The sequence below is a fragment of the Streptomyces sp. 796.1 genome, assembly GCF_047525675.1.
Classification (GTDB): Bacteria; Actinomycetota; Actinomycetes; order Streptomycetales; family Streptomycetaceae; genus Streptomyces.
In genome coordinates, this window is sequence record NZ_JBLIWA010000051.1 from 1 (window position 1) to 49,887 (window position 49,887).

General features: G+C 74.5%; 39 protein-coding genes and 1 pseudogene. 17 read left to right on the forward strand and 23 right to left on the reverse strand.

Annotated features, from left to right (window positions below):
- The 6 genes and pseudogenes from ACMA1D_RS28305 to ACMA1D_RS28330 all read left to right on the forward strand — a co-directional run.
- Positions 1–1,157, forward strand: a pseudogene (locus ACMA1D_RS28305) (hypothetical protein); the annotation flags it as partial.
- Entirely contained in the window at positions 1,154–2,500 is a 1,347-nt protein-coding gene (locus tag ACMA1D_RS28310) for a hypothetical protein (RefSeq protein ID WP_414726832.1), read from the forward strand. The pseudogene ACMA1D_RS28305 and the gene ACMA1D_RS28310, both read left to right, overlap by 4 nt.
- A gap of 1 nt (position 2,501) precedes the next feature.
- A complete protein-coding gene (locus ACMA1D_RS28315; RefSeq protein ID WP_414726833.1) occupies positions 2,502–4,385 on the forward strand; it encodes a hypothetical protein in 1,884 nt (627 codons plus the stop codon).
- Positions 4,379–5,770, forward strand: a complete 1,392-nt coding sequence (locus ACMA1D_RS28320; RefSeq protein WP_414726834.1) for a hypothetical protein — start codon at positions 4,379–4,381, stop codon at positions 5,768–5,770. Before ACMA1D_RS28315 ends, ACMA1D_RS28320 begins: the two co-directional genes overlap by 7 nt.
- 112 nt (positions 5,771–5,882) lie before the next feature.
- Positions 5,883–6,305, forward strand: a complete 423-nt coding sequence (locus ACMA1D_RS28325) for a cold-shock protein (protein WP_414726835.1) — start codon at positions 5,883–5,885, stop codon at positions 6,303–6,305.
- Between the two features lie 293 nt (positions 6,306–6,598).
- Entirely contained in the window at positions 6,599–7,072 is a 474-nt protein-coding gene (locus tag ACMA1D_RS28330; RefSeq protein WP_414726836.1) for an NUDIX hydrolase, read from the forward strand.
- A 78-nt stretch (positions 7,073–7,150) separates the two neighbouring features.
- Here ACMA1D_RS28330 and ACMA1D_RS28335 read toward each other — a convergent pair whose 3' ends face one another.
- From ACMA1D_RS28335 to ACMA1D_RS28370, 8 genes are all read right to left on the reverse strand, one after another.
- Positions 7,151–10,618 carry a type I polyketide synthase gene (locus tag ACMA1D_RS28335; RefSeq protein ID WP_414726837.1) on the reverse strand — a complete coding sequence of 1,156 codons (3,468 nt, stop codon included), beginning with the start codon at positions 10,616–10,618 and terminating at the stop codon, positions 7,151–7,153.
- A gap of 345 nt (positions 10,619–10,963) precedes the next feature.
- Positions 10,964–11,896, reverse strand: a complete 933-nt coding sequence (locus tag ACMA1D_RS28340; RefSeq protein ID WP_414726866.1) for a carbohydrate ABC transporter permease — start codon at positions 11,894–11,896, stop codon at positions 10,964–10,966.
- Positions 11,897–12,001: 105 nt separating this feature from the next.
- Positions 12,002–12,916 (reverse strand): carbohydrate ABC transporter permease, encoded by a 915-nt coding sequence (locus ACMA1D_RS28345; RefSeq protein ID WP_414726838.1) that lies wholly within the window; start codon positions 12,914–12,916, stop codon positions 12,002–12,004.
- 80 nt (positions 12,917–12,996) lie between these two features.
- Positions 12,997–14,430: an N-acetylglucosamine/diacetylchitobiose ABC transporter substrate-binding protein gene (gene ngcE / locus ACMA1D_RS28350; protein ID WP_414726839.1), complete on the reverse strand. Its 1,434-nt coding sequence runs from the start codon at positions 14,428–14,430 to the stop codon at positions 12,997–12,999.
- A gap of 307 nt (positions 14,431–14,737) precedes the next feature.
- Complete coding sequence (locus ACMA1D_RS28355; RefSeq protein WP_414726840.1) at positions 14,738–15,562, reverse strand: carbohydrate ABC transporter permease; 825 nt, start codon at positions 15,560–15,562, stop codon at positions 14,738–14,740.
- A complete protein-coding gene (locus tag ACMA1D_RS28360) occupies positions 15,559–16,452 on the reverse strand; it encodes a carbohydrate ABC transporter permease (protein ID WP_414726867.1) in 894 nt (297 codons plus the stop codon). The genes ACMA1D_RS28355 and ACMA1D_RS28360 overlap by 4 nt, the downstream gene beginning before the upstream one ends.
- A 173-nt stretch (positions 16,453–16,625) precedes the next feature.
- Complete coding sequence (locus tag ACMA1D_RS28365; RefSeq protein ID WP_414726868.1) at positions 16,626–18,068, reverse strand: extracellular solute-binding protein; 1,443 nt, start codon at positions 18,066–18,068, stop codon at positions 16,626–16,628.
- Positions 18,069–18,214: 146 nt separating this feature from the next.
- Positions 18,215–19,498 carry a carbohydrate kinase family protein gene (locus tag ACMA1D_RS28370; RefSeq protein WP_414726841.1) on the reverse strand — a complete coding sequence of 428 codons (1,284 nt, stop codon included), beginning with the start codon at positions 19,496–19,498 and terminating at the stop codon, positions 18,215–18,217.
- A 325-nt stretch (positions 19,499–19,823) separates the two neighbouring features.
- Between ACMA1D_RS28370 and ACMA1D_RS28375 the strand changes: the two genes are divergently transcribed.
- Together ACMA1D_RS28375 and ACMA1D_RS28380 are read left to right on the forward strand one after the other, a co-directional pair.
- Complete coding sequence (locus tag ACMA1D_RS28375; RefSeq protein WP_414726869.1) at positions 19,824–20,585, forward strand: DeoR/GlpR family DNA-binding transcription regulator; 762 nt, start codon at positions 19,824–19,826, stop codon at positions 20,583–20,585.
- Positions 20,582–21,907 carry a 6-phospho-beta-glucosidase gene (locus tag ACMA1D_RS28380; RefSeq protein WP_414726842.1) on the forward strand — a complete coding sequence of 442 codons (1,326 nt, stop codon included), beginning with the start codon at positions 20,582–20,584 and terminating at the stop codon, positions 21,905–21,907. Before ACMA1D_RS28375 ends, ACMA1D_RS28380 begins: the two co-directional genes overlap by 4 nt.
- A gap of 16 nt (positions 21,908–21,923) precedes the next feature.
- Here ACMA1D_RS28380 and ACMA1D_RS28385 read toward each other — a convergent pair whose 3' ends face one another.
- The 6 genes from ACMA1D_RS28385 to ACMA1D_RS28410 all read right to left on the reverse strand — a co-directional run bounded on the left by ACMA1D_RS28385 (position 21,924) and on the right by ACMA1D_RS28410 (position 28,687).
- Positions 21,924–22,628, reverse strand: a complete 705-nt coding sequence (locus tag ACMA1D_RS28385) for a histone deacetylase (protein ID WP_414726843.1) — start codon at positions 22,626–22,628, stop codon at positions 21,924–21,926.
- 13 nt (positions 22,629–22,641) lie between these two features.
- The gene (locus ACMA1D_RS28390) at positions 22,642–23,364 is read right to left on the reverse strand and encodes a 2OG-Fe(II) oxygenase (RefSeq protein ID WP_414726844.1); all 723 of its coding nucleotides are present in this window, start codon (positions 23,362–23,364) and stop codon (positions 22,642–22,644) included.
- 115 nt (positions 23,365–23,479) lie between these two features.
- A complete protein-coding gene (locus ACMA1D_RS28395; protein WP_414726845.1) occupies positions 23,480–25,102 on the reverse strand; it encodes a bifunctional transcriptional activator/DNA repair enzyme AdaA in 1,623 nt (540 codons plus the stop codon).
- Positions 25,103–25,300: 198 nt separating this feature from the next.
- Positions 25,301–26,230 (reverse strand): sugar phosphate isomerase/epimerase family protein, encoded by a 930-nt coding sequence (locus ACMA1D_RS28400; protein ID WP_414726846.1) that lies wholly within the window; start codon positions 26,228–26,230, stop codon positions 25,301–25,303.
- Positions 26,227–27,405: a DUF993 family protein gene (locus ACMA1D_RS28405; protein ID WP_414726847.1), complete on the reverse strand. Its 1,179-nt coding sequence runs from the start codon at positions 27,403–27,405 to the stop codon at positions 26,227–26,229. The genes ACMA1D_RS28400 and ACMA1D_RS28405 overlap by 4 nt, the downstream gene beginning before the upstream one ends.
- Before the next feature lie 97 nt (positions 27,406–27,502).
- Positions 27,503–28,687 (reverse strand): Gfo/Idh/MocA family protein, encoded by a 1,185-nt coding sequence (locus ACMA1D_RS28410; RefSeq protein WP_414726848.1) that lies wholly within the window; start codon positions 28,685–28,687, stop codon positions 27,503–27,505.
- A 588-nt stretch (positions 28,688–29,275) separates the two neighbouring features.
- On the opposite strand from ACMA1D_RS28410, the gene ACMA1D_RS28415 reads away from it, so the two are divergent.
- The 4 genes from ACMA1D_RS28415 (at position 29,276) to ACMA1D_RS28430 (ending at position 33,088) form a co-directional block, all read left to right on the forward strand.
- Entirely contained in the window at positions 29,276–30,202 is a 927-nt protein-coding gene (locus ACMA1D_RS28415; RefSeq protein WP_414726849.1) for a TetR family transcriptional regulator C-terminal domain-containing protein, read from the forward strand.
- A 410-nt stretch (positions 30,203–30,612) separates the two neighbouring features.
- A complete protein-coding gene (locus ACMA1D_RS28420) occupies positions 30,613–31,500 on the forward strand; it encodes a 3-keto-5-aminohexanoate cleavage protein (protein WP_414726850.1) in 888 nt (295 codons plus the stop codon).
- A 50-nt stretch (positions 31,501–31,550) separates the two neighbouring features.
- Positions 31,551–32,516, forward strand: a complete 966-nt coding sequence (locus tag ACMA1D_RS28425) for a 3-hydroxyacyl-CoA dehydrogenase NAD-binding domain-containing protein (protein ID WP_414726851.1) — start codon at positions 31,551–31,553, stop codon at positions 32,514–32,516.
- A complete protein-coding gene (locus ACMA1D_RS28430; protein WP_414726852.1) occupies positions 32,513–33,088 on the forward strand; it encodes a thioesterase family protein in 576 nt (191 codons plus the stop codon). Before ACMA1D_RS28425 ends, ACMA1D_RS28430 begins: the two co-directional genes overlap by 4 nt.
- A gap of 204 nt (positions 33,089–33,292) precedes the next feature.
- Here ACMA1D_RS28430 and ACMA1D_RS28435 read toward each other — a convergent pair whose 3' ends face one another.
- Positions 33,293–33,532, reverse strand: coding sequence for a DUF2277 domain-containing protein (locus ACMA1D_RS28435; protein ID WP_349992458.1), 240 nt, complete (start codon positions 33,530–33,532; stop codon positions 33,293–33,295).
- A 36-nt stretch (positions 33,533–33,568) separates the two neighbouring features.
- Positions 33,569–34,396, reverse strand: coding sequence for an alpha/beta fold hydrolase (locus ACMA1D_RS28440; protein ID WP_414726853.1), 828 nt, complete (start codon positions 34,394–34,396; stop codon positions 33,569–33,571).
- A gap of 1,001 nt (positions 34,397–35,397) precedes the next feature.
- Between ACMA1D_RS28440 and ACMA1D_RS28445 the strand changes: the two genes are divergently transcribed.
- Complete coding sequence (locus ACMA1D_RS28445; protein ID WP_414726854.1) at positions 35,398–36,036, forward strand: TetR/AcrR family transcriptional regulator; 639 nt, start codon at positions 35,398–35,400, stop codon at positions 36,034–36,036.
- A gap of 36 nt (positions 36,037–36,072) precedes the next feature.
- Here the strand turns inward: ACMA1D_RS28445 and ACMA1D_RS28450 are convergent, their stop codons facing one another.
- Positions 36,073–37,029 (reverse strand): NADP-dependent oxidoreductase, encoded by a 957-nt coding sequence (locus ACMA1D_RS28450; protein WP_414726855.1) that lies wholly within the window; start codon positions 37,027–37,029, stop codon positions 36,073–36,075.
- A 71-nt stretch (positions 37,030–37,100) separates the two neighbouring features.
- Here ACMA1D_RS28450 and ACMA1D_RS28455 point away from each other — a divergent pair, with 71 nt between their 5' ends.
- Positions 37,101–38,057 carry a GlxA family transcriptional regulator gene (locus tag ACMA1D_RS28455; RefSeq protein ID WP_414726856.1) on the forward strand — a complete coding sequence of 319 codons (957 nt, stop codon included), beginning with the start codon at positions 37,101–37,103 and terminating at the stop codon, positions 38,055–38,057.
- Between the two features lie 259 nt (positions 38,058–38,316).
- On the opposite strand, the gene ACMA1D_RS28460 is transcribed toward ACMA1D_RS28455, so the two are convergent.
- From ACMA1D_RS28460 to ACMA1D_RS28475, 4 genes are all read right to left on the reverse strand, one after another.
- Entirely contained in the window at positions 38,317–39,363 is a 1,047-nt protein-coding gene (locus ACMA1D_RS28460) for a lysophospholipid acyltransferase family protein (RefSeq protein WP_414726857.1), read from the reverse strand.
- 38 nt (positions 39,364–39,401) lie between these two features.
- Positions 39,402–40,160: a GNAT family N-acetyltransferase gene (locus tag ACMA1D_RS28465; RefSeq protein WP_414726858.1), complete on the reverse strand. Its 759-nt coding sequence runs from the start codon at positions 40,158–40,160 to the stop codon at positions 39,402–39,404.
- Positions 40,161–40,808: 648 nt separating this feature from the next.
- Positions 40,809–41,894 (reverse strand): SGNH/GDSL hydrolase family protein, encoded by a 1,086-nt coding sequence (locus ACMA1D_RS28470; RefSeq protein ID WP_414726859.1) that lies wholly within the window; start codon positions 41,892–41,894, stop codon positions 40,809–40,811.
- 834 nt (positions 41,895–42,728) lie between these two features.
- Positions 42,729–43,082 carry an ArsR/SmtB family transcription factor gene (locus ACMA1D_RS28475; RefSeq protein WP_414726860.1) on the reverse strand — a complete coding sequence of 118 codons (354 nt, stop codon included), beginning with the start codon at positions 43,080–43,082 and terminating at the stop codon, positions 42,729–42,731.
- A gap of 94 nt (positions 43,083–43,176) precedes the next feature.
- Here ACMA1D_RS28475 and ACMA1D_RS28480 point away from each other — a divergent pair, with 94 nt between their 5' ends.
- Entirely contained in the window at positions 43,177–45,687 is a 2,511-nt protein-coding gene (locus ACMA1D_RS28480; protein WP_414726861.1) for a heavy metal translocating P-type ATPase, read from the forward strand.
- A gap of 185 nt (positions 45,688–45,872) precedes the next feature.
- Here ACMA1D_RS28480 and snpA read toward each other — a convergent pair whose 3' ends face one another.
- Together snpA and ACMA1D_RS28490 are read right to left on the reverse strand one after the other, a co-directional pair.
- Entirely contained in the window at positions 45,873–46,550 is a 678-nt protein-coding gene (snpA, locus tag ACMA1D_RS28485; RefSeq protein ID WP_414726862.1) for a snapalysin, read from the reverse strand.
- A 261-nt stretch (positions 46,551–46,811) separates the two neighbouring features.
- Positions 46,812–48,188, reverse strand: coding sequence for an MFS transporter (locus ACMA1D_RS28490; RefSeq protein WP_414726863.1), 1,377 nt, complete (start codon positions 48,186–48,188; stop codon positions 46,812–46,814).
- Between ACMA1D_RS28490 and ACMA1D_RS28495 the strand changes: the two genes are divergently transcribed.
- Together ACMA1D_RS28495 and ACMA1D_RS28500 are read left to right on the forward strand one after the other, a co-directional pair.
- A complete protein-coding gene (locus ACMA1D_RS28495; protein ID WP_414726864.1) occupies positions 48,096–48,848 on the forward strand; it encodes an AraC family transcriptional regulator in 753 nt (250 codons plus the stop codon). The genes ACMA1D_RS28490 and ACMA1D_RS28495 overlap by 93 nt on opposite strands.
- 79 nt (positions 48,849–48,927) lie before the next feature.
- Positions 48,928–49,416 carry an RrF2 family transcriptional regulator gene (locus ACMA1D_RS28500; RefSeq protein ID WP_414726865.1) on the forward strand — a complete coding sequence of 163 codons (489 nt, stop codon included), beginning with the start codon at positions 48,928–48,930 and terminating at the stop codon, positions 49,414–49,416.
- Positions 49,417–49,887 lie beyond the last annotated feature (471 nt).

The following is a 49,887-nucleotide window of genomic DNA, read 5'->3' on the forward strand; positions in this document are numbered from 1 at the left end:
GCGCGGCCCCCGGCGGGCGCCCGCATCCGACGCCGCAGGCCCGGGCGGCGGCCGAAGCCTGGCAGCGGCTGCTGGCCGGGCACGCGGGCACGGCGGCCGGCCAGTGGCTGTGGACCGCCGCGCCCGATCCCGGCCCGGCACCAGCAACGACGTCCGATCCCGATCGGCTGCCGGCGACGCCCGGGCCGCGCCCTTCGCCGGCCGGGCCCGCCGCCCTGCGCGCCCCGCTCCCGCCGTACGCGCACGGCGCCGCCCGCCCGCTCGGGCTCACCTCGCATCCGCTGCCGGTCCGCCCCGAACTCGGGCCGGTCACCGCAGGGCCCCGGCCGCCCTTCGACCGGAGCGTGTACGAACGGGTGGCGACCACGCTGCGCACCACACCCGAACGGGCCGACCTGCCCCCGGTGCCCGAGCTGGTGGCCGACGAGATCACCCGCGGCTGTGCGCCGTGGGCGCTGCACGAGGAGTCGCTGCGGGTGGCCGCGACGGTCGGCGTGGAACTCGCTCTCGGCCTGCGCCCGCTGGGCGCCGGATGGGCGCCCGGGCCCACCGGTGGCGACGGCCACGACGCGGGTGACGACGGTGACGTGGATGGCACCGGTGACGCGCACGGCCCGGGCGCGTCGGCAGCGCGTGCGGTCGCCGCCGACGGCGAGGCGCACGGTTCGGCCCGGGGCGGCCGGTTCCCGGGCGGCACGCCGACCGCGGCCCACCGCGCGGTCAACGCCCGTTGGCAGCGCGAGGCGTACGTCCTGCGCACCCGCCGGCTGACCCTCACCCCCGGGCACCCCGGGCACCCTGAAAACGATGCCAACGCCGGCACCAACCCCTGCACCGGCACTCGCACCGCCCCCCACGCCCGCGCCGATGCCGGTGCCGATGCCGTGACGGCGGGGCCACTGGCCAAGGTCGCGGCCGAGTTGCACACGCCCTGGCGGGCGTACGTGCGGCGGCTGTGGGTGCGGCTGCACGGGCGGGACGTCCGCACCGCCCCACTCACCGTGCACGAGGTGTGGGACGTCCTGGACGGCGTGGCCCGCTCCGTCATGCTCGACCACCGGGCACAGGTCCGCCAGGCGCTGGCGCCGGCCACCGCGGGCTACGCCGCCGTGCCGGGCCCAGCCGCCGGCCTCGCCGACCTGGGGGCCAGCCGGTGAGCAGTGCCGTGCGGATCGAGCAGAGGGCCGATGGCCTGTGCGTCCTGACCCCGCTCCCCGGGCGCCCCGCCCGTACGCCCAGCGTGCTCGATCCCGAGCCCGGCGTTGACGTCGCTCTCCTTGAGGTCGCCGGCGGCCACCTCACCTGGAGCGTGCTGGACGCGCACCGGGAACCGGTCGCGGTGCTCGACGAGGCCGCCGCGGCGCAGGGCTGGGTGTGGGCGCTGTACGGGGAGCCGGCGGCGCTGGCGCTGGCCGCCGCGGCCAAGGCGGCGCCCGGGCCGCCGGTCGAAGTGCCCGTCCGCCCCGGGCTGCCCGAACTGGCCGCCGACGCCCGCAGTTGGGCGTACGCGCAGTGGGCGGCACGGTGGTGGCCGGCCTCCTCGCTGGACGCCGTACCGGCCCTCGACGCCCGGGCCCTCGCGGACGACCTGGAGCGGCTCGCGGTCCGCTGCGACCTGCTCGGCGCGCCGCGGGAGCCGTACCGGCCGACCGGGTACGGGCCGCCCGACCCCGGCGCGCTGGAGCCGGCGGCGTACTTGCTCGCCGACGTGCCGCCGTGGCCCGGAGCGCCGGAGCCGGAGCGCGGGGGTCCGGCGGCGGGCCGCGCGGCCCGGCTCGGCGACACGGTGGCGGGCGGCCGGTCGGACCGCACGGCGGGGGACGATCCCGCGCCCGGCGCCCCGACCGCATACGACCGCTATGCGCTGGCCGCCGGGGCCGTGGCGCCCGAGCCGGTGCCCGACGGGCTGCTCATCGCGCACGGCAGCGGCGGCACGGACTGGCGCCGCTACCCGCCGGGCCTGGTGGACGCCTCGGAGCGGGCCGTGTCCTGGCGGGCCGTCAGGACGGCGGGGCACACCGTCATCGCGGTCAGCGTGGCCGCGGCCCCGGAACGGCTTGCGCCGGACGCGCCGCGCGCCCTGCCGCCGCACCTGGTGCCCTGGGCGGAGATCGGCGGCCCGCCCGTCACCACGGCGCTCACACTGGCCGGCGACGCCTGGACGGGGCGGCTGACGGTGCCCGAGGGGCAACCGGTGTCCGCGCTGGCGGTCGGGGTGTACCTGCCCGGCTTCGACCCGGTACCGCCGCGCGCCGGCGCCGCCGCGGCGTCGGGCGGCACCACGGCGGCGGCTGACGCCGCGCAGGACCCGCGTCCGCCGGGCCACGACGGGGCGCCGGCCGCCCATCGGGTGGTGCGCGAGAAGATCAGGAGCCTGGTACGCGAGCGGCTGGCGCGGGCCGCGGCGGACGAGCCGGGCGGACTGGGCGACCCGGGCTCGCTGGGCGACTTGTTGGCGGCCGAACGCGCCGCAGCGGCGGAACAGGACGACGACTACTGACATGCCCGACCCCACGCCTCCGGCCCCGACGCCCGAACCCACCACGGAACCCGTCACCTCCGAACCCGCCACGCCCGGGCCGGCCCCGGAACCCGCTGCGGTCGCACCGGCAGCCGCCGAACCTGCCGCGGCCGACCCCGAGCCCGGATCTGGAGCCGGGGCCGGGGCCGACCCCGAGCCCGATCCGCTGGCCGGCGTCATGGCCCTGCTCGCGGACGGCGTGGCCGCGTACGGGCGCGGTGAACTGCCCGGCGCGCACGGCGCGTTCGACCAGGCGGTGCAGGCAACGACGCAGCTCACCGCGCAGCTCCACCACCTACGGGTGCAGGCGCTTGGCAACCGGGCCTCGGTGGCGAACGCGCTCGGCGACCACCGGGCTGCCATCGCCTCCCACCGCGCCGCGCTCGACGCATGCGATGCGCTCGACCTGCTGGCCGACGAACCGATCTGGACGCTGCGGGCCACCACCTTGATCAACCTGGCCAGCCCGTTGCAGGAGACCGGCGACCTCGATGCCGCGCAGGCGGCGTTGGAGCAGGCTCACGCGCTGCTCCTGGCCCCGGCCGCGGACGGCGCGGAGCCCCAGCCCAGGCCGGAGGGCACCAGCCTGCTGGCGCCGTGCCTCCAGGGGCTCACCTCGCTCGCCATCCACCGCCAACAGTGGGCCACCGCACACGCGTTGGCCCAGCGCACGCTGGCCGCGACCGCGCGGTACGCGCCCGGGTTGACCGCCCATCCCCTGGGCAACCTGGCGGTGACCAGCATGGAGAGTGGGCGCCAGGAACTGGCCGAGGACTACGGGCGGCAGGCGCTCGCCGCCTTCGAGGCCGCGGGCGATCCGGTGGGGGCCGCCGAGACGCGCCTCAACCTCGCCGGCGGGCATGTCCGGGCGCGCCGGCCCGACCGGGCCGAGCCGTTGCTCATCGAGAGCCAGCGGTTCTTCGTCCAGGCTGGCATGGTCGGCCGGCAGGCGACGGCACTGCGGCTGTTGGGCATGGTGGCGGCCCAGCGCGGCGACCGGGCACGCGCGCGCGAGCGGTACCGGGAGGCGCTGGCCCGCTTCGATGAGTGCGGATCGCCGGTGGCCGCCGCGCAACTGCGCCTCGAACTGGCCGTCGACGCCTACGCCTGCGGGAACTTCGCCGCCGGCGAGGCCGAACTTGAGCGCGCCACCGCGGTGTTCACCGCCCACCGGCTCGGCCTGCACCTGGCCCAACTCGACCTCACGCACGCCATGCTGCTGGAGAGCCGGCTGTCGGCCGAGCAGCCGCCCGATCCCGCGCTGCTGGCCCGTGCCGTGGCGCTGGCGGTGCCCGCGGCGCTGGCCTTGGACGCCGTCCGCACCACGCTCACCAGCGGCTACCAACGTGAGCGGTGGAGCCGGCGGATCGCGGCCCCGGCCCGTGCGGTGGCGTTTCGGCTGGCCACCCGGGCCGGTGACGCGGCGTTGGTGGCCGAGCTCGTCGAGACCTGCTGCGCGGGGCCGCCGCTCGATCCGGGCCTGCTGGCCGCCGCGTCCGTTGCAGCCGACGGGTCCACCGCGCTCGACTCCGGGGCGCCGGGCACCGCCCGGGGCGGGTCCGGCCCGGGCTTGGACGCGCCGGTCCTTGACGCCCTGGCCGGCGAGGAGGCGGCCGACCTCCTCGATGCGGTGGCGGCCGATGCGCAGCGGCGCGGCGCCGGTTCGGCGGGTCCGCCCGCCGCCGCGTTCCCGCTCGGTGCGGCGCTGGCCGACCTCGCCGCCGGCACCGGCATCCCGCTCGCCCCCGCGCCGCACCTGGCCCTGACCGAAGGTGGCGAGGTCGCCCTCGGCACCGCCATCGCCCGTGCCGAAGCCCGGTACGGGACACCGCTCCGCGACGGCCGGGTGATTCCGACATGGTGACCACGAACCGACCAGGCCCCGCCCCCACCCCGCAGCCGCGGGCGGGCGCGGCGGCACGGCCCACCGTGCTCGTACGGCTGGCGGACGCGGATGATGTGTACATCACCTGGCGGTGGACGCACGCGCTGGCCGCCCCAGGCGCGAGCCGGGTGCCGCGCGCGGAGGCCGAAGCGACACTGGCCGCCCTGGACGCGGCACTGCCCGGCACCGACCCGACCCGGCTCGGCCGTGCGCTGGGCGACGGTGCGCTGGTGCGGTACGCGAGCGAGAGCGCGCTGGCCGAACGGCTCGCCCGGACGTTCCTGCCGTACGGGCTGGCCCAGGAACTGCACGAGTGGTGGACGCGCGGCGTCCGCCCGCTGCTGCGCATCCAGCCGTCACCGCTGACCGCCCGGGTGCCGTGGGAGTTGCTGGCGCCCGACCCGGAGCTGCGGCTGCTGGACATCGCCGACCTCGGTCTGTTGGCCCCGGCCAGCGTCGTGCACGCGGCCGGCCGCACCGCCCGGTCGTGGCCCGCCACCCGGCGGCTCCCGGTGGTCGCCGTCCTCGATCCTCGGGTGCCCGGCTTCCGTGCCGACTCCGCGCTCGGCTCGGTCCTCGGCCGGCCCGATGCCCGGTCCCCGCTGGCCCGGCAGGTCGCCGGGTACGCGGCGGCCGGCAGGCTGCGCCCGCTGCCGGGGGACGACCCGGCAGCGGTGTTCCGGCGCACCGACGTGGACCGCGACTGGCTCGGCACCACCCTGCGCGCCGGCGCCAGCCGGCTGCTGTACGTCGGCCACGTCACGGCCGCCGCGCCGGAGACCGGGTCCAGCGAGAACGCCCAGCTCCACCTGGCCTGTCGGGCGGAGTCGGCGGGCTTCGCCGCCCCGCTGCGCGACCACCGCCCGCTGTCGGCCAAGGACCTGCTGCTGGGGACGCACGGGCTGGCCGAACCCGCCGAGGCGGGCGCCGAGCGCTGGCCGGTGCCGAGCCGGGTCGCGTTGATCGCCTGCGAGAGCGGGGGCGACCTGCGGTTCGGCGAGGCGCTCGGGCTGGCGACCGCGATGGTGCACGGCGGCGCCGAACTGGTCACCGCCACCCGCTGGGCGCTCCCCACCGATCTGGCCTTCCACTCGTTGGCCGGGGCGCCGCCGACCGCCCGGCCGCTGCACGACGCGGTGTGCGCGATCGATGCGGCGCACGAACGGGACGACGCGGTGACGGCGCTCAACGCCTGGCAGCGCGAACGGCTCGCGGCCTGGCGGACCGAGCGTACGACGGAGCACTCGCCGGTGCTGTGGGCCGCCTTCGCCACCTTGGACACGGCGCCTTCGACGCCCGGGGCGGTGGGGCCCCCTGAGGCAGGTACGGAGGACGGCTGTGGGGCTGCCGGGGCAGCTTGCTGACGGGCGGATGGGAACCGCTTCCCGTTCGGTGGATTCCTTGTAGGCTGTGGGCGGCGCCGGCGAGAGGCGTCACTGGTTGTGGTAGCGATTGACTGTTTGTGGGGTATTCGCGGTGGCTACGGGAAAAATTCTGCGGTTTGACGAGATTCGCGGCTACGGGTTCATCACGCCGGACGACGGCGATGAGGACGTCTTCATGCACGCGAACGACCTGCGTAACGACAAGTCCCTGTTCCGTCCGGGGCTGCGGGTCGCGTTCGACGTCGAGGACGGTCAGCGGGGCCTCAAGGCCTCGGACGTGCGGCTGATCGAGCGCTCCGCGCCGGCCGCACCGGTGACCGCCGAGCTCGCGCGCCCGCGGGTGCGCACCGAGGCAGAGGACGGCACGTGTGACGTCCTGACCTCGGCCGAGTTCCAACTGGAGCTGACGGAGGCGCTGTTGCACGCGGTGCCGTCGCTGACGGGCACCCAGCTCATGCTGGCCCGCAGCCGCATCATCGAGCTGGCCCAGGAGCACAACTGGGTGGAGTACTAAACGGTCCCCGGCTGTCCCGGTCCTCAGCGGACCGGGGCCCGGACGGTCGGTGTGGTGGGCACACTCCAGGGTCGGCCCGCCGTTGACACACCCCCGGTGAACTGACACAGCCGTGTCGAAGCAGAACCGACCCCGCATGGACGGGGGCGGCGGCTGCTTCGGCACGGCTGTGGCGTTGCGGGTGACCGGCGCGTCTAGCGCGCGGCCACCGCACGAAAGCGAACGCGGGCCACCGCCCCGCTGGGGTGGTGGCCCTGGTACTGGCGCGGGAACACGACGAAGGGTGCTCGGGGATGAGTTTCCGGCTGGCGGCGTACGCGGTGTGCATCGAGGACGGGCGGGTGCTGCTCGCCCGGCACGTGTCGTCGCGGGGTGGGAGCACCTGGACCCTGCCGGGTGGCGGGGTCGAGCACGCGGAGGACCCGTTCGACGCGGTGGTACGCGAGGTCGCTGAGGAGACCGGCTGCGACGGGGTGGTCGAACGCCTGCTGGGCGTGGACTCCCGGGTGGTCCCCGCGGCCGAACGGGCCGTCCCCGGCGGCCCCGACCACCAGAACGTCGGCGTCTTCTACCAGGTCCGCATCGTCGGCGGCCAGCTCCGCCCGGAGCCGAACGGCGCCACCGCCGAGTCGGTCTGGACACCGCTTCCCGACGTCTCCCGCCTGCGCCGGTCCTCGCTGGTCGACGTGGGCCTCACCCTGGCGCGGACACTGCCGCCGACCGGTCATGTGGCCGCCGTGCAGGTCGGCGGCCTGATCCAGCACTGAGCGTACGGGCCCCGGCGGGGCCGCCGCCGGGCCGCACCGCGGTCCGGCAGGGCCCGCCCCCCCCTACCGTGCCGCAGGTCAGCCGATGCCGAGCTCCTTCTCGATGAGGGCGAACATCTCGCTGTCGGTGGCCGTCGCGATGTCCTCGCCGTCGCCGCGCGCGGCGTCCGGCCCCGCCGCGGTGCCCCGGCCGTCCGGGCTGGGCTGGCTCCTCTGGCCGGACCCGTCGCCCTGGGCAGGTTCCACGCTCGCCAACAGGGTGCGCAGCCAGTCGGCCGCCCGGGCGCGTTCCGCGGCGTCCAGCGGCGCCGTGTCGAGGGCGGCTGCCAGGTGCTCCGCCGCGGGTCGCAGCGGAGCGGGCAGGGCGTCCGCGAGTGCGGGGTGCGGGGTGCCGGCCGGGAAGAGCTCGTCGGCCAGGTGCCGTACCAGACCGGTGGGTGTGGGGTAGCGGAACAGGACGGTGGTGGGGAGGGCGAGGCCGGTCGCCGCGTTGATGCGGTTGCGGAACTCGACGGAGCTGGCCGAGTCGAAGCCCGCCTCCCGGAAGGTGAGCTCCACGTCGACGTCGGCCCGCCCGCGGAACCCGAGCACCTGCGCCATCTCGTCGCCGACCAGGTCCAGGAGGGCGCGTTCGCGCTCCTCGGGCGGGCGCTGCGCCACGGCTCGCACCAGCGGGGTGCCTCCGGGCGCGGCCGGTTGCGGCTCCGCCGGCCGCGCCCGGTGGTGGTCGGCCGTCTCGGGGACGATGACCAGCGTGGTCGAGGTGTACGGGGCGGCATCGCCGGGGCCGGGGCCCGGCGTGAGCCAGTAGCTCTCCCGCTGGAAGGCGTAGCCGGGCAGGTCGACGGTGCGCGCACCGGGCAGCAGCGGCGTCCAGTCCACCGTCGCGCCCTGTGCGTACGCCTCGGCCAGCGCGGCCGTGAAGCGGGCGATGCCGCCGTCGTCGCGGCGGAGCGAGCCGACGGCCGCGACGGCCGCGCCGGCTTCTTCGGCGCTCTGCTGCACGCTCAGGCTGACCACCGGATGGGCGCTGGCCTCGATGAACAGGGTGTGTCCTGCGGCCACCAGGGCGTCGATGACCGGCGCGAAGCGGACTTCGTTGCGGAGGTTGCGCGCCCAGTACGCGGCGTCCAGCGTCTCGCCGGGGACCGGGTGGCCGACCACCGTGGAGTGGAACGGGATCTGCGCCGGGCCGGGCCGGACGGCGGCCAGGGCGCTGCACAGGTCCGCGCGCAGCGGCTCGACCTGGGGTGCGTGGGAGGCGTAGTCGACGGGGACGCGCCGGGCGCGGATCGCGTCCCGTTCGCAGGCGTCGGCGAAGGCGTCGAGCGCCGTCACCTCGCCCGCGACCACGGTGGCGTACGGGCCGTTGTGCGCGGCGATGCACAGGTCGTCGGCCCAGGGCGCGAGGCGGTCGGCCGTCTCCTGGCGTCCGATGTTGACGGACAGCATGCCGCCCTGCCCGGCGAGCCGCTGCCGGATGAGCTGGCTGCGTACGGCGACGACGCGGGCGCCGTCGGCCAGCGAGAGAGCGCCGCAGACGACGGCGGCGGCGATCTCGCCCTGGGAGTGTCCGACGACGGCCGCGGGGACGACGCCGAAGGACCGCCAGAGTTCGGCGAGCGAGACCATCACGGCCCAGGACAGCGGCTGGACGACGTCCACCCGGTCCAGCGGCCCGGCGAGTTCGGTGCCGAAGTCCCAGTCCGTCAGCGGTGCCAGGGCCGCGGCGCAGCGTCCCATGGCCGCGGCGAACACCGCGGACTGTTCCGTCAACTCCCTTGCCATGCCCACCCATTGGGCGCCCTGGCCGGGGAAGATCAGGACCGGCCCCGGCGCACCGGCGCGGGCCACGCCGCGCAGCAGACCGGCCGGCGGCTCGGGGTCGGTGGCCGCGTCGGCCCCGTCCGCCAGTGTGGTGAGGCCGGCCAGCAGGGTGGCGCGGTCGTGGCCGATGAGGACGGCCCGGTGGCGGAGCGCGGCGCGGGTGGTGGCCAGCGAGTGGGCGATGTCGGTGAGTGGGGTCTCGGGGTGATCTGCGAGGTGCCGGCGCAGCCGGTCGGCCTGGGCGGCGAGCGCGGCGGGGCCGTGCCCGGACAGCACCCAGGGCACCGGGGCGCCGGTCGCGGTCTGGCCGGGAGGGGCCGGCGGGGCGGACGGGGTACGGGGCGGGCACTCCCCCACCACGACGTGGCAGTTGGTGCCGCCGACGCCGAAGGAGCTGACGCCCGCCACCAACCTGCGGTGCGGCTCGGGCCAGGGCCCGTGCTCGGTCCGTACGGCGAGGCCGAGTTCGGAGAGCGGGATGCGCGGGTTGGGTGTGTGGTGGTGCAGGCTGGGCGGCAGTTGGCGGTGGTGCAGGCTGAGGACGGTCTTGAGCAGGCCGGCGATGCCGGCGGCGCCTTCGAGGTGCCCGATGTTGGTCTTGATCGAGCCGACGGCCAGCGGGCGGCGGCCGGTGCCGGGCCGGCCGAGCGCGGCGCCGAGCGCCGCGGCCTCGACGGGGTCGCCGACCGGGGTGCCGGTGCCGTGCAGTTCGACGTACTGCGGGTGGTCGGCCGCACTGCCGGCCCGGGCGTGGGCGCGGCGCACGACCTCTTCCTGGGCGTGGCCGTGCGGCGTGGTCAGGCTCTCGCCGCCGCCGTCGTTGTTGACGGCGCTGCCCTCGATCAGGCAGTAGATCCGGTCGCCGTCGGCGCGGGCCGTCTGCTCCGTCTTGAGCAGTAGTACGACACCGCCCTCGCCGCGTACGTAGCCGTTGGCGCGGGCGTCGAAGGTGTGGCAGCGGCCGTCCGGTGAGAGGGCGCCCAGCGCCTGCGAGGTGCGGGTGGAGGACGGGGCCGCGATCAGGTTGACCCCGCCGACCAGCGCCGCCTGCGAGTCGCCGCGGCGCAACTCCTCGCAGGCCAGGTGGACGGCGACGAGCGAGGACGACTGCCCGGTGTCCACGGTGAGGCTGGGTCCGGTCAGGCCGAGCGCGTAGGAGATCCGGTTGGCCAGGATGCTGCGTTGGAGGCCGGTGAAGGTGTGGTGGCCGGGGGCCGCGCCGCCCTGGTGGGTGAGGTCGGCGTAGTCCTGCCAGATGGCCGCGGCGTAGACGGCGGTGGGCCGGTCGCGGAGTCGGGTGGGGTCGGTGCGCGCGTCCTCGGCCGCCTCCCAGGCGAGTTCGAGGAGCAGCCGTTGTTGCGGGTCCATGGCGGCGGCCTCGCGCGGGGCGATGCCGAAGAACCGGGCGTCGAAGGTGTCGATCCGCTCCAGGTAGCCGGCGCGCTCGGGGTGGCCGGCGGGCCGGGCCCCGGCCGTCATGTGCCAACGGTCGGCCGGCGGCTCGCCGACCGCTTCCCGCCCGTCGGCCAGCAACTCCCACAGGGCGGCGGGGCCCGGCGCCCCGGGCAGCCGGCAGGCGAGACCGACGACCGCGATCGGCGCCGAACCGTGGCCGGCGGCCGGCCGGGCACCGGTGGCGCCGCCCGGGTCGGCTGGCGTGTCGGGCTCGGGGCTGGCGGCGGCGACCGCCTGGCTCAGTGGGTGGCGCGCGTTGGTCATGATCCTGACAGTCCCCGGGTTGGCCGCTGGCTCGGGTGGTGGGCCCCGACGGCGCCGCGGTGGCACTCGGCGCATCGGATCGGTGGCTCACGCACGTTCTTGACACTGCGCATTCTGGAACAGTTCACGCCCGCCCGGACCGGAGCCGACCCCCAGCCATACCCCAGCCATGGCAAGTGGTCCGGGCAGGCGCGGACCGTCGGGCGGCCGGCGGACGAGTGGGCGTCCTGCGCACGGACGGGCCGCGCCACCGGTTGCTACCCGGTTCCCGCACGCACTGCTGCGGGAGCGGTCGCGGCAGGCGGATCAGCGGGACGGGTGGCGTACGCGGGGCGGGCGGGCGACCTATTTGAGGGCGCCGGCGGTGAGGCCGGCCTGGACCTGGCGTTGGAAGATGATGTACACCGCAAGGACCGGCAGCATCGCGATCAGCAGGCCGGAGAAGAGCACCGCCCAATCGCCCTTGTATCCCTGGGAGACGGCGAGTTCCACCAGCCCCTGGGGTAGCAGCTTGTCTTCGTCGTCGCCCTGGTTCAGTACGTAGGGCAGCATGTACTGGTTCCACTGGCCGAGGAAGTTGAAGATCCCGATGCTGATCAGTCCGGGCTTGGCCATCGGGAGCATGACCTGGAAGAACGTGCGCGTGTGGGAGGCGCCGTCCAGCATGGCGGCCTCCGCGACGGAGGTCGGCAGCGTCCTGAAGAACGAGGTCAGGAAGAACACCGTGAACGGCAGCGAGTACGCGATGTAGACCAGGATCAGACCGTGCTTGGTGTTGAGCAATTCCATGTTCTGCAACACGAAGTACAGCGGGACCAGCGCCAGCACGATGGGAAAGCTCATCCCGCCCACGAACAGGAAGTAGATGAACCGGTTCCCGCGGAATTCGAACCGGGCCAGTACGTAGGCGGCCATCGCGCCCAGCAACATCGTGCCGAAGAGCGAACCGGCCACCACTACCGCCGAGTTCAGGAAGTACCGGCCCATGTTCGCGGTCTGCCACGCGTCCGACCAGTTCCCGAAGTGCAACGAGGACGGCAACGACCAGGGCGAGGTGAAGATCTCCTTGTCGGTCTTCAAGGAACTCATCGCCGCCCACAACAGCGGCATCGTCACCAACAGACCCCACACGGCCAGGATTCCGTGCGAGAACACATTCAACACGCCACCCGCGTAATCCCTGCGCCGTCGGGGGGCCTCGGTCACCGCCGGCGCCCCGGCGGGCGGCTGTCCCTTCTGTACGTGCTGGTCGTGCGGCGCGTCCAGTGGCCCTGGCATGCCGACCAACTCCTTGGACGAGAGTTCTCCGTTCATGCACTCCACTCCCCACCACGGGTCGGACAGAAGGGGGCGCGGCCACCGGGTCCGCACGGTGCCCGCATGTCAGAACTCCAGCCTTTCGCGGCGGCCGAGCCGCATGACGATCGCGGCGAAGATCATCGTGACGATCAACAGGGCCACGCCCAACGCCGTTCCGTAACCCGCCTGCCCGTCCTGAATGCCCTTCGTGTACACGAACCACGTCAGGACCTCGGTCGAATAGTCAGGACCGCCGGGGCCGACCGTCATGATCTGGACCACGGCGAACGAATCCAACGCCAGGATTCCCATGTACACCCAACCGGTCTGCACCGTGTCCCACAACAACGGCAACGTGATCCGGAAGAACGTCGTGAACCGGTTCGCCCCGTCGAGCAGGGCCGCCTCGTAGAAATCCCGCGGAATCGTGCTCATCGCGGCCGAGAACAACACCACGTAGAACCCGACGTTGCTCCACACCATCACCGCCATCACACACCACAGCGCCAGCTCCGGGTCGCCCAACCAGTCCGGCTGCACCGAATCCAGCCCGATGCCGGAAAGGAACGAGTTCAACGCGCCACTGTTCGGGTTGTACGCGAACTGGAAGATCAGCGCCACGATCGCGATCGACAGCACCTGCGGAAAGAAGTACACCACCTTGTACACGGAAGATCCCTGCACGCCCGAGACCACCGCACCCTTGCGCCGTCCACCCACATTCAGCATGAAGGCGAAGAACAGCCCCATGCCGAGCGTCACGAGCGGCAACACGAGCAACAGCACCAAATTGTTCCGCAAGGCATGCCAGAAGACGTCGTCGTCCCACATCTTGCGGTAATTGTCGAACCCCACCACCTTGAGGTCCGAGCTCAAACCGCTCCAGTTCGTGAACGAATAGTAGATGGCCTGGACGAACGGCGAGAGAACGAACACCGTATAGATCGCCAGAGGCAGGGCCAAGAACCCCACGATAAAGCCGTACTTACCGTGCCGCACTGCTACCGACCCCACTTCCCGCCCGCGAGACACGACCTGACCCGCACCCGCCCCGGCGACCGGTGCGGGTGTCCTTGCACCTAGCGGTGCCGGTACTTCCGCACCGCATCGTCCCGAGCGGTCTCGTCAGCGAACTTCTGGCACTTGTCCATGCACTCCTTGGGCGACAGGCGACCCGCCATCATCTCGCCCAGTGCGGCCGTGCCGATCTTTTCCTTCTGCAAGCGCACGTACCAGTCCTGGAGCCGCGGGTTCACCACGTTCTCCCCCGCCTTCGCCCACAACTCCTGCGCCGACGCCAGCCCCGGCGCGAGCGTCAGCCCCTCGGTGCCACCGTTCAGCGAGGAGAGCGACGACACCCGTTTGATGAACGTCTGCGTCGACTTCTCGCCCAGCATGATCCGCAGCAACTCCATGCCCCCCTGCGGGTTCTTCGCGTTCTTCGGCACGATGAACGGCTCACCACCGGAGGCCCAGATCGTCCCGAACGGCAGCTTGTCACTCGCATCCAGCGAGGACGGCGCACCCACCGCCATGTCGAAGTTCCTCGGCGTCGTCTTCTTCGTCTCGTTCTCCACCCACGAACCGTTCGGGATGAAGAGCGCCTTGCCCTCGTTCCACGCCACCTGCGATTGAACATGGTCGAGACCGGGGGTGCCCTTGAGGATGTACCCCTTGGCCTGCAATTCGTGGTACGCCTCGAACGCCGACTTCACCGCATCGTGCTTCCAGGCGTTCGGCTCCAGGTTGTCGATCGCGTCCAACACCTCGCGACCGCCGATCTTCGCGATGAACGGATACAGGCTGAACGGCAGGTAGTACGGGTACTTCCCCGGATACGTCCACCCCGCGATCCCCTGCTTCTTCGCGTCCTCACACAGCTTGAGCATCGCGTCCCAGTCCTGCGGGTACTCCCAACCGTGCTTCGCCAACAGCGACTTCGAATACCACACCCCGTAGATCGTGTAGGCGTAGTACAGGACCCAGACCTCGTCCCCGTCGAACTGCCCCATCTCCACCACGCCGGGCCGCAGCGTGTCCCGCACCTTCTTCTTCGGATCGTCCAGGGACGGCGCGTCCAAAAGCGCCCGCAGGTCCGTCAACTGCTCCTTGGCGACCAGCGTCCCGAAATCCATCTGTTCCGCACCCGAGTTGTCGATCAGGTCCGGCGGCGTACCCCCGTTGAACCGCGGCGCCAACCGCGCCTGGATCTTCTGCGTCGCCGTGTGCTTGATCTTCCCGTCCGTCTTCGGATAAGCCGCCACATACTGCGCCTCAGCGGCCTTCGCGTACTCATCACCGAAGCCACCGTCGAAAATGACGACGTCAAGCCCCGCACCCTCGTTGACCGCCAGCGGATTCTTCGCCGATTTCTCTCCCCGGGCGACCTGCTGGGTGTTGTTGCCGCCGCTCGTCGCACAGCCGCTGAGGGCCGTGGCGGCGGGAAGGGCGAGGATTCCGGCGGCGGTGGCCTGCTTGATGAGGGCGCGCCGTCCAAGGTCGATGGGTGTCATGTCACGCCTCGCCTTCTCCAGGGTGTCGCGGCGACCCGGCCCGGCACTGCGCGCACTCGCGCAAGGCCGTGGGCGGGTCCATGGACGCTCACGCGCCGCTCGACGGCCCCACCGGGCCGCGACCGGCTGCGCGGACGTCCGCGTCATGCACCTCCGTCCCCCCATAGCACCATGCGATGAGTCAGATGATCACTCGCGCGCACCCATCTGAGTGGCGACGCCGCGCGGTGCACCGAGATTGGCCCCGTTCGGCCGTAACGGCGGGCCCGCCTGCCGCCCGGTGGCAGGCGGGCCCGCTGCCTGGCGGCTACTCCTTGACGGCGCCGCTGAGCATCCCCTCGATGAAGCGGCGTTGCAGCGCCACGTACACGATCACCACGGGCAGGGCGATCAGCACGGCGGCAGCCGCGAGCAGGGACGTCTCGGAGCCGTGCTGGCCCTGGAAGAAGGCGAGACCGAGCGGGACCGTGCGGTGTGCCTCGTCGCTCACCATGACCAGTGCCATCAGGAACTCGTTCCAGGTCCACATGAAGACGATGACGACCATGGTGGAGATGGCGGGCCTGGCCATCGGCACCAGCACCCGCCACAGCGTGGTCCAACTGTTCGCGCCGTCGATGCGCGCCGCCTCGATGACCGCGCGGGTACTGCCCCGGAAGTACGTCCGCATCCAGAACACGCCGAACGCCAGTGACTGGGCGGTCTGCGGCAGGATCAGCCCCCAGTAGGTGTCGGTGAGTTCGAGGTGCCGCAGGTCGAAGTAGAGCGGTACGACCAGCGCCTCCTGGGGCACCGCGAGGCCCAGCACGAACAGGTAGAACAGCGCCGTCGAGCCGGGGAAGCGCAGCACCCCGAAGGCGTAGCCGGCGGCCACCGAGAGCACCGTGGTCAGGGCGACCACCGTCAGCGCCACCAGCACCGAGTTGCGCAGGTAGTTGCCGAAGTGGCCACGGGTCCAGGCGTCCGCGAAGTTGCCCCAGTGCAGCCCGTCGGTGGGCAGCGTGAAGCCGGTGCTGAGCGAGGACCTGGAGTCCAGTGCGGTGGCGAGGATGCCGAGTACGGGGGTGAGCGAGACGACGGTGAACAGGGCGAGGAGCGCGTAGGTCAGGGTCCGTTCGGTGCGCGAGATCATGTCCTTCGCCCTTCGACGAGCCGGGAGACGCAGACGGTCAGCACGAAGATCAACACCGTCAGCGTCACTCCGATGGCGGCGGCCGAACCGACCTGGTTGGTCTCGAACGCCCGGTGGTAGACCTCGTACGCCGGTACGGAGGTGGCGTTGCCCGGGCCGCCGCTGGTGGTGATGTAGATCAGGTCGAAGTTCCGCAGCCCGGCCACGATGGTCAGGGTGAGCGCGACCGCGATCTGTGGCCGTAGGCCGGGCAGCGTCACGGCGAGGAACTCGCGCAGCGGGCCGGCGCCGTCCAGCCGCGCCGCCTCGTACAGCTCGCGCGGGATGCGCTGGGCGCCGGCCAGGAAGAGCACCATGCACAGGCCGGTGCCGACCCAGGTGCCGACGATGCCGACGGCGGGCAGCGCCCAGTCGTAGTCGCCGAGCCAGGGCCGGGCCGCGGCGCCGAGGCCGACGGCCCGCAGCACGTCGTTGAGGAGCCCGTCGGGCGCCAGGATCGACCGCCAGGCCACGCCGACCACGATCAGCGCGAGGACCTGGGGCAGGAAGAGGACCGTACGGAAGAAGGTCATGCCGCGCACCCGGGCCCGGGACAGCAGGGCGGCAAGGAGCAGCCCGATGGCCACCGGCAGCGCCGAGTAGAAGACGAGCAGGAGCAGCGCGTGGGCGAACGGGGCGCGCAGTTCGGGGTCGGTCAGCAGGTCGTGGTAGTTGGCGCCGCCGGCCCAGGTGGCCGCGGTGAACCCGTCCCAGTGCAGCAGGGAGAGCCACACGCTCTGGCCGAAGGGGAAGAGCAGCAGCGCCCCGTAAAAGGCGAGAGCGGGCAGTACGTACAGATAGCCGACGGCGCGCGGTTCGCCGGGCGCGCGGCGCCGGTAGCGGCTGGTCAGGGCGCGCCGGCGGGCGGCAGGTGGCGCGGTCTTGCGCTCACCGCCGAGGGGCTGGGCGGTCGGGGTCGCGGGCCCCGGTGGGTGGGGCCCCGGTGTGGTCGGCGGGCCGGCCGGGCCCGGGTCGCGGCGGCCCGAGGTGGCTCCCCCGCCGGTGGCCGGCCCGTGGGCGGCGGTCATCGGCCGGCCTGCCCGGGGCCGCGGTCGCCGCGCGCTCCGCTGCGTGCCTGGCGTCGCTGTTCGGCCAGGAAGGTCGCGTAGTCGCGCTGGGCCGCGGCGGTGAAGCGCCCGGGCGAGACGGTGCCGGCGATGACGCCCTGGAGCTGTTCGGAGAGGGTGTCGTAGAAGGTGGGCGTGGTGTAGTCCAGGTAGGGCACCAGGCCGTCGGCCTCGTTCAGTCGGCGCCAGCCGTCGAGCATCTGGCCGTCGACGCTCTCGGCCGGCACCGCGGCTGCTGCCGAGCCGGGCACGGCCGGCAGGACGCCGTGCCGGGTCATCACGTTGGCGGCGTGTTCGCTGGTGAGGAAGTCCAGGTAGGCGGCGGCGACCTCGGGGTGCTTGCTGCGCGAGGTGATCGACCAGGCCAGGCCCTGGCCGCCGGTGGAGACCGGGTCGGCGCCGGCAGTGGCGGGTGGCGGTGGGACCAGTCCGAGCCTGTCGCCCATCGCCTTCTTCAGGTCGGCCAACTGCCAGGTGCCGGTGAGCAGGTACGCGCCGTCGCCGGCGGCGAACTTCTTGGCCGCGTCGTCGTAGCCGAGTCCGTTGGCCCCTTCGGGGAGGTAGCCGCGGCGGTGCCAGTCGGCGAGGGTGGCCGCCGCCTGCCGGGTCCGCTCGTCGTCGAAGCGCCCGGCGCGGCCGAAGACGGCGTCGCGTACGGCGGTGGCTGCGGACTGGTTCTGGAGCACGCCGAAGGTGTGGATGGCCGGGTACTTGTCCAGGTTGCCGAACTGGATGGGGAGTCGGCCGTCGTCCTTGAGTCGCTGGAGGCCGCCGGTGAACTCGGCCCAGGTCCGCGGCGCGCGCAGGCCGCTCTTGGCCAGCAGGTCCTTGTTGTAGTAGAGGCCGACGAACTCGCCTGTCTGCGAGATGCCGTACAGCCGCCCCCGGCCGAAGTCGCGGCCGTCGGCCGAGACCCGGTTGAGGTCGAGCAGGGTGGCCGGGTAGCGGGTGTTCCAGTCGTAGATGCCGGCGTAGGTGTCGAGCGGGGTGAGCAGGCCGGCGCGGACGAAGGCGACCATGTCGGGGTAGCCCTGGTTGGCCTGGATGACGTCGGGTGGGTTGTTGCCGGTGACGGCGAGCTTGAGGGTGGTCTTCAGGTCGGCGAAGCTGCGGGCGACCCGTTTGATGCGCACGTTGGGGTAGGTGCGCTGGAACTCGGCGTTGAGCTGTTCCACCTCGGCGTTGGTGCCGCCGCGGATCTCCTGGTCCCAGACGGTGAGGGTGACCTTCCCGGCCCGCGCCGGGTCGGGGATGGCGGTGGCCGCGCCCGTGGTGCCGCCGCGGGCCGCCGACCCGTCGGTGCCGGGCACGCAGGCCGTGGCGAGCAGCGCCAGGCAGCCGATGACCAGGGCGTGGACCGTGCCGCGCGGGCGGGGCGCCCGGGCCGCTCGTGTGCGCATCGGATCTCCTTCGTCGAAGCGGGCGGTCGGCTTGTGGGTGTCGCCGTCGCAGCGGGCGGCCGGCTTGCGGGTTCCTTCGCCGAAGCGGGCGGCCGGCTCGCGGGTGTCGCCGGGCCGGGGTGTGCCCGCCGGGGGGCGCGGCCGGTTCATGCGCCGCGGAAGCCGAGGGTCGGCAGGGCGCGCCGGCTCGATCCGGTGAGCCCCGCGCGCACCTCGGCCGGCAGCAGGTGGTCGAGGAAGCGGTAGCGCCGTTGGACTTCGGCGTCGGCGGCCGGGCCGTCCGTCCGGCCGCTGGCCCGCTCCCACCAGGTGGCGACCTCCGGCCAGCCGGGGGCGGCGAGCGAGCCGCCGAAGTGTTGCACCGACAGCGCCGCGGTGAGGTTGCCGAAGGCCAGCCGGTCGGCGAGCGGCCAGCCGGCCAGGGTGCCGGTCATGAAGCCGGCGGTGAACACGTCGCCGGCGCCCGTCGGGTCGAGCACCTCCACGGCGAGCCCGGGGACCTGCGCGTACTCACCGGTCAGCGAGTCCACCGCGAGCGCGCCGGCGGCCCCGTCCGTGACCACGGCGATCGGCACCAGGTCGGCGATGGCGCGCACGGCGCGCTCCGGCGATGTGGTGCGGGTGTAGTGCTGGGCCTCGGCGGCGTTGGGCAACAGCGCGTGGCAGTACGGCAGGTCGGGCAGGGCCGCCGTCGGCCAGCGCCCGCTCCCGTCCCAGCCCACGTCGGCGAAGACGAGCGCCCCGTCCGCGTGGGCCTGCCGCAGCCAGCCGTGGTGCCTGCCGGGTTCCAGGACGGTGACGCAGCCGCGGGCGCGGGGCGGACGGCTGGCGACGGGCGGGGCCGGGTGCTCGTGGGTGACCATGGTGCGCTCACCGTCGTACGCCATGGAGACGGTGAGCGGCGAGTGCCAGCCCGGCACCCGGCGGGAGGCCGTGAGGTCCACGCCCTCACCGTCGGCGAGGCCGTCCCAGCAGTAGTCGCCGTAGACGTCGGCGCCGAAGGCGGCGGCCAGACTGGTGCGCAGGCCGAGCCTGGCCAGGGCGGTGGCCATGTTGGCGATGCCGCCGGGGCTCTGCCCCATGCCGCGTGCCCAGGTCTCGGTGCCGCACGCCGGCGCGTGATCCAGGCCGGTGAAGACGATGTCGAGGAAGACGGTGCCGGTCAGATGGACGTCGAAGGCGGGGTCGCCGGGGCGACGCACCGCGGCGAGCGGGTCGAACGCGGCGGCACGCTGGTCGGCCGGAGCGGCCTGGCGTGGGCCGGAGCGCCTGGCGGGGCAGGGGGGTTCGGCGGGCCCGGCGGTTCGGGGGTGCCCGGCGGAGTGCGCGGGCCCGACGGGGCGCGGCAGCCCGGGGGCTCGCGCGGCCTCGGCAGGGTGCGGAGGTTCGGCGCCGGCCGGGCGTTCGGCGCCGTGCGGGTCGCCGCTCATCTGGCCCGTCCTACCGGGCGCGTCCAGGCGACGGGTCCCGACGGGGCGGGTGCGCCGCCCCGCATCCCGTGGGTCTGCGGGGTGACCGTGGCCCCGGAGCCCGACCGCCGTAACGCACGCCCCGGCCCGGCGGGGGCGGCGCCGCCCGAGGAGAACCGATGCGCGGAGCGCCGGTGCAGGGAGCACCGGTGCGGAGGCCGGTCCAACGCGTCAGCTTGCAGCGTCCTTCGCTTCATGTGACGGAAACCTTGCATGGCCACGGCTGCGTTGTGCAAGGGTTCCGTCACAGTCGCGCAGACTCGCTCGTGTGCAGTACGTTGCGAACATGCTGCCCAAGGCCCGCCACGAGAAGCTGCTGAGTCTGCTCGGCGCGGAAGGCGTGCTGCCGATCCGGGAGATCGCCCGCCGACTCGCGGTCAGCGAGGCGACCGCCCGGCGGGACCTGGACGCGCTCGGCCGCGCCGGCCGGCTGACCCGGATCTACGGCGGCGCGCTGGCCACCGGCCGGGCGGGCGACGAGCGGCCGTTCGCCGCGGTGGCCGTCGACGACCTGGCGGACAAGGCGGCGGTCGCCGGCCGGGCCGCCCAACTGGTCGCGGACGGCGATGTGTTGCTGCTCGACATCGGCACCACCACGCTCCAGCTCGCCAAGTTGCTGCGGGGCCGCGAGGTCACGGTGGTCACCAGCAGCCTGGCGGTCTTCGACGAACTGCGCGACGACCCGGCCGTGACGCTGCTGCTGCTCGGCGGCCGGGTGCGCCGCAACTACCAGTCGTTGGTCGGCTTCCTCACCGAGACCAGCCTGCGCCAACTCCACGTGGGCCGCCTCTTCCTGGGCGCCAGCGGCGTACTGCCGGACGGCGGCGTGCTCGACAGCACCGAGGTGGAGGTGCCCGTCAAGCGGGCCATGCTGGCCGCCGCCCACCAGGTGGTGCTGCTGGCCACGGCCGGCAAGTTCCCCGGGGCGACCGGCCTGGCCCGGGTCTGCGGCCCGCGCGACATCGACACCCTGATCACCAACGACACCTCGGACCCGGCGACGCTCGCCGTGTTCCGTGAGGCCGATGTGGAGGTACTGACCATATGAGGCTGACCGTTCTGGGCGGCGGCGGATTCCGCATGCCGCTGGTCTACCGGTCGCTGCTGAACGACCCGGGGGACGCCGCCGGGCGCTGTACGGAGGTCGTCCTGCACGACACCGACCAGCAACGGCTGGACGCGATCGGCGCGGTCCTCGCCGAGTTGGCCGCCGGCCGGCCGGGCGCCCCCGCCGTGCGGGCCACCACCGATCTGGACGAGGCGCTGCGCGGCGCCGACTTCGTCTTCTCCGCGATCCGGGTCGGCGGCCTCGCCGGCCGGGCCAGGGACGAGCGGTTGCCGCTGGCCGAGGGGTTGCTCGGGCAGGAGACGGTGGGCGCGGGCGGCGTGCTGTACGGGCTGCGCACGCTGCCGGTGGCGGTGCACATCGCCGAGCGCGTCGCGGCGCTCGCGCCCGACGCCTGGGTCATCAACTTCACCAACCCGGCCGGCATGGTCACCGAGGCCATGCAGCGCGTCCTGGGCGACCGGGTGATCGGCATCTGTGACTCGCCGATCGGCCTGTGCCGGCGCGCGGCCCGCGCCGCCGGCGTCGACCCGGACCGGGCGAGCTTCGACTACGTGGGCCTCAACCACCTCGGCTGGCTGCGCGGCATCACCGTCGACGGCCGGGACCGGTTGCCCCAACTCCTTGCCGATGAGGCGGCGTTGACCTCGTTCGAGGAGGGCAAGCTGTTCGGGGCCGACTGGCTCCAGACGCTCGGCGCGCTGCCCAACGAGTACCTGCACTACTACTACTTCCACCGGGACGCGCTCGCCGCGATCCGGGACGCCACGCAGACGCGCGGCGAGTTCCTCCGCGACCAGCAGGCGGCGTTCTACGACGCGGCCACCGCCAGGCCCGAGCAGGCCCTCGCCGCGTGGGAGCGCACCCGGCTGGAGCGCGAGGAGACGTACATGGCGGAGAGCCGGGAGGCCACCGGCGGCTGGGAGCGCGACTCCTGCGACCTGGAGGGCGGCGGCTACGACCGGGTCGCCCTCGCGGTGATGCGGGCCATCTCCCGGGGCGAGCGCAGCACGCTCATCCTCAACGTCCGCAACCGCTCGGCCGTGCCCGGCCTGGACGCGGACGCCGTGGTGGAGGTGCCCTGCACGGTGGACGCGGGCGGCGCGAGGCCGCTCGCCGTCGGCGCGGTGCAGCCCGGCCAACTGGGGCTGATGCTCAGCCTCAAGGAGGTGGAGCGGTCCGCGATCGAGGCCGCGGCCAGCGGCTCCCACCGGGCGGCGCTGCGCGCCATCGCCCTGCACCCGCTGGTGGACTCGGTGGCCGCGGCCCGCCGGGTACTGGCGGCGGCCCAGGGCGGCGAGTGAGCGAGGGGTGGTGGGGCTACTCCGCACTGACCAGCGCGGCGATGCCCGGCTCCGTCCAGTGGCCCGCCGCGCCGGGGGCGCTCGCCAGGTAGCGGGCGGCCCGGGCCGCGTCCCAGCGGTGGGCGTCCATCAGCCCTGTGGCCAGGTGGTACAGGTACGCCGCCGAGGGCGCGCAGGGCGCCACCTCGTGCAGGTGCCACGGCGCGGTGCAGGTGACCATGGGCAGGCCGGCCAGGGTGCCCACGCGCACCAACGTGTCGTACCGGCCGGGCCCGAGTGCGGCCCGCCCCGCGGTCAGCACCTCGGTCAGGTCGAGGTCGCGGCCCGGTTCGCGGTACATCTCCTGGGCCGCGATGTCGGAGAACTGGGCGCGGCTGAGCAGATAGGCGCGGGCCGCGGTCTCGCCGGGGGCGGCCGGGTCGTAGAAGGCCCGGCCGCCGCCCCAGCGGGGCGAGTGGGTGGCGAAGTACAGCCGCCCGGGGATGACCACCGGCAGGTTGCGCTCGGGCGGGCTCGGGTCGCGGCAGCCGGGGTGCACCATGGCGCCGCCCGCGGGGGCGCCGCCGGTCAGGTAGCAGGCGAGGCGGGCGGCGTGCAGGTTGGAGCCGTAGGCCACGTACCACAGCCGGCCGGATGCGGCTGGTGGCGCCGCTGCCCGGGTCGCGGCCGGCTCATCGGGGCCCTGGCCCGCCGGCCCGCCCGCACGTCCTGGGGTGTTCATCCCGGCCATCCCATCAGGCGGCGTCGTGGAAGACCAGCCCGAGGGTGTGCCGCTGCCCCGTTCGCAGCACGCTCACCCCGTGGCGTACCGGGGCGGCCGACCAGCCGCGGGCGCTGCGCACGGGACGCTCGCGCGTGGTGAAGACCAGCCCGTGGCCCTGTGGCAGCGCCATCGCGGTGCCGCGCGACTGGGCCCGCGGGCGCTGCTCCACCAGGAGGAACTCGCCTCCGGTGTGGTCGGTGCCCGGCGCGTCGAGCCCGATGACCACCTGGAGCGGGAAGACCAGGTCGCCGTAGAGGTCGCGGTGCAGGGCGTTCCAGTCGCCGGCGCCGTACCGCAGCAGGATGGGCGTCGGCCTGGTCTGCCCTGCGGCGTGGCACTGAGCGAGCCACTCCTCCAGCGTGTCGGGCCAGGGCGCGGGGCGGCGCAGCCTGGCCGCCCAGTCGCGGGCGATGGGCAGCAGCCGCGGGTAGAACGCCGCCCGGAGCGCGGCGACGGTCGGCGGGATCGGGTGGTCGAAGTACCGGTACTGGCCGGAGCCGAACCGGTGGCGCCCCATGTCGACCGTCGACCGGAAGTGCTGGGGTTCGTCGTACAGCCGCGTGATCTCCCGGCACTGCTCGGGGTCGAGCAGCCGCGGGGTGAGTGCGCAGCCGTGCGCGTCGACCTCGTCGGCGAGCGCCTGCCAGTCGATGTCGCGGATGCGGGTGAGCGGGGTGGGGCGGGCGCTGGTCATCGGTGGCTCCACGGACGTGCGGGGGGGGGCGGGCTCGGGCGAGGCGCCACGCCCGGGGCGGTACGCGGCGGGTCAGCGGGCGGCGTGGGCGGGCCGCCGTGCGTACGGTCGGTGGTCAGGCGTGGGCGGCTGCGGGCGCCCCGGGCGCGGCCGACTGCCGGGCCGCAGCCCACAGGTGGTGGGTGGCGTACGAGCGCCACGGGCGCCAGCGCTCCTGGACCGGCCCTTCCGGCTCGCCAGTCGCATCCCGCTCCGGCCGCTCTCTGCCGTCCCGCGGGGGCGGGTCCTGCTGGCCGTGCTCGTCGCCGAGCAGCAGCACGTCCGGGTCGCCCAGCGCCCGCATCCGGATGGAGCGGGCGGTCCGTCCTGCGAGCCCTGGCAGGTCGCGCAGCCGGCGTTCGGCCTCGGCCCGGTCGGCGCCGGGGTCCAGGCTCAGGCTGCCGTCGGCGAGCGCGGTGGCCAGGGCGCGCAGCGTGGTGCGCCCTGCGGGCGGCAGGTCGAGCGCGTCCAGCGGTGCTTCGGCCAGTTCGGCCGCGCTCGGGAACAGGTGTGTCAGCTCCCCGTTCGCGGTCGCGAGCACCGCGCCGTACGCGCCGACCAGCGCCGCGCCCCGGCGGCGCGCCTCGTGCAGCGACACGCCCTGGCCGAGCACGGCGCGCAGGGCGAGCTCGTGCGGATCGGCCGCGCCCGGCACCCGCAGCCCCGGGCGGGCCGCGACCAGCGGGCCCAGGTACGGGCAGCCGCCCAGCCGCTCGGCCACCGCGTACGGGTCGGCGTCCAGGTCGAACAGCCTGCGCATCCGCTGGCCGGCCGTGGTCAGGTCACGCAGCTCGCACAGGTGCAGCCGGCAGGCGAGCCAGCCCTGGTCGGCGGCGGGCTCGTGCACCTCCACGATGCCGCCGCCGCCCGGCAGCCGCAGCGTCCTGCGGTACAGCCGGCTGCCTGGCTCGCCGGTCACTTCCTCCACGCCGGCGACGTGCCGCTGCTGGAGGTGGTCGAAGAGTTCCCGGCCGGCGAACGCGCCCCGGTAGGCCAGCCGCAGCGGGATGCCGTGCGGCACGCCGGCCACCGGTTCGGCGCCCTGCGGGTCGGCGGCGGTCACGGGCAGCCGCCCGGGCGTGTCGCCCGGCCCGTGCTGGCCCGCGCCGCCGCGAGCGCCCGGCCCGTACTGCGCCGCGGCCCCCGGCCTGGCCTGCCGCAGGGCGGTCGGCGTGCTGGCGTAGATCTCACGCATGGTGTCGTTGAACTGGCGCACGCTCGCGAAGCCGGCCGCGAAGGCGACGTCAGCCGCCTGCATGTGGGTGGTCTGGAGCAGCACCCTGGCCGTGTGGGCGCGCTGGGCGCGGGCGAGTGCGACCGGTCCGGCGCCCAGTTCGGCGGTGAGCTGGCGCTGTACCTGGCGGGCGCTGTAGCCGAGCCGTACGGCGAGCCCGGCGACGCCCTCCCGATCCACGACCCCGTCGCCGATCAGCCGCATGGCGCGACCGACGACGTCGGCGCGGGCGTTCCACTCGGCCGAGCCCGGCACCGCGTCCGGGCGGCAGCGCCGGCAGGCCCGGAACCCCGAGCCCTGGGCGGCGGCTGCCGTACGGAAGAAGCGCACGTTCTTGCGCTTGGGCGTGACCGCGGGGCAGCTCGGCCGGCAGTAGATGCCGGTGGTGGTCACGGCGAAGAAGAACTGCCCGTCGAACCTGGCGTCCCGGCTGCACACCGCCTCGTACCTGCTGTCCTCGTTCATCACACCCTCCACTATGCGCGCCGCCCAGCCATCGGGCTGGCGGGAATCGGACATCGCGTTGGTGGGGTGGGAGGGAGGTGGGAGTGATGTTGCTGAGCGGGTGGGCTGCGCGCCGGCCGGGGGCTTGGCGGGCCGGGACCCTCGCGAGCCGCGGCTTAGTGGGCCGAGGCTTGGCGGGCCGGGACCGGCGCCCCGTCCTCACGCCACGTGGGTCAGATAGCGCCGCACCGTCTCCGCCAGGACCTCCGCGCCCTCGCGGGCCCACAGCTCCTCGTTGAAGATCTCCACCTCGATCGGGCCGCGGTAGCCGGCCGCGTCCACCAGGTCGCGGAAGGCGCGCAACGGGATGCTGCCGTCGCCGAGTTGGCCGCGGCCGAGCAGCACCCCGGCGGGCAGCGGTGTGATCCAGTCCGCGAGTTGGCAGGCCGCGATGCGCCCGCCGCTTCCGGCCCGGGCCAGTTGGCTGGCGAGCGTGTCGTCCCACCACAGGTGGTACGCGTCGGCGACCACCGCGACCTGGTCGGCGGGGAAGAGTTCGGCGAGGTCGAGCGCCTGCGCGAGGGTGGAGACCACACAGCGGTCGGCCGCGTACATCGGGTGCAGCGGTTCGATCGCCAGCCGTACCGCGCGCTCGGCGGCGTACGGGGCGAGTTCGGCCAGCGCGTCGGCGATCCGTGCGCGGGCGCCGAACAGGTCACGGCTGCCGGCCGGCAGGCCGCCCGACACCAGCACCAGGGTCGCGGTGCCGAGCGTGGCGGCCTCGTCGATGGCGCGCCGGTTGTCGGCGAGCGCGGCCGTGCGGGCGCCGGGGTCGACGGCGGTGAGGAACCCGCCGCGGCACAGGCTGCTCACGGTGAGCCCGGCGGCGCGCACCAGGCGGGCCGCGCGGGCCGCTCCGTACGCCTGCACCGGTTCGCGCCACAGGCCGACGCCGGGCACGCCCGCCGAAGCGCAGCCGTCGACCAGTTCGGGCAGCGACCACTGCCGCACCGTCTGCTGGTTGAGGCTGAACCTGCGCAGGCCACCCGGGGGCGGGCCGACCGGGTCAGCCGGGTCGGGCGGGGGTGCCGGGCGCGCGCTCGTCCCGCCCGCGGCGTTGCCGTGCTCGGCGCTCCCCGTGGTGCTCATGCGGGCACTCCATGGCTGGTGAGCAGGTGTCGCATGCGGGCCTCGGCGAGCGTCGGATCGGGGAACAGGCCGATGGTGTCGGCGAGTTGGTAGGCCCGGGCGAGGTGCGGGAGCGAGCGGGCGGTGTGCTGGCCGCCGAGCATCACGAAGTCGCGCTGGTGCCCGGCGAGCCAGGCCAGCAGGACCACGCCGGTCTTGTAGTGCTGGGTGGGGGCGGCGAAGAGGTGGCGGGCGAGCGGCACGGTCGGTTCGAGGAGCGCGTGGAAGCGGCGCCGCCCGGCGGGCCCGTCGCCGAGGGCGCGTACGGCGTCGGCGGCCAGCGGGGCGAGCGGGTCGAAGACGCCGAGCAGCGCGTCGCTGTGCCCTCGCCCGTCGCCGGCGATCAACTGGGGGTAGTGGAAGTCGTCGCCGGTGTAGCAGCGCACGCCGGCCGGCAGCCGGCGGCGGAGCGCCACCTCCCGGTCGGCGTCGAGCAGCGAGACCTTGATGCCGTCGATGCGGCCGGGGTGGGCGGCGACGACGGCGAGCAGCGTCTCGCCGGCCAGGTCGAGGTCGGCACTGCCCCAGTAGCCGTGCAGCGCGGGGTCGAACATCGGGCCGAGCCAGTGCAGGACGACCGGCCGTGCGGCCTGGCGCACCACCCGTTCGTAGACCCACAGGTAGTCGTCGGCGCCGCGGGCCAGCGCAGCCAGCGCGCGCGAGGCCAGCAGCACGGCGTCCGCGCCGGCCCCTTCGACCACGGCGAGTTGCTGCTCGTACGCGGCGACCACCTCGTGCAGCGTGCGGGCGGGCCCGGTGAGGTGGTCGGTGCCCACGCCGCAGACCAGGCCGCCGCCGACGGTCCGGGCCTCGGCCGCCGAGCGGCGGATGAGGGCGGCGGCGGCCGGCCAGGTGAGCCCGGCGCCGCGCTGTGCGGTGTCCATGGCCTCGGCCACCCGCAGCCCGTGCGCCCACAGGTGGTGCCGGAAGGCCAAGGTGGCGTCCCAGTCGACGGCCGCCGGCGCGCCCTCGCCGGCGGCCTGCGGCGCGGCGACCACGTGGGCGGCGGCGAAGACCGTACGGGCCGGCTGCCGGCCGGGGTCCGGCCGGCCCGGGCCCCGGGCGACGGGCGGCGCGGGCTCGGGGCGCGGCTCGTAGGCGTGCAGTTGCCCGTCCGCACCGGGCAGCCGGATCACGGCGCACCTCGCCGGTGGGCGGTGGGCTGGGGCACGCGAGCCCCACCGGACCTGCGAACCCCGCGTCCCCCACCGGCTTCCCGGGCCGGAACGCCGGTCACAGCGTCAGCTCCGGGACCGGCAGGCGGCGGCCCTCTGCGGACGAGCGCAGCCCGAGTTCCGCGAGTTGCACTCCGCGCGCGCCCGCCAGCAGGTCGAACCGCCAGGGCTCGTCGAGCACCACATGGCGCAGGAACAGTTCCCACTGCGCCTTGAAGCCGTTGTCGAACTCCTCGTTGTCCGGCACCTCCTGCCACTGCTCGCGGAAGGCGTGACCGGCCGGCAGGTCCGGGTTCCACACCGGTTTCGGGGTCATCGACCGGTGCTGGACGCGGCAGCCGCGCAGCCCGGCGACGGCCGACCCCTCGACCCCGTCGACCTGGAACTCCACCAGCTCCGCACGGTCCACGCGCACCGCCCACGAGGAGTTGAGCTGGGCCACGACGCCGCCCGCGAGCTGGAAGGTCCCGTACGCGGCGTCGTCCGCCGTCGCGCGGTAGGGCCGGCCCCGTTCGTCGTGGCGCTGCGGGAGGTGGGTGGCGGTCTGCGCCTGTACGGTGCGGATCTGGCCGAAGAGCTCGCGCAGCACGTACTCCCAGTGCGGGAACATGTCGCGGACGATGCCGCCGCCGTCCTCGGCCCGGTAGTTCCACGACGGGCGTTGGGCCGTCTGCCAGTCGCCCTCGAAGACCCAGTAGCCGAACTCGCCGCGCACCGACAGCACCCGCCCGAAGAACCCGCCGTCCAGCAGCCGGCGCAGCTTGCGCAGGCCGGGCAGGAACAGCTTGTCCTGCACCACGCCGTGCTTGACGCCCGCGTCGGCGGCCAGCCGGGCCAGTGCGAGCGCGCCGGCCAGGTCGCAGGCGGTGGGCTTCTCGCAGTAGACGTGCTTGCCGGCGGCGATGGCCCGGCGCACGGACTCCTCGCGGGCCGAGGTGAGTTGGGCGTCGAAGTAGACGTCCACGCTCGGGTCGGCCAGCACCCGGTCGACGTCGGTTGACCAGTGGCGCAGCCCGTGCCGTTCGGCGATGGCCCGCAGCGCGTCCGCGCGCCGCCCGACCAGGATCGGTTCGGGCCACAGCACCATTCCGTCGCCCACCTCCAACCCGCCCTGCGCGCGGATGGCGAGCAGCGAACGCACCAGGTGCTGCCGGTAGCCCATCCGTCCGGTCACCCCGTTCAGGGCGATGCGCACCGTACGGCGTCCTGCGGTGTTCGCCGGCCCGGGTCGCTCACCGGTCATCGGTCCTCCTTCCGTCCGCGCGGCGCCACCGGGCGGACCGGGGCACGCCCGACGGCCGCACGCGCCTCGCGCACCTCTGCTCGCCGCTGCTCGACCGGGCTCCGCCGCGGGTGCGGTACGGGCACGGACGTGGTTCGGGTGCGGGTGCGGTACGTCCCGGGCGCCCGGCCCGGCAGCCGGCTGGAGAAAGCGCTTTCACCCGCAAGGTAACCCACGCCGCGCACCGCTGGGGAGTACGCACCCGCGCCCGCGCCCCGAAGGACCCCAACGGCGCTCCCCCGCGGCCCCGCGACGGCCGGACACGCCGCCCGGGTCGGGTGAGACCCCGCCACGACCGGGGGCACGGGCCGCTCCCGGGCGCACGCCGGCGCCCGGCGCCGCCCCCGCCCCTCTCGCCCCGGGGCGCCCGCCGGCCCGCGCCCGAGGTGGCGGGCGGATGCGCCCTGTGCTCCCCCCGCACCACTCACCATCCTGACTAGTGAATCAGCACATGACAGCGGCTTAGTACGCCGTATTTCCTGGTCATTACGGCAAGGCTCAGAGGGTCAATGTTGTGGTGATCTCAACACGCTGCTACGGTCCCCAGCCATGGAGGAACAGCCAGTGCAGCAGGGTGACCGCACCGCGCAGGCCGTGCCGGTGGGTGGCGGTGAACCGGACGGGCACACCGTGCGGACGCGGGTCACCGAGGTGATCGACAGCCTCGGGTGCAGCCGGCGGGAGTTCGCGCGGCGGATCGTCATGGACCCGTCGAAGCTCTCCCGCTCGCTCGGCGGCACCCGCCGCTTCACCATCGCGGAGGTCGTACGCATCGCGGACGCGGGCGGCGTCGACTGCGGCTGGCTGCTGGGCGGCCCCGGGCTCGGCCCGCTGCCCGAGGCGGCTGCGGCGCCGCCCGGCCCCGGACAGCCGTCCGGCGCCGCCGCGCCGACCGAGGGCCGGCCGCTCCAGATCGTGCGGGAGACAGTGCGGCTCATCGCCGAGCACGGCTTCCACGCCGTACGCGTCAGTGACATCGCCGCCGCCTGCGGCACCAGCACCGCGGCCATCCACTACCACTTTCCCGGGCGCGACGAGCTGTTGGAAGCGGCCGTGCGGTGGTGCATGGACGAGGACACCGCTCGGCGCGCCGCCGACGGGCTGGCCAGTACCGATGCGCGGTCCGAGTTGCTGCGGCTGATCGAACTCCAGACGCCGCGCACCGCGCAGCAGCGCCGCCAGTGGTTGGTCTGGCTCGACCTGTGGGCGGAGGCGGCGCGGTCAACGGCCGTCGGCAAACTGCACGGGCACTTCTACCGGCAGTGGCGGGCCACCCTCGCCGACGTGCTGCGCCGCGGCCGTGACCAGGGGGTCTTCCGGGCCGACCTGGATCCGGAGAGCGCCGCGCTTCGGCTGGCCGCGCTGATCGACGGACTCGCCACCCAGGTCCTGGCGACCGCCCCCGGCAGCACCACGCCGGACGACATGCACGCCATTCTCACGGCCTTCGTCACGGACGAACTGACCACTGACTGACCACCGACTGAGCTCCGACTGGCTTCCGGCTTGGTTCGGGCCGGTTTCCGACTGCCCGCTGACCGGCCTTGGGACACCCTCTGGCTGGCGTCTGGCTTGCGCACGGGACCCGGCCCGTACGGACCAAAGACCCCGTGTACGCACCGACCCGCGACCCGCGGCTTGCCCCCACGCCACGCCCACGCCCACCGGTCACGCCCCGACGGGCGGACCGGCTGGCAGACCGACCGGCCACCGGCTGGCTGACGACCTGCCGCCCGGCCGACGCGTTGGACGGCGCCCGGCCGACCGGCTAGCTGACGCCCGACCAACCGGCCGACCGGCAGGCACCCCACCTGCCGGTTACCGCACACACCGAACACCCCCGGCGCCCTGCCCGCGCACGGCGCCCCGTCCTCGAAGGGACCCCCATGAACGACGAGGTCATCATCACCTGCGCGCTCACCGGCGCGGGCGACACGGTGGGCCGCAGCCCGCACGTGCCGGTCACACCGCGACAGATCGCCGCATCGGCGGTCGAAGCGGCCGGGGCCGGGGCCGCCGTGGTCCACGTGCACGTCCGCGATCCGGAGAGCGGCGCCCCCTCGCGCGACCCCCGGCTGTACGCCGAGGTGGTCGAGCGCATCAAGGAGACCGGCACCGACGTCATCATCAACCTGACCGCCGGCATGGGCGGTGACCTGGTCATCGACCCGGAGCAGCCGTTGCGCCACCTGCCCGGGACCGATCTGGTCGGGGGGTTGGAGCGACTGCCGCACGTCGCGGAGCTACTGCCCGACATCTGCACGCTCGACTGCGGCTCACTCAACTTCGGCGACGGCAGCAACCTCTACGTCTCCACCCCCGACATGCTGCGCACCGGCGCCAAGCGCATTCAAGAGCTCGGCGTGCGGCCGGAGTTGGAGATCTTCGACACCGGGCAACTGTGGTTCGCCAAGCAACTGCACGCCGAGGGGCTGCTCGACGACCCGACGGTGTTCCAACTGTGCATGGGCATCCCCTGGGGCGCCCCGGCCGACACCGCCGTGCTCGCCGCCATGGTCAACCAGTTGCCCGCCGGCGCCCAGTGGGCCAGCTTCGCGCTGGGCCGGATGCAGATGCCCTGGGTGGCCCAGGCGATCCTGCTCGGCGGCAACGTACGGGTGGGCCTTGAGGACAACCTCTACCTGAGCAAGGGCGTCAAGGCGACCAACGGCCAGTTGGTCGAACGGGCCGTGCAGATCACCGAGTTGCTCGGCGCCCGAGTGGCCACGCCCGCCCAGGCCAGGGCCCGGCTCGGCCTCGCCCCGCGTGTCTGACCCGCACCGCACCCACCCCGCACCGCCCCACCCCTCGTGAGGAGCCTGCCATGTCCCCCATCGCACCCGACCACGTCCGCCGCGTCGCCTGCGTCGGCGCCGGAGTCATCGGCGGCGGCTGGGCCGCCCACTTCCTGGCCCGCGGCTACGACGTCACCGCCTGGGACCCGGCCCCGGACGCCGAAGCCCGGCTGCGGCGGCTGATCGACGCGGCCTGGCCCGCCGTACGGGAACTCGGCCTGGCCGACGGCGCGTCCCCGGACCGGCTGACCGTCACCGGCACGCTCGAAGAGGCCGTTTCCGAGGCGCAGTTCGTCCAGGAGAGCGCGCCGGAGAAGCTGGAACTCAAGCAGTCGCTCCTGGCCGATCTGGACGCGGCCACCCCGGCCGATGTGGTGATCGCCTCCTCCACCTCGGGCTATCCGATGACCGACATGCAGACCGCAGCGGCGCGCCCGGGGCGGCTGGTGGTGGGGCACCCGTTCAACCCGCCCTATCTGATCCCGCTGGTGGAGGTCGTCGGCGGGGAGGCGACCGAGCCCTGGGCGGTGGAGTGGGCGTCCGCGTTCTACCGGGCGGCGGGCAAGTCCGTGATCACCATGGAGCGGGAGCTGCCCGGCTTCATCGCCAACCGGCTCCAGGAGGCACTGTGGCGCGAGGCCCTGCACATGGTGGCGGCCGGCGAGGCGACCGTGGCGGACATCGACGCCTCCATCACCGAGGGCCCGGGGCTGCGCTGGGCGTTCATGGGCCCGTGCCTGACCTTCGCGCTCGCGGGTGGCGAGGGCGGCATGGCCCATATGCTCGACCACTTCGGCCCTTCGCTGAAGGCGCCGTGGACCCGGCTGGAGGCGCCCGAACTCGATGCGGCGCTGCGTACGGCGATGGTGGACGGCTGCGCCGAAGCCGCCGGCGACCGGGACCACGCGGCGCTGGTGGCCGAGCGCGACCGGGGCGTCATCAATGTGCTGCGGGCCACCGGCCGGCTCCCCCAGCAGGGCGGTGACCGGGCATGACGGGCCCTGACCTGCTCCCACTCCCGGTCCACGCGGAGCCGGTGCGGCCGGAGTGGATCGACTACAACGGCCATCTCAGCGAGGCGTACTACGTCCTGGTCTTCGGACACGCGACGGACGCCCTGATGGACCACGCCGGGTTGGACGCCGACTACCGGCGGCGCACGGGCTGCTCGCTGTACACGGTCGAGGCGCACGTGCGCTACCTGCGCGAGGTGCCGCAGGGCAGCGCGCTCACCGTGCGTACCCGGCTGCTCGGCGTGGCGGGCGGCAAGGCCCACTTCACGCACGAGATGTACGCGGCGCCCGGCCCGTCCACCGCGGACGCGGCCCGGGGCGCGGCCGGGGCGGGCGACGCCCCAGCGGGCGGCGGTGTTGGCGGCGGCGTCGGGGGCGGCGACCAGGCGGTGCCGCCCGGTGAACTCGTCGCGACCGAGGAGCTGTTCGCCCTCCACGTCGACCAGCACACCGGGCGCACCACCCCGCTTCCGCAGCCGGTCCTGGCCCGCCTGCTGCCGCACGTCGAACCGGCCCCGCGCTGGGCCGGCCGCGGCATCCGGTCCATCGCGTAACGACAGCGACCGGGCGAGGGCTCCGGTGGGGGCCGGCGGGAGCCGGGGAGGCCCGGCGGGGCGGCCTGCCGGAGGACCGAGAAGGGGCGGCCGGGCCGTGACCGGCCGCTCCCCCGCACGGCACGTCCCCGCACCGTACGCCCTCCACGTCCCGTACGGCACGTCACCACGCGGCACGACCCCACGCGGGTGGGGGCGCGCCGCTCAGCCCGCCGCGCTGTCCGCGCGGCGACCTCCGCCACCCCGTATCTCCAGGCTGTCGAGCAGCCGCTGGGTGGCCCCGGCCACCGCTTCGACCGCCTCGTCGAAGGCGACGCGGTTGTGCGCGGCCGGCGCCCGGAAGCCCGAGACCTTGCGCACGTACTGCAACGCTGCTGCACGGATGTCGTCGTCGCTCACCTCGGGCGTGGCCGGGGGGCGGAGCGTCTTGATGCTTCGGCACATGCTTCCAGCGTAGGACGGGGGTGTGACAATGCCCGTTCAGCCGGTCGGGTCGGCGGCCGGCAGCGCGTCGAGGAAGGCGCGTACGGCCCGTGCGAATCCGGCCGGATCGTCGTCGTGCACCCAGTGTCCGCAGCCGGGGAAGGTCCGCAGCACGGACCCGGGCCGCCGGTCCACCATCTCGGTCGCGAGCGGGGTCGGCAGGACGGTGCTCGCGGCGCCGTGGACCAGCAGGGCGGGGCAGGTGGAACCGAGCCAGTCCGCCCACCAGTCGCCGACCGCCGCCCGCTGGGAAGCCATCATGGCGTCCGGGTCGAAGAGGAAGCCCCAGCCGTCCGCGCGCTCGACCGCGCTCTCCAGGAAGTACCCCGCATCGGGTATGCCGCGCGCCTCCACGAGGCTGCGCAATCCGGCCAGCGTGGGGGCCCGGCGGGGCCAGTCGCCGACGTCGAGCACCGGGTGCGCCACCCGCGGCCTGCGGTTCTCGGCACCCCCTTCCTCCACGACCAGAGCGCTCACCAACTCAGGTCGCCACGCGGCGAGTTGGAAGGCCGTGAGGCCACCGACCGAATGTCCGACGACCGGAACGGGGCCCAGCCGCAGCACCCCGACGAAGTCCGCCGCGTCGGCGACGTACGCGGCCCGCCCGAAGTCGCCCGCGTCGGCCACCGGATCGGCGCTGCGACCGTGCCCGCGCTGTTCCAGGGCGATGACCCGGTACCGCGGGGCGAGCGCCACGGCCAGCCCCGCGAACGCCCTGGCCCGCCCGAAGTGCCCGTGCAGCGCGAGCACGGGCCGGCCGGGGCCACCCGGATCGAGGTAGCGCAGCGGGCGCCCCCGTACGACGGCGGTGGATTCGGTGAGCATGCGGGATTCCTTGCGCGTGGCCCTGCCGCACGCGGGCCGACCGGGGTGCGTCCGTACGCGACGGGGGCGGGGCGTGGGACGCGCGGTGCGGCGAGGCGGGTGCGGGGTGGGGTGGGGTGGGGTGGGGTGGGGATCGGGTGGCATGGCGTGCCCGCCGACCATTAACGTAACGATCGTTTCCTTAACGTGCAACAGCGTTGCGCGGGGCCTGGCGCATGCCTGTCGGCATTGCTGCGGAGTGAGGTGGTGCGGTGCGGTGCGCGGTGACGCACGATCGGGGGGATGCGCGGCCATCCGCGCAAACGCGTCCCGCGCGCGAAGCAGCCCACCGGCCCGGCCACTCCGAGTACGGCGTGGGGGCTTTGCCCGTGCCCTGGACAGGGCTCCAGGCCGCGGCGTGGAAACAGAGCGGCGCGTTCCCCGAGGCACTCAGACTGCATCACGGGAAGGACCAGGAAACAGCGGCGCAGGCCGTAACATCGCAGACCAGGAAGAGGTTCCCGGCATCCGCAGGGGTACCCCCGGCCGACGCGCGAGGCCGCCCGAGCGCGGCACGACGTCCCCGCACAACGCGGGGCCCACATCACACCACTCGCACCAGCCGCTGGCCGCGCAGCCCCAACTCGCCAGCTCCAAGCGGCAGTTCACGGCAAGCAGGTGCTCAGCGGTCGACTGCGCGTCGACCGCAGCGTGACGGCCGGCGTCTGCGCCGCGTCGGAGTGGGCGGGGCGGGCGCGGCGCGAGCGCGAACGACCCGGCGAGCCGCTCGGCAAGGTCCGGCGGCTCGCCCCCGGGCCAGGGCGGGCCGCCCGGCCCGCGGCCGGGCGACGCCGGGCCATCGGATGGCCACGCCGGGGCCGCCTCCTCCCCGTACCCGCCCGTGACCAGCGGGGTCGTCCCGCCGGACGGAGGGCTAGGCTGACCCGGGCGCGCCGGCGCCCGGCCCGCGGATCACACGCTCCCGCGCGCCCCGCACCGTCCCACCCCGAGGAGCACCGCGCATGGCCAGGCCGCGCGACCCACAGCGCCGTACCGAGCTGCTGGACTCGATCATCGAGTACCTGGCCGAGCACGGTCTCGCGGGCCTTTCCATGCGCCCGCTGGCGCAGGCGCTCGGGCACAGCACCCGGGTCCTCACCCACCACTTCCGGGACAAGAACGAGCTGATCGACGCCATCCTGGTACGGCTCGACGATCGCCAGCGGGACCGGCTCAGCGCGCTCCCCGGGTGGGCCGAGGGCCGCAGTCTCGGTTCGGTGATCCGGGCCTCGTGGGACTGGCACTTGACGGACGAGTACCTGCCGGTGGTCCGGCTGCTCCACGAGATCGAGGGGCTGGCGGCCGGCGGGCGACTGCCGGGCACGCACGTGCCCGGCATGTTGCGGCAGCGGGCGCTGTTCGTCGCCGAGGCGCTACGGGTGCACGGCGTCCCCGACGACGTCGCCGAACGCCGGGCCACCCTGCTCAACTCCGCCTACGCGGGCCTCCAACTCGACTACCTCACCACCGGCGACCACGCACGGGTGCAGGCCGCCGTGGACGACCTGGTGGCCCTGGCCGACGTCTGGACCGGCGCCGCAGCACAGCAGGAGGCGCCGCAGCCCCCGCCCGCCCGGGGTGCCACGGCGCCCGGCGCCTGACCGGTCCTCGCGCGACCGGGACCGATCACGCCCGGCTCAGTCCACCGTCAGCACCAGCTTCCCGGTGGTGTGGCCCGTCTCGCCCAGGGCGTGCGCCCGGGCCGCGTCCGCGAGGTCGAACGTGCCGGCGATCTCGGCGCGCAACCGCCCGTCCGCCGCGAGCGCGGCGATGCCCGCCATGCCCGCGTGGTCGTCCTCCACCACCATGACCGTGGCCCGCACCCCGAGCCGGTCGGCCTCCGCGAGGAGCGCCGGGTTGCCCGGGTCGATACGGAGCGAGACCAGCGTGCCGCCGCGGCGCAGGCTGCGCAGCCCGGGCAGCGCCTGTTCACTTCCGCGGGAGTCAAGGACGACGTCGACGCCGCGGACGGCCTCGGCCAGGTCGGTGGTCCGGTAGTCGTGCACCTCGTCGGCGCCGAGCGACCGCAGGAAGTCGTGCTTGGGCGCGCTGGCAGTGGCGATCACCTCGGCCCCGTGGGCCTTGGCGATCTGCACGGCGAGGTGGCCGACGCCGCCCGCCGCGGCGTGCACCAGCACCCGCTGCCCGGCCGTCACCCGCGCCGTGTCGACCAGGGCCTGCCAGGCGGTGAGGGCGGCCAGCGGCAGCGCCCCGGCCTGTACGTGGTCGATGCTCGCCGGCTTGGCGGCGAACGCGCGGGCCGGGCCCGTGACGTACTCGGCGTGCGTGCCCACCCCGTACGGGTACGGCACCATGCCGAACACCTCGTCGCCCGGCGCGAACAGCGTCACCCCGAGGCCGACCGCCTCGACCACTCCCGAGGCGTCCCAGCCGAGCACGAACGGCGGCTCGCCCAGGAAGAGCCCGGGCAGGCCGCGGTGCTTCCAGTCGGTGGGGTTGAGGCCGGCGGCGCGTACGCGCACCAGGACTTCGCCGAGTCCCGGCTTCGGGCGCGGCAGCCGGACCTCCTTGAGTACCTCGGGGCCGCCGATGGCGTCCTGGCTGACGGCCCGCATGGTGATGGTGTCGTTCATGGCCCCAGCCTGCGCCGTCGCCGCCCCCGACAGGCAGTGGCACGAAGGTCATTCACCGATAGGATCATGCCATGCATCGTGTGGTCGTATTGGCGCTGGACGGCGTCTACCCGTTCGAACTCGGCATCCCGCAGCGCGTCTTCGGTTCCGCCGGCGACCGGTACGAGGTGATCACCTGCGCGGTCGGTGACGGCCCTGGCGAGCGTTCCGTCCGCACATCGGCGGACTTCGTGCTGACCGCGACGCACGGCGTGGAGGCGCTGGCCACCGCCGACACGGTGGTGATCCCGCCGTACGAGGCGGCCATGTCGGACGAGCCGCTGTCGGCGCCGGCGGCGCGGGCCCTCGCGCTGATCCCGGCCGGCGCGCGTACCGTCTCCATCTGCACCGCGGCCTTCGCCCTCGCCGAGGCCGGGCTGCTCGACGGCCGGCCGGCCACCACGCACTGGGGGCTCGCCGCCCGCTTCCGGGCCACGTATCCGCAGGTGGAGCTGGATGCGAGCGTGCTGTTCATCGACGACGGCGACATCCTCACCTCGGCCGGTGCCGCCTCCGGCGTCGACGCCTGTCTGCATCTGGTGCGCAAGGACCACGGCAGCACGGTCGCCAGCGGGGTGGCGCGGCTGTGCGTGGTGCCGCCGTGGCGCGAGGGGGGCCAGGCGCAGTACGTCGAGATGCCGGTCCCCGAGCCGTCCGCGGCCGGTACGGCGGCGACCCGCGAGTGGGCGCTCGGCCGGCTGGCGGAGCCGCTGGTCCTCGCCGACCTGGCCGGGCACGCCCGGATGAGCCTGCGCACCTTCGCCCGGAGGTTCCAGGACGAGGTGGGGATGAGTCCGGGCCGGTGGCTGATCCAGCAGCGGGTCAACCGGGCCCGTGGCCTGCTGGAGAACAGCGACCTGTCGGTGGAACAGATCGCCGGCCGGGTGGGCTTCGCGACCGCCACCTCGCTCCGGCACCACCTGCACGCCGCGATCGGGGTGTCCCCGCAGACCTACCGCCGTACGTTTCGGGCTGCCGCCCACGCCTGACCTGGGTCTGGGTCTGCAACGGGCCGGTCCCGGAGGGACACGACCCCGGGGCCGGGCCGGAAGGTCGGATCAGGCACGGCCGGATCGGGAGCCCAGGCCGGCGGCGCAAGACCGCACGGCGGGCGAGCGGCACGGCCCCACGCACAGCACGCCCGGCAGCCCCACCGGCCCCGCTAGCCCCACGGGCCGCACGGCCCGACACGCGACGGCGGCCGTGCCACCACCGGCACGGCCACCGTCGCGTGCGGCGGTTGCGGCGTCAGCGGCTGCGCGCCCCGCCGCCGCGTGCCGTGGAGGCGCGGCGCTCGGCGACCGGGGTGGCCCGCCGGTGCCGGGCCGCCGGCCGCGTACCGGACCCGCCGGTCAGGTCCGCGTCGCACAGGAAGTCGGTGCCGCAGATCGCGTCGGCGGGGACCTGGAGGCTGCGCCCGCAGGCGGCGCCCCGTACCCCCGTGGCGTCCGCGTCCACCCGTGCCCCGACGCCGCTGGCCGGGTCGACGGCGGGGGCGGTGTCGCGCACCGCGTCGCGCGCCCGGGCGGCGAGTTCCCGCCGGTCGCCGCTGGTCGGCTGGATCGCCTGCTGCACCTGGACGCGTACGGTCAGCCCGTCCGCGCTCATGATCCGGCGCAGCGAGCTGCCGAAGTCGTCGTCGCCGACGAAGGCCGCCACCGTGCTCAGGGCGTGGTGCTGGAAGTAGCCCAGGGTCACCGGGCGGACCGGGGCCCCCGCGTCGATCGCCGCCTGGAAGGTCGCCCGCCGGAACTCGCCCGTGGTGCCGGCGCACCAGGTGGCGCCCTGCGGGAAGACCATCACCGACCGCCCGCCGCGCAGCAGTTCGGCGATCTCGTCGACGGTACGGGGCAGGCCGCGCACGCTGTCGCGGTCGATGAAGCGGGTGCCGGCGCGCTGGACGAGTTGCCCGACCACCGGCCACTCCCCCACCTCGCGCTTGGCCAGCATCGTCACCGGCTCGACGGCGAGCAGGGCGATCACATCCAGCCAGGAGACGTGGTTGGCGACCACCAGCGTGCCGACCCCCACCGGGGCGGTGTCCGGCGCCCCGGCGAGCAGCCCGGGCGGGGGTGTTGCGGGTACGGCGGGCTCGGTGCCCGCGACGCTCAGCGGCCCGCCGGCGTGTTCGAGTCGAACACCGAGCGCGGCCAGCAGGCCCTGCGCGTGCCCGCGCACGACGGCCGGGTCGGCCAGCGCGTCGCCCGCGGCCATCGCGCGCAGTACGCGACGGACGAAGGCCACCGACCGGCGCGCGGCACGCGCCTTCGCCACCTTGTCGACGGCGTGCGCCACGCAGCGCTGGTCGCACGGCGACGCGGGGGCCCAGGCGTTCACTGCGCGTCGCCGAGGAAGTAGCGCCGGTAGCGGTCGTTCATCTGCTCGGTGTCGAGGACGACGAAGAAGTCGGCGTCGTCGAAGTCGCGCTCGTGGTGCGGGGCGCCGCACATCCAGGCACCGACCCGCAGGTAGCCGCGGAGCAGCGGGGGCAGGTCGGAGTAGGTGGGCTTGGCGTCCAGCGGCTGGTGCGGCGTCCACGGGTCGCGCGGCTGCACCCGCAGCTCCGGCGGGGCAGCGTGCCGGGTGGTGCCCAGCAGCCACGCGTTGCTGGCCGCCTGTCCGCCGTCGGCCAGCGAGACGGAGGCGCAGCCGGCGAGGTAGCGGTGCCCGGAGAGCAGGACGTAGCGGGCCAGGCCGGCCCACATCAGGTTGATCACGGCGCCGGAGCGGTGGTCGGGGTGCACGCAGGCGCGCCCGGCCTCGACCATCGATGAGCGCACGTCGAGCGGCAGCCCGCGCAGGTCGAACTCGCCCTCCGAGAAGAGCCGTTCGCCGCGCCCGGGGGGAAGCAGCCGGTAGGTGCCGACGACCTCGCCGGTGTGCTTGTCGCTGACGATCAGGTGGTCCATGACGTCGTCGAACTCGTCCACGTCGAGCCCGGCCGTGGTGGAGGGCAACTTGGCCCCCTGCTCCTCACCGAAGACCTGGTAGCGCAGCCGCTGCGCGGCCTCGATCTGCTGCCGCGTGTCCGCTATGGCGGTGATGTAGGAGTCGGTGGCCGCCGTTACGGTGGACGTCGAGAGCGTAGGCATTCTGGTCTCCGTTCAGGGGGAATTCAGCAGCGTCATCGGTCCCGGTCGGCAATCGTTTGCTGCCCGGCTATGCATGGTTCTTTCGCGCGTCGGTAGAATGCCCGCTCTTCGAAGAGCCGAGAAGCGGCCTTGGGCAAGCATTTCGCTGGCGCTGTGAAGTATTCCGACGGCTGCGAAAGTCGCAGTGTCCGTACGGTTATTCATATGCTGCCAAGGGATGACGAAGACGGGACGCGGCAGACCGCGCCTCGCCCCTGACGAGGCACGGCCCACCCGGGGATGGGTCGCTTCACGTCCCGTCCGCACCGGTCACACGTGGCGCCGGAACGGTGCCGGGCAAGAAGGGGAAGAACCTCTCCGCCGGGCCGGCAGTGGCATTCGTGGCCGAACTCCCGATTGCCGCGGAAATGTCGCCGCTTCCCTGTCCGCACTCCCCTTATTCATGGGGTGGCGATTCCTTGCAGAATATCTTGGCGATGATCATTGCGTTACGGCGGGGGTGGCGCGGAGCGGCCCGTACGGCGGTACGGGACGGCGAATGCCCCACCGTCAAGACTCGCCCAGGGCCGCCCGGGGCCACCCGTGGCAAAGGCGCCGGGCCGGGCCCGGCGCCTCCCCCCATCCCGCCTCACTCCACCCCGCCCAGCCTCATTCCGCACCGCTCCGCGCGGCTGCCGTCAGCGCGTTGAACACCTGCCCGGCCACGCCCTCCATCGCGCTGCGGCGCGGGTGGTAGTGGGCGGCGGCGAGCGGGTCGATGTCCTTGCCCTGGATCCAGGCCCGGCTGCCGGGTGCGCAGGCGTCGTGGCCGAGCGAGACGCCGTAGGTGTCGACGTACTGGGTGTCGCCGTCCCGTTCGGCCGCCTCGGCCATCGAGGTGTTGAGGGCCCGTTCGACGGCGTCGAGCCAGCGCAGGTCCCCGTCGGCGAACGGCAGCACGTCGGGGCAGGAGCCCTGCGGCGGTGCGATGCGCGGGTAGCCGACGAGCACGACGTGCGCCCGCGGGGCGCGTTCGTGGATGGTGCGCAGGATCGTCGAGACCCGCGCGGAGACCTGCTGCGCGTGGTCGATGAGGGTGTCCACGCCGTCCACCGTGTACCGCCGCTGGCACGGGTTGCCGGTGGGGTCGCCGGGCCGCAGCCCCGGGCAGACCTCGGTCAACTCGCCGAAGATGCCGAAGTCGTTCCCCCCGATGCTGAGCGTGACCAGATCGGTCTGTCGGGTCAGCGGATCGAGCTGTGGCCGGTTGCTGCCCAGCGGTACGGACTGCGGCCGGGTCATGTGCGTGGTGTCGGCGCCGCCGCAGCTCATGTCGGTGTAGGAGGGGATGCGGAGGGCCCGGGCGAGCAGGGCCGGGTAGTTGGCGGTGGACCGGAAGCAACCGGCCGGGTCCAGGCGCATCAGCGGGATCAGCGGCCCGGAGACGTAGGAGTCGCCGAGCGCGACGTAACTGCCGTAGCGCGCCTCGCGGTCGCCGGACGTCGGTGCGGTCGGCCCGTCCGGGGCCGCGGTGGCGACACCGGGCGCCGCGACCAGTGCACAGGTCGCGGTCAGCGCACCGGCGACGGCGAGCCCGAGCCGCCGGACCGGGCGCAACCGCCGCGCGGCCCGCGCGGGGCGCGGCCGGCGCAGGAGCCGCGCGCGGCGCCCGCCGCGGTTCTCGCCCCCACCACCGGCGGGTACGGGGCGCGCCGAACGCGCCGATCGGAGCTGACGTACGTGCCGTAGAGCCATGGTGACCTCACCCGGGTTGGAGTTGGTCGGTGCTGACGACGGGGGTTTGTGCGGGGTGCTCTTCGCCCCGTGGGCCGCGGAGGTACGGGCGGTGCCCACGGGCCGCTCGGGACCGGTGGGGCCCGGGCGCACCGGCAGGCCGCGACCCGGCCGGCCAGCCGCGCCGAACCGCCCGCCGCCGAAGCCGGGAGCGCCGCCCCACGACGCGCCCGGCCCGGCGCGCCGCTACCCCTCTCCTTGTCCTTGCCCATACCGCTCGCTCTCGACGGAGGAATGCCACGGGTCGAGCCACGGAAGTACCTGGACGTACGCCGTACGCGGTGCGTCACCCGCCGGCGCTCCGGTACCGCACGGGACGGCCGCCGGGGGCGACCGGGTGCGGGTGCGCCGGAGTTGGCGCGGGTGCGGTGCCGCCCTCCGCCGGGTGCGCTCGGGCGCGCGCCGCGGAGGCCGTCCGGGTCCCGAACGGGACCCCGCCCCCACAGGACTGCCCGCATTTCGCCGGACCACTACTGACTCGCAGCCACTCAACCGTGCGGATTTCACGCCGAATTCGGGCTCGCGCGGTAACGGCGCTGCCGGGTGTGCCCGCACGGCCGCGGCGGAGCTGGTCATCGCGCTGATTGCTGCGCGGGGCGCCGAGTGCGCCGAAGGCGCCGGCCGTTGCGCACGACACGGCCGTGGTCACCCGCGGCAGGGCGCACGGGCGCGCGGAGCGGGCGTCGGAGGCGGGGGCGCGCCCCGAGCGAGTACGCGTCGGGCCGACGGAAGAGCAGGGAAAGCCCAGCGGCGGCGAGACGGTGGGGCGAGGTGGGGAGGGGAAGGGCCGGGTCGCTAGCCGGCGCGGCGGGTGACGGTGCCGCCGGCGCCGCTCGGGCGGTGGTGGTCGACGTGGCTGAGGGCCTGCTCGATGAGGGTGGCCACGTGGTCGTCGTGGAGCGAGTAGAGCACCCGGCGGCCGTCCCGGTGCCCGGCCACCAGGCCGAGGTGACGCAGCATCCGCAGGTGGTTGGAGACCGTGTTCTGCTCCATGCCCACCTCGGCGGCGAGCTCACCGACCGGGCAGGGCGATCGCAGCAGCCGGTCCAGGATCTGTACGCGTGCGGGCGAGGCGAGTGCCTGCATGACCTCGGCCACGGCAAACGCCCGCTCCCGAGAGATCAATTCGCCCGCTTTCCCTGCTCCCATAACGCAAATGGTACCGGTAATCATGTGACTGGCCCGGGGCCGGAGCTGGCCGAATCCCCACTAACACATCACGAAGTCATGATATTTTGAGCTCATGATCTCGCGGGAAGATTGCGCCGGCGCCGACGCGTTGCGCCTCGACATCACCGATGTACTCCCCGGGCCGCACGCACGCTGTGAGCCGTGCGTCGAACGCGTCGTCATCTCACTCGGGCGGCGCAAGGCCATCGGCTCCGTGCACCGGACACCGGACGGCACGGGCGCCGGCGGCGCCGTCTGCGTGCACTTCGACGCGGCGGCCTGCGGCGCCGAGCAGGTGCGCAGGGAAGCGCTCGCCGTCGGCGCCCGCACCGGAAGGGCCCACGGCGAAGACCAACACCCGACGCCCATCCACCGCCCCGTCCCCCACCCCACGCCCGCCCTCGCGCCCACACCAGCACCTCCACCCGTACCCGTACCGACGCTGCTGCCGGCACCGGCCGGCGCCCCGGAAGTCGGCACCGCCCCCGCCGACGCCCCACCAGGCGAGCACGACCAGCCGCCCGCCCACGACCACCGCCACCCGGCCGGGCACGACGACGGGCACAGCCACGGGCACGGGCACAGCCACGGCCAAGGTCACGGCCACGACCACGGGCCGTTCGGCGAGCGGGCCGAGTTGGTCTTCGCGTTGTTGGCCGGGCTCGGCTACGCGGCCGGGCTGCTGCTCGACCACGCGACCGGCGCGCCCGACGTCGCCCCGCTCGTGTGCTACCTCGCCGCCTACGCCTTCGGCGGGTTCTTCACGGTGCGCGAGGCGATCGCCACCATCCGGGCCGGGCGGTTCGAGGTCGACTTCCTCATGCTGGCCGCCGCCGTGGGCGCGGCGGCGATCGGCAAGTGGGCCGAGGGCGCGGTGCTGCTGTTCCTCTTCAGCCTCGGGCACGCGCTGGAGGAGTACGCGATGGGGCGGGCCAGACGCTCCATCGAGGCGCTGGCCGACCTCACGCCGCGGACCGCGCTGCTCCGCGTGGGCGCGCACACCACCGAGGTGCCGGTGGAGCAACTGGTGCCCGGCGACACGGTGGTGATCAGGCCGCACACCCGGGTCGCGGCCGACGGATTCGTACGCGGCGGGTCCGGCGCCGTCGACCAGGCGGCGGTCACCGGCGAGAGCCTGCCCGCGGACAAGGTGCCGGTGGCCGACCCGGCGGGCGCGCTGCGGGCCCCGGGGGCCGTGCCGCCCGAGAGCCGGGTCTTCGCCGGCACCGTCAACGGCGCGGGCGCCCTGGAGGTGACCGTCACCAGCCGGGCCGCCGACAACACGCTGGCCCGCGTGGTGGCCCTGGTGCGGGACGCGGAGACCCGCCAGTCGCCGGCCCAGGCGTTCACGGCCCGCCTCCAGCGCATCTTCGTACCCGCCGTCATCGGCACCGTCGGCCTGCTGCTCGGCGCCTTCCTGGTGGTGGACGAAGCCTTCTCCGCCTCGCTGTACCGGGCGATGGCCGTCCTCGTCGCGGCCAGCCCCTGCGCCCTGGCCATCGCCACGCCCGCCGCCGTGCTGAGCGCGGTGGCGCGGGCGGCCCGCAGCGGAGTGCTGATCAAGGGCGGCGGCCCGTTGGAGCGGGTGGGCCGGGTGACGGCGGTGGCGTTCGACAAGACGGGCACGCTCACCGACGGCCGGCCCCGCCTGACGGACGTGGCCCCGGCCCCGGGCGTGACCGAGGACGAACTGCTCGGTACGGCGCTGGCCGTGGAGCGGCTCAGCGACCATCCGCTGGCCCAGGCGGTGGTGCGCGACCTGACCGCCCGGCTGGGCGGGGCCGCCGCGCCGGTCGCGGACGACCTGCACACCACGGTCGGCCGCGGCGTACGGGCCAGCGTCGGTGGCGTGCCCGCGGCGATCGGCAGTACGGCCTTCTTCCCCGACCCGGAACACCCGGCACAGTCAGGGCAGTTGACGGCTGGCGGCGCGCCGCTGCCCGTCGCGCTGCGGGACCTCGCGGAGCAGTGGGAGCGGGCGGGGCGCACCACGATGGTCGTCCGACTGGGCGAGCGCTACCTCGGCGTGCTCGGCGTGCTCGACACCCCGCGCCCGGAGGCGGCGGCGGTGGTGGCCCGGCTGCGGGCACTGGGCGTGCGGCGGGCCGTCATGGTCTCGGGCGACAACCAGCGGGCCGCCGACGCGGTGGCCGACGCGGTGGGCCTGGACCAGGCGTGGGGGTCCCTGCTGCCCGCCGACAAGGTGGCCGCCGTCGAGCGGCTGCACGCCGCCGGGCACCGGACCGCCGTGGTCGGCGACGGCGTCAACGACGCACCGGCGATGGCGCGTGCCACGGTGGGCATCGCAATGGGCGCGGCCGGTTCGGCGGTGGCCCTGGAGAGCGCCGACATCGCCCTGATGTCCCCGGGTCTCGACAAGTTGCCGCTGGTCACCGGGTTGAGCCGGCGTACCAGCAGGGTGATCAAGCAGAACCTGTTGCTGAGTCTGGGCATCGTCGCGGTGCTGGTGCCGGCCACCGTGCTCGGTCTCGGCATCGGGCCTGCGGTGCTGGTCCACGAGGGGTCCACGCTGCTGGTCGTCGCCAATGCACTGCGACTGCTCGGCTATCCCGAGCACGACTAGCGGCCGGTGGCCGCGCTGCCGGTGCGCCGCCGCGCCACGGTCGCCCGGCGACCTGGCGCGCGGCGCCGCTGCCAGCGGACGCGAGGGCGGCCCGGCTCCTTGTCCTGAGCCGGGCCGCCGCCGCATCACACGCATCACCCGCGCATCACCTGCGCGGATCACTCACCCATCGCCGAACTGGCCGATCAGCGGGCGTCCTTCAGGAACGAGCCCTTGCCGAACGCCGTGAGACCGTTCGCCCAGAGCTGGTTCACGCGGGAGGACTCCTGCGCGTTCGGGTAGGGGTTGGTGCAGGACGGGCCGGGGCCGCCACCGGACATCAGCTCGCTGCACGGACCCGAGTAGCGGTCCGGGAGGCCGAGCACGTGACCGGTCTCGTGCGCGGTGACCCGCACCGAGTCGTACTGCTGGTTCTGCCGGTAGTCGAGGAAGATGTAGCCGCGGCCGTGGCCGTTGGTGCTGGCGTACGAGCCGCGCGAGTCATTGCCCTCGCGGTATTCGAAGTCGTAGCTTCCCGAGCCCTCGCGCAACTGCACGTTGCGCACCGCGCTGTTCCAGATCTGGGTGCTGCGGGCGATCTGGGAGGCGAAGGTGGGGGCTCGTCTCGCGCTGTACGTCACGGTGACGGCCAGCGAGCCGGTCTTGGCCTGCTTGGCCTTGGCCGACTTCATCACGGCCTCGAAGAAGGCCTTGGTCGCGGCCTGGTTCTCGCCCGACGCCTCGTAGGCGGCGATGCTGGTGGCCGTGCTGACCTGGGTGTCCGCGGCCTTGGTCGACGTGGCGGAGGCGGACGGCAGGGACACGACCGAGGCGGCCAGACCGAGGCCGAGCGAAGCCGTCAGAAATATCTTGGAGCGCTTCATGGGGGGTACTCCATTCCCGACCCGGAACACCCACCGACCGCTCGGATAGCGGTGAAGGCGCTCCGGATTCAGCTCAGTTGTCGAGCTGAGTCTCGGGGAGATTCCCGCACCCGTGGAGCATGTCACTTGTCGATAGCACCAGGTAATAGCCCGCCAGTGGGGCCGTGGCCGGCCGGGTGCGCGCAGCCGCACGGGGGGCCGACCCGCGGCCCGGGCCGCGGGTCTTGGGGGCACCCGCCAGGCATCGCGGGAGACGCCGTCTCACTCGGCGGTCCGCCCGGCGGTCCGTGGCTGCGGGGCGGCCGGCCCGACGGCGCCGCGCTTCGGCGTCTTCGGTGCGGCCGGTTCGGCCAGCGTGTACGACAGCGCCCAGCAGGCGAGCGGCATCGTCACCAGCGTGGCGAGCGCCCACCGCAGCGAGGTCGCCTCGGCGAGCGCGCCGACCAGCGGGCTGGCGATGCCGCCGATGCTCACGGCGAGGCCGAGGGTGACGCCGCTCGCGGTGCCGACCCGGTTCGGCAGGTAGTCCTGCCCCAGGGTGACGTGCAGCGAGAAGGGGACGTACAGGGCGACGGAGGTGGCCGCGACGAAGAGGTACACCAGCGGCCCCGGCGCCAGCGGGATGCCCGCGACGGACGGCACGGCCACCGCGTACGCCACCCGCAGCGCCCGCACCCGGCCCCAGCGCGCGGCCAGCCGGCCGCCGAGCAGGGTGCCCACGGCACCGCCGGCGAAGAGCAGGAACAGCGCCGCGGCGCCGGCCGTGTCCCCGGCGCCCAGGTACTCGCGCACGTACAGCGAGAGGAACGCGCTGAGCCCGACGTAGGCGATGGAGCGGCAGATGACGATCGAGGAGAGCCGTAGGAACTGCGGCCAGTCGTCCGGGCCGATCCGCTCCTTGCCACCGTGGGCGCCGGTCGCGGCGGCGGGGAGCGCGGCCCCCGACCACAGCACCAGGGCCACGCCGAGGGCGGCGGGCACGATCAGCAGCGGGGTCGCGGACAGGCCGCCGACCGCGAGCACCGGGGTGACCATGACGGGTGCGAGCGCCCAGCCGATGTTGCCGCCGAGCGAGAACCAGCTCATGCCCATGTGGTTGCCGCCGGTGGCGATCCGCGCCACCCGCGCGGCCTCGGGGTGGTACGCGGCGACGCCGAGCCCGGAGAGCGCCACCGCGCACCAGGTCAGCGCGTACCCCTGGGCGAGTCCGGCCAGCGCGATGCCGAGCCCGGCCGCGGCGATGCCGCCGGAGATCAGCCAGGGCATGGGCCGGCGGTCGGTGAGGGCGCCGAAGGCGGGTTGCACCACCGAGGAGAGCAGGGTGGCGGCGAGCACGATGCCCGACACCTCCACGTAGCTGTAGTCGCGTTCGGCCACCAGGAACGGCACCAGGGCCAGGACCGCGCCCTGGTAGACGTCGTTGCAGGCATGTGCCGTGGCGAGCAGGCCGATGGCCGATGGTCGGCGACCGATGCGCCGGAAACGTGTCATGCATCGATCATTGAGCAGGCGGCTGCTGGCCTGCTTCCGATAAATTGCCAACCGATGTCGTACATCCGCCACACTCCGCGCGCCTCCACCGCGGTCCGCCGGCTGCCACCCGGTTTCGGCGTCGGGGCGCACCACCACGACGACCACCAGATCGTCTACGCCGGGCGCGGCGTGCTGTCGGTGACCACGGACGCGGGCAGTTGGATCGCGCCGGCCACCAGTGCGCTGTGGATTCCGGCCGGCACCGTGCACGAGCCCCGGGCCTGGGGCGAGACCGACCTGCACACGGTGGGGCTGCCGGCCACGGTGAACCCGCTGGGGCTCGACCGGCCGGCGGTGCTGACCGTCGGACCGCTGCTGCGCGAGCTGATCCTGGAGTACACCCGCGACCCGACCGACGCCAGCCCGGAGCGGCGGCGGCTGCTGCGGGTGCTGCTCGACCGACTGCGGCACTCGCCCCAGCGACCGATCCACCTGCCGACGGCGCGCGATCCGCGGCTGGCCGCGGTGTGCGCCCTGCTCTTCGAAGACCCCACCGACCGGCGTACGTTGGCCGCGCTCGGCACCGCAGTGGGGGCGAGCGAGCGCACCCTCGCCCGGCTGTTCCGGGCGGAACTCGGCATGACGTTCCCGCAGTGGCGCACCCAACTGCGCCTGCACCGCGCGCTGTTGCTGCTCGCGGAGGGGATGCCGGTCACCGCGGTGGCGCACCGCTGCGGTTGGGCGTCGGCCAGTGCGTTCATCGACGTCTTCCGCCGCACCCTGGGCCACACCCCGGGCGCCCGCAACCCGGGCAACAGTGGCTGAACCGGCCCCGGCCCGAGCCCCGTACGCCGCCCGCCCCAACCCGGCAGGCGGCTGAAACTCGACGTGTAATCTCTCGATCATGCAACTGGCCAAGGGCGTGGAGTGGGGGCTGCACTGTTGTCTGGCCCTGGCGTGGCTCGGGGACGCCGAGCCGGTGCCCACCGCGAAGCTCGCGGCGGTCTTCGACCTGCCGCAGCCGTATCTGAACAAGCGTCTCCAGGCCCTGGTACGGGCCGGCGTGCTCAGCTCGTCGCCCGGCGCCCGGGGCGGCTTCCGGCTCGGCCGGCCGCCCGAGCAGATCACGCTGATGGACGTGGTGGCGGCCATCGAGGGGCCGGACGACGCCTTTCGGTGCACGGAAATCCGCCAACAGGGCGCCGGGTTCGGCACGGACGCCCCGGAGTTCGCGCAACCCTGCGGCATCGCCGCCGCCATGCGCAAGGCCGAACTCGCCTGGCGGCGCGAGCTCGCGGCGCAGACGCTCGCCGACCTGATGGCGACCACGCCGCCGGCCTCCGCGGACCGCGTCCGCCGCTTCTACGCCCGGCTCGGCACAGTCGCCGGCTGACCCAACGCGGGACCGGTCAACCGCCGTTGGCCCGTACGGAGAGCAGGGGCCAGGCTGGCGCCAGCCGCTCGGCTTCGGGCCCGCCGGCCCCCGGCCCGTAGCCGAGCGGCCACCGGACAGCAGCACCCCGGCCCGGGGCCCGAGGACCCACATCGGTACGCGAAAGAGCCCGGGCCTTGGGGGCCCGGGCTCTTCACCACGGTGACGTGCCCGGCGCCGACGCGGTGGCCGTGCGGTGGGGACCACGGACCCCGCCCAGCCCCGGCCACACCGCCGACCGCACGGTCACCCGTACGGCCTCGGCTATGCGGCCGAGCCCCGGCCCGCCGAACCGCGGCCCTGACCCTGGCCCTGACCGCCGCTGCGGCCCGAGCCGCGGCCCCGGCCGCCGCCTCCGCCCTGACCTTGACCCTGACTCTGGCCGCTGCGCTGGCCGCCGTCGCCGTGCGGCGCACCGCGGCGGGCGCGGGC

What these genes read in the sequence shown, in the direction of transcription:
- ACMA1D_RS28320 (WP_414726834.1), top strand. Translation starts at nt 4,379, where the DNA reads ATGGTGACCACGAACCGACCAGGCCCCGCCCCCACCCCGCAGCCGCGG.
- ACMA1D_RS28420 (WP_414726850.1), top strand. Translation starts at nt 30,613, where the DNA reads ATGAACGACGAGGTCATCATCACCTGCGCGCTCACCGGCGCGGGCGAC.
- ACMA1D_RS28500 (WP_414726865.1), top strand. Translation starts at nt 48,928, where the DNA reads ATGCAACTGGCCAAGGGCGTGGAGTGGGGGCTGCACTGTTGTCTGGCC.
- snpA (WP_414726862.1), bottom strand. Translation starts at nt 46,550, where the DNA reads ATGAAGCGCTCCAAGATATTTCTGACGGCTTCGCTCGGCCTCGGTCTG.
- ACMA1D_RS28430 (WP_414726852.1), top strand. Translation starts at nt 32,513, where the DNA reads ATGACGGGCCCTGACCTGCTCCCACTCCCGGTCCACGCGGAGCCGGTG.
- ACMA1D_RS28355 (WP_414726840.1), bottom strand. Translation starts at nt 15,562, where the DNA reads ATGATCTCGCGCACCGAACGGACCCTGACCTACGCGCTCCTCGCCCTG.
- ACMA1D_RS28315 (WP_414726833.1), top strand. Translation starts at nt 2,502, where the DNA reads ATGCCCGACCCCACGCCTCCGGCCCCGACGCCCGAACCCACCACGGAA.
- ACMA1D_RS28370 (WP_414726841.1), bottom strand. Translation starts at nt 19,498, where the DNA reads ATGAGCGGCGACCCGCACGGCGCCGAACGCCCGGCCGGCGCCGAACCT.
- ACMA1D_RS28365 (WP_414726868.1), bottom strand. Translation starts at nt 18,068, where the DNA reads ATGCGCACACGAGCGGCCCGGGCGCCCCGCCCGCGCGGCACGGTCCAC.
- ACMA1D_RS28455 (WP_414726856.1), top strand. Translation starts at nt 37,101, where the DNA reads ATGCATCGTGTGGTCGTATTGGCGCTGGACGGCGTCTACCCGTTCGAA.
- ACMA1D_RS28390 (WP_414726844.1), bottom strand. Translation starts at nt 23,364, where the DNA reads ATGACCAGCGCCCGCCCCACCCCGCTCACCCGCATCCGCGACATCGAC.
- ACMA1D_RS28385 (WP_414726843.1), bottom strand. Translation starts at nt 22,628, where the DNA reads ATGAACACCCCAGGACGTGCGGGCGGGCCGGCGGGCCAGGGCCCCGAT.
- ACMA1D_RS28425 (WP_414726851.1), top strand. Translation starts at nt 31,551, where the DNA reads ATGTCCCCCATCGCACCCGACCACGTCCGCCGCGTCGCCTGCGTCGGC.
- ACMA1D_RS28445 (WP_414726854.1), top strand. Translation starts at nt 35,398, where the DNA reads ATGGCCAGGCCGCGCGACCCACAGCGCCGTACCGAGCTGCTGGACTCG.
- ACMA1D_RS28480 (WP_414726861.1), top strand. Translation starts at nt 43,177, where the DNA reads ATGATCTCGCGGGAAGATTGCGCCGGCGCCGACGCGTTGCGCCTCGAC.
- ACMA1D_RS28415 (WP_414726849.1), top strand. Translation starts at nt 29,276, where the DNA reads ATGGAGGAACAGCCAGTGCAGCAGGGTGACCGCACCGCGCAGGCCGTG.
- ngcE (WP_414726839.1), bottom strand. Translation starts at nt 14,430, where the DNA reads ATGACACCCATCGACCTTGGACGGCGCGCCCTCATCAAGCAGGCCACC.
- ACMA1D_RS28440 (WP_414726853.1), bottom strand. Translation starts at nt 34,396, where the DNA reads ATGCTCACCGAATCCACCGCCGTCGTACGGGGGCGCCCGCTGCGCTAC.
- ACMA1D_RS28475 (WP_414726860.1), bottom strand. Translation starts at nt 43,082, where the DNA reads ATGGGAGCAGGGAAAGCGGGCGAATTGATCTCTCGGGAGCGGGCGTTT.
- ACMA1D_RS28340 (WP_414726866.1), bottom strand. Translation starts at nt 11,896, where the DNA reads ATGCCAGGGCCACTGGACGCGCCGCACGACCAGCACGTACAGAAGGGA.
- ACMA1D_RS28395 (WP_414726845.1), bottom strand. Translation starts at nt 25,102, where the DNA reads ATGAACGAGGACAGCAGGTACGAGGCGGTGTGCAGCCGGGACGCCAGG.
- ACMA1D_RS28450 (WP_414726855.1), bottom strand. Translation starts at nt 37,029, where the DNA reads ATGAACGACACCATCACCATGCGGGCCGTCAGCCAGGACGCCATCGGC.
- ACMA1D_RS28410 (WP_414726848.1), bottom strand. Translation starts at nt 28,687, where the DNA reads ATGACCGGTGAGCGACCCGGGCCGGCGAACACCGCAGGACGCCGTACG.
- ACMA1D_RS28470 (WP_414726859.1), bottom strand. Translation starts at nt 41,894, where the DNA reads ATGGCTCTACGGCACGTACGTCAGCTCCGATCGGCGCGTTCGGCGCGC.
- ACMA1D_RS28335 (WP_414726837.1), bottom strand. Translation starts at nt 10,618, where the DNA reads ATGACCAACGCGCGCCACCCACTGAGCCAGGCGGTCGCCGCCGCCAGC.
- ACMA1D_RS28435 (WP_349992458.1), bottom strand. Translation starts at nt 33,532, where the DNA reads ATGTGCCGAAGCATCAAGACGCTCCGCCCCCCGGCCACGCCCGAGGTG.
- ACMA1D_RS28495 (WP_414726864.1), top strand. Translation starts at nt 48,096, where the DNA reads ATGTCGTACATCCGCCACACTCCGCGCGCCTCCACCGCGGTCCGCCGG.
- ACMA1D_RS28375 (WP_414726869.1), top strand. Translation starts at nt 19,824, where the DNA reads ATGCTGCCCAAGGCCCGCCACGAGAAGCTGCTGAGTCTGCTCGGCGCG.
- ACMA1D_RS28380 (WP_414726842.1), top strand. Translation starts at nt 20,582, where the DNA reads ATGAGGCTGACCGTTCTGGGCGGCGGCGGATTCCGCATGCCGCTGGTC.
- ACMA1D_RS28330 (WP_414726836.1), top strand. Translation starts at nt 6,599, where the DNA reads ATGAGTTTCCGGCTGGCGGCGTACGCGGTGTGCATCGAGGACGGGCGG.
- ACMA1D_RS28400 (WP_414726846.1), bottom strand. Translation starts at nt 26,230, where the DNA reads ATGAGCACCACGGGGAGCGCCGAGCACGGCAACGCCGCGGGCGGGACG.
- ACMA1D_RS28465 (WP_414726858.1), bottom strand. Translation starts at nt 40,160, where the DNA reads ATGCCTACGCTCTCGACGTCCACCGTAACGGCGGCCACCGACTCCTAC.